We start from the raw sequence: 57,671 nt of genomic DNA, 5'->3' as shown, positions 1-57,671 counted from the left end.
TTGGAGGCTGAGGGCAGGAGATTTTTATTTACTTTGGAGGAGTAAATAATGAAAAAGTTTTGTTAGGGTTGTTTGTTGGTATGTATATAATATACCGTTCAAATGTGAATAAAGTGTGATAAAGTATGAACAATAACTTGAAGTATTTATTAAGAAAAAGTAGCGTTAATGTTGACGAACCTAAAATAGCACTGTCCGTCAGTCATTTTATTAGTCTCTACGTGACTTAACAAAGTTTAAAGCAAAAAGGCTGCTCACTGTAAATGGACAGCCTGTTGATTTACCCAGTCATTGCTTTTTTTAATCAATCGACTTGCCGTTACTGGCGATAACCTCTTTGTACCAGTAGAAGCTGTCTTTCTTGTAGCGATCCATCGAGCCGCCAGATTCTGAGCGATCAACATAAACAAAACCATAACGTTTTTGATAACCGTTTAACCAGCTAAGCAAATCAGTAAAGGACCAAGTGCAATAAGCCCAAACCTCACTGCCTTCTTCAACTGCGATCATCAATTCTTTGATGTGTTGAGACAAGTAGTCAATGCGATAATCATCGTGAATTTCTTTGTCTTTTGTTAAGTCATCGAAGGCTCCTAAGCCATTTTCTGAAATGACAATCGGCAGGTTGTAGCGACTCGTGATCTCTTTACACGCATAACGCAGACCCATAGGATCAATCGTCCAGTCCCAGTCGGTTGTTTTTAGATAAGGGTTAGTTGGGTTTTTATAAATCCCTGGAACACCGGTCACTTGGTGGGTGCCCTTTTTACCAGTGGTATTCATTTCACCTTCTGAGCTGACACCATCCAATGGGTTATACTCACACACGCTTGTTTGGTAATAATTAACGCCCATAAAGTCGATTAAGGAAGCCGCTTGGACAAGTAATTGGCTGTCTTCTTCAGAAACCTCAGGGGCTACTCCTTTTTTAGCCAAACGATGATAAGCACTTTTCGGATAGCGTCCATAAGCGTAGACATCCATCCACCAAAAGTTCTTTAAGTCGTCAAAATCAAGTTTGGACATGGCATTTTTAGGATTGCTATCCAAAGCATAACTGGGACTGTAAGCAAAGCTGGCACCGATTTTACCATTAGGACTAATCGCTTTAAAAGCAATGACAGCTTGCGCGTGGGCTAAAAAAACATGGTGATTAACTTGGTAATATAATTTTTCCTGATTAAGTTTGCCAGGTGGATGCATAGCAGACATCCAACCGAATGTGGTAAAAATATTTTGCTCGTTAATAGTGATCCAATAGTTGACTTTGTCTTTAAAATGATGGAAAAGGAAGCGAGCATAATCAAGATAATCTTGAATAACCTGTGGGCTTTCCCAACCACCGTAGGCTTCCTCCAAGGCTTGGGGAATATCCCAGTGATACAGTGTAACCATTGGCTCTATACCGTATTTCAAACATTCATCGATCAGGTTTTCATAAAACGCCAAACCCGCCAAGTTGACATCGCCTTTACCTTTGGGGAAGAGGCGGGCCCATGAAATTGAGAAGCGATAGGTTTTTAGACCCATTTCAGCCATTAAGGCCACATCCTCCTTAAATCGGTGGTAATGATCCACGGCCACTTCGCCGGTCGAATCCTGATAGGTTTTTCCCGGTAGTTTAACAAATTCATCCCAGTTAGAGAGTCCTTTGCCATCTTCCTGATAAGCCCCTTCAATTTGGTAGGCAGCAGATGCACTGCCCCATAAAAAGTCTGCTGGCATTTGTAGTTTATCCATTTAGTTCACTCCTTAGTATATGATGGTCAATAAATCATCTGATTCGTTGATAGTACCATTTTTGATAGTCGTTACATCCATACAGTCATTGATGTATGGCCCAACAATCGGTGTGGTTAAATCATACCCTTCTCATCGAATTTTATCAATATCAACCGTCAATAAAAGATCACTTTTTTGACGGTTGTCTGAGTCTGTGTTTTTTACGAACATTGTGCAATAGATGTGCTCCAAAAGTCTGCTCTCTTTGACCTTCAATGGCTAAGGCTTAAGCGTTTAGCCATTGATGAGATCGAAACGAGATGTAGTGTCCCTTGCCTCTGCCGTTATTCTTGCCAATTTATTGACTTAGAGATAGGCATTGGTCTCGAATTTTTCAGCCGCCGAGATGGCAATCAGGACAGGCATGAAAAAGAAGGTCCATCCCCTATAACAGAAACGAACTGATAAGTTTGGTTGCTTTCGCTTAACCAACAAATCATTGGCAAGATGGTCAAAAGTACTTTAATCATTCGCAGGAATGACTGGCGCCATGAGTCTTGAAATAACATCTAAAATGTTGAAAAAATATGAGTTTTTGCGGTCAGGATTAGGTACGATATCTTAGTCTTTATTGAAATCAGCTAATTTTAAGAGAGCTTTATAGACAGAGTTAACGTCATTACCAATAATAATCTGGTGTTGACTGCTTGTCTTTGTGATACCTAAAAGCTGATTGATTTTATCCGCATTAGTATCTCTAAGCAGGTAAAAGAATTAGCAAATGGGAGATACGCGATGGACGCTATTTAAAACAAATAGGAGGTGAGTCAAATGTCAAGAATGAGATGTATTATCCGAAACTTAAATGAGATAGAAATGATGCACACTGAAGAATTAATATTAATTTTAGACGTTTTTTTAGAACATTGATTCTTAAATTTTTATAGGTAGCATTGATCAACTGAGTAAATGGTACTAGAAAGAACCAGACGACTAATCACAAGTAATCAGCTGTCTGGCCTGTTGATCGTTACTCTATTTAGTTAAATTAAAAAACAATGTCTTGTAAATTGATTTTGTAAACGCCTGATTTCCAATAAGACTTAAAGCTATTTTCCCCAGTTTTATTAGTTGCTTCTAAGCTTAAAAGAACTGGTTTTGCAGATCCGAATAATGGAGCACGACCTAAATTAATCGTGTATTCATTCGTTGAATTAAAGGTGTAATAGATGGTTGTAGTATTTAGCTTATCTGTATTTTTTAGTGATAATGTGGCTTGAGCGGTCTCGAGGTTAAATTCTTGTAAGATAGCACTAACGGAACTTGGAACACTTCCCATCACCCCAATATGCTGTGTTATGACGGGATTGATTGACTCTTTAGAGATAATATAGTGACCAATTACTTTTTTAATGATCAGTGCTTCTGGTACCTCGTTTATGCTTAAAAGTGGTGAGACCGGTCGCTCTGTTTCCATCGTCAGGTAAAGAGGTGTATCATAAGGTAAATTTGAAAATTTATAGCTTCGAGCTGACGAACTTGTGGTGCTTGCTGCTAATTCATTGCCATTCTCATCATAGACATAGACACTCGCGGCGGCCCCAGAAAGTTCTAAACTACCCATAGCACCATTACTATCTAAATCAAGGTAAACATTGCCAGAAATTGTGGCAAAATTACGTATTCCAAATAAAAACTCAGGCGTTTTTTTTACTTTTAAGCCTGTAATATCGTATGCATCACCAAAATAACTAACAACACCTAAACGAAAGGCCGGAAGTGTATTGAGTAATCCAGACAACTGTTTGAATTGCGTACTTACTTGTGTAGTAAGGGTAACCCCTGTTGAACCTAATACATTTTCAACATTGATTTTATCAGTTTCTTCTGCTAAACGTGAAAAGACGGTTGCCAATTTTTGCAAGTACTGATTATCATTGTTAGTGTCGATATCTCCTGTTGATAGTAAGGTATTATTAGTTAATAAGCTGCCAATATCACCATTTTGCATAATGGTAATAATCGCTTTGATTTTTTCCTGATTTGTTAACATATCGCCAATCGTCAAATTAAAGGGAGATCGAACAACTAGATACGCTCCTGATGTTGCGTCAGGAATCTGAATAGACTGACCATCTTTAGAGGTTCTCAAGTAGACGCCATCCAATAAATCAACATCACCGCTCAGCAAAGCGCCAGAAATAATCGAACCCGCATCTATTGTTCCTAAACGACCTTCAGAATAGGCGGATGCGAATCGCTTGATATCCAGGACAATCATTGTTTTGCCGTGAATTATTTCTTCACTTTCTTCTTTTGCACCATTCCAATTATAGTCATTGAAGGGGGTGATTGATAGGTTAGTGACGCGGCTCAATGGCAAATTTTCGATAAATGATAACTTTTTGTTATCAACTTTAACAGAAATGATATGTGGCAATTTTGTACCAGAACCATCGACTGCTGATTTTTCGCTGGTGACTGCACGAAATTTATCGACTGATTTATTATATCTGAGGAAGTATTCTCCTTGTTTCAAAGAAGTAAAGGCATATCCTCCTAAGCTATTTGTCGTGACGGTTTTAACGGGTTGCTCCCCAGTCTTAGCTTGTGTCAATGAGTTAAATAACGAAACGGATTCTCCTTTTAAGCCAAATTCTAGTTGGTTAATGTCTAAAATGCCATTTTCGTTAATATCTTGATAAATCGTTCCTGAAATAGAACGGACAGGTAAATCCAATGCTGCCTCGCTTTTTGTAGGTATTAAGGCACTTATTCCTACGACTACTAAAACCCCTAATATTATTTTTTTCAATGGAACTCTCCTTTTTAATTGTATGATTAGTTTAAAACGTTTTTTGAAAATAGTGAATGAGTCTAATAAGGTAGACAATCCCTTTTTACATAAAAGGGTCGTTGTTGAACGAAGGGGGATAAAAAATTCTCTTGACTTTAAAGCTCTAATTCTCATAATAATAATCCGACCTGATTTTGCCTCCTTAGTTTTGTTTAAACCGTTTATTTTGCTCTTCAGTTTCTTTATCTGGTTCTAAAAAATAACGTTTAGTGATTATTTGTTAGAAATAAAATGAATTGTCCACTTGATTATATACTCAATTATCTCTCATTGCAATAAAGTTAAATAACGCACAAATGATTATTATCGAGGTTGCATAATCCTTGGTTAGGTATAAAATCATTTCCCATGGTTTTGAAAACGAAAGACAATAAATCCTACTTTTTTAATGTATTTAGGTCAGTGAAATGAGGTGTATTAGTAAATTACTAAATAGACATATCTAATGAAAAAGAAATGTTGATACTTTTTTATTTGATATTTCCCCGACTCAAGATGTACTATTTAGACTAATTGGCATCATATTATCGGCTGACCTCGTTAGCACGCTATAAATACTGGTAGACCTTTTTAGTTAGTTGTGATAACTTGAATAAGTATGATATCCTGTAACAGTAAACAAATATAGTTGAAATTGTGTGGCATAGGAGAGAGGTTATGAATACGCAACCACTGAGATTAATTGGGATATAACAAGATTTATTTTTGTGAAAGATGCACCAAAACAAGCTGATATAATCTTTATTCAAGGCTCTTCAAAAGCAGCTGTTAGTGAGCCAGCCAGTGACATCTATCAAAAGAAATTAGCCAAGATACTATTACCATCAGGGAAATATTCTAGTAAATTAACTTGTTTTCCTAATGAGAAATTAGGGGAATGTCACTATTCAGGTGTTTATGAAACAGATTGGCATTTTTGTTCAGAGGTATTAAAGGAAAACGGAGTTCCAGAAACAGCGATATTGAAAGAAAATCGTGCAACGAATACTTATGAAAATGCTTTTTTCTCAAGAAAAATAACAGATTTGAAGAACTTAAATATTGAGAAGGCGATTATTTGTTGCCAAGCATTTCACGCTAGGAGGGCATTGATGACCTATTCCTAGCCCTACTCAGAAACAGACTTTATGATTGTACCGACTGATACCCAAACCATTAGTCAGGACAACTGGTATCAGAGCCAATACGGTATTGAACGAGTATTAGGGGAGCTAAAAAGATGTGGTACTTATTTTGGGGATTATTTTCATCAAAAATGAAACTAACTTATTCTTGGGAGCGTTATTAACAATTCATTGATTAAAGGGGGGGAAACTATGAGTGAGGTATGTACGTTGGCCTTGAGAATCGCTAAAAAGGCTCATTATGGGCAAGTAGACAAAGGGGGAATGGAGTACATTCAACACCCGATTTACGTTGCCAACCAAGTCGACACGGAAGAGGAAAAAGCGGTAGCATTGTTGCATGACGTTATTGAAACCTCAAACTATAAAATTGACGACTTGCGCAAAAGTGGTTTGCCAGAAAGCGTTGTTCAGGCAGTAGAAGTATTGACGAAGAAACCATGGATGGGTGAAGAAGAGTATTTGGCATTGATTAAGCAAAATCAGCTTGCCAGAATTGTCAAACTAGCTGAATTAAAACACAATTCTGATTTAAGTCGAATTCCTGAAATTGGGTTGGCCGACTTCGAGCGGGTCGAAACTTACAAAAAAGCGATTGCCTATTTATCTCAGTAGAGTGGTGGCTCGAAATGAAAAGAAAGCAACTATCCTGGATAGTTGCTTTCTTTTTGGACTATCACGGTTAGCATGACGATATCGGGAAATATATTCAGCAAAGTGATAGTCAGTTAAGATTACATATTCGGCCTTAGCTTTGAACGATCAGAAATCACCAATAAATTCTTAGTAGATACAACATGATGCACAATTACTCAAGTAGCCCTTCAAACCAAGCTAAATTAACCTGATGATGAGAACGGGAATTTTCTAGCATTTTTCGGAAATGCTCAGGTAAACGCTCATCTTGGTCGATGGAAAAATTTAACAGGGCGATTTTCTTTTTGCTTTCGTTGATTTGTTCTTGAATAAGCTGTTGGAATTTATCTCTTTGATAGTCGTCTGCAAAGAGCATTGCTCCATAGAATGACAAGTTAACATATTCAGATTTGGATCCGAATTTATCCATTAGCCTTTCAAATTCTGTTTGACCTAGATTGGTCATACGATAATGTTGGGCTTCTCGGTCTTTTGAATCCTTGACGATGTCAATTTTTTTGATGAAGTTCTTTTCTTCTAATTGTTGTAAATTATAATAGAATGACCCCTTAGTGAAATTAACAATATATTGATAGTGGCGTTCTTCCATTAGTGAAAGTAGTTCGTAACCATACGAGTCTGGCTGTTGCTTGAGTAGTCCTAGAATAATCAAGGGTATCATGTGTCATCCTCCTTAAAGGGGTCAATTTATTTTAGGTAGGCACCAATTTTTGCTTCAAATTCAGGGTAGCTGATCTCACCCATGGCCATATCCATACTAGCTAAATAGATTTTTTCGCCTTGAGTATGAGGTCTCTTGGCCAAAAGCTTGAGCGCATTAAGTTCATCCGTTAAAGGTTCCATAATATGCTGTTGCTGATTAAAGGCAGCAAAATAGCGCAAGCCAAAACGGCGCTGTGAGATAGCGTCAAGGTGAATGCCATCAGGGTTAGCAGTTAGATCAGCAGCTGTTACAAAATAGCAATTGGCTTGTTTAAAAGCGAATTGCTGTAGAGCGTCGTTGATTTGTTGATAATCTATGCACCCTGTACCAAAGCCTGTTTGTCCTAAATAATCGCCTAATCCACCAATAATTAATGGTAAGTTAGGAGCATTCAATTCATTTCTTAGGGCATCGATGATCACTAAGAGTTTATCATAATAACCCGTTGAGCCACCAGACATACTGTCGCTTTCACCTTGATGCCAAAGAATACCAGTTAATTGGCTGTTTTCCATGGCGAAGTTGGCTTGAGCGATGGCGTGTTTAAAGAGTAAACCGTCAGGTTGCCAGTCATCTATGGGACTGCCGCCCTCGGCACAAGGTATTAAGCCGATGGTACCTTCTTGGCTGTCACACCAAGCATCAGCAAATGAAGAAGCTAGACTTACGCCAGCTACGGGGCGATCATAATTGATAGGCTCTGTCATCATTTGCCAATGGCCGTTTCGTAGCATTTGGATTCGCTCGTTGTAAATAGGAGGAACCTCGGAGAGAAACCCCCGTCCTGCCATATTTGATTGTCCTAACATTAAAAATGAGTGTACCATTTTACTTCCTTCTTTCTGAGGGGCTTCTATTTGAGAGTCTAATTAGACCTTCGTCTTTATTTATTATAGTCTAATTAGACTATATGTCAAATTAATAAGGGAAAGGCGATAGTTTCAAAGTTATCAAATAAAAACCTAGAACCCCAAAGCGAGGATTTAGGTTTTTGTTTAATCGTTAAGTTCAATCGGAGAAAGCTGTTTAACGAAACACCAACTTTCTCCGCCATTCAAAGATTGAAATAAGCAGGCAACTATTTTATGACGATCGACACCGCTAGGTTTCACCAAATTAAACTTAGCTTCAAGTTTAGTTGAACTTACAGCAGTGATTTCATTCGGTGATTGGAAAATATCCAGACCATTAGTAGCATACTCATCGGGAATGGTGATAATGGCTTTTTTAAAGCTCCCTCCAGCGTTATGGGTATAATATAAGTCATTTCGAGTCGCCAAGAAACCCATTGATGGGGAAAGGTAGCTAGTATTCTGAACGGGTTGATTGATTAATGTACCACCACTCTCGCACCAGTTTTTGCCATAATTGGCTGTCGTAAACACTCGGACAAATTCTTCAGAGCTAATGGAAGTAGTTGAGAAGATCGCCACACCACTACCGTCATCAAAAAAGGTTGCTTTACGATAACGAACGGGACCTAAACGATTGTCGATTAGATTTTTTTGCCAAGTTCGCCCCTTATCAAGAGACGTCAGTAGATAGACGCTTTGACCAGCTGAATCCGAGGAGTAAATAAACCAGGAAAAATCAGGTCCTATGTCGTAGGTTTTATCCATCCAAAAGCCTAAAGGAATAGTTCCGCTTGTTAAAGTATAGTCCCCGGCTCTCAGCCAGTCGGCTTTAATAGGGACGAACTTCCAAGTTGCTCCGGAATCAGTGGTCATGTAAAGCTCGTTTTCTTCAAGAAGCAAGTGATTCGTTTCATCGATGGCATGAGTTGGGGGTCCCCCTTTTTGGCAGACCAGGCCGTCTTTATTTTCTAAATCAGAAGTGGTCCTATTTTTTGGTTCACTGACATAGTCAAATTCCTCCGCAAGTTCCTGCTGACTCGGTGTTTGTGCCATAAAAACAGTGGAGCCTACTAATCCAAGGACAATCACTAATGAAAAAGCCTGTAAAAGGGACTTATTCCAGGTGGAAATAGTAGTTGGATTAGTTGGGACTGTAACCGGTTCGCTGTTTAAAATAAATAATGTTGTAAATCGCAGACCTAAAGGGGCAATTCTTTGGCCGATTCTTAACTGATAGCTCAGTGAAGTTGCCACTAGTTGACTGTCTATTTTTTTTATCATAAACATCTGGTTGTTGCGAGAGAGAAAATAGTATTCAGGATTTTGACCACTAACGGCTACGTCTAAGAGTCTCTTTGATTCTTTTTTCAACCATCGTGGAAAGTTAGCGGATTGAAACATCATGTTAGCGGTGATAATCATCACCACTAACAATAAGCCAAGGCAGATAAAGAGCCCAATACCTTTCGAAAAATTGAAAAGTGTCGTTAAACGTTGGCGCGTAATCCCATCGTAGGTTTGTTGATAAAAGTAGCGATAGATGAAACTAGCCACAACAAAAAAGAATAGTGCAGAACTGCCAGCTACAAAGGTGATCAGTCCAAGCATTCGGGCATAGCTCTTATAATAATGGCAGCTAATGGTCTTTTTTTTCGATAATAAGTCAATCAAGATTGATTCAGAATTCATGTGAGGGCCTCTTTTCTTTAGCAATTTGACTATTAGTGTAGTTACATCAGTATAAAGGCAAAGAAGGATTATGGCAATGATTTTTGAGTTTTTTTGTAATAAATCATGCGTTTATATCAAACAGAGAGTGATAGATTATTCTCCTTTTATGAACAAGATAAGGAGTTAATCGTCTTATTATTGAATTTTATGCTAGTCTGTTATAATTAGTTTCCATAAACAAAAGAACGGGAGGTATATTTATGTCTTATAAAGTTGATTTTAAAGAGGTGTCGATGGTCGGATTGGAGAGTTCACCAGTAGCTGAAACCTTAGCTGGATTGCGTGCTCATGAAGCTCGTTATTTTTGGAATAAGTTTAAGCACGAATATATAACGGTTCCTGCTAATGAAGATCCTGAAACCTTTAAGTGGATTGAAAAAATATTGGAAGAGCGGGAGTTACGTTTTCCTTATAAACCTTTGGAGGTTACTAGTTTTGTTGTGGATGGCACGAAGTTTGCTTATGTTTTTTTTGAGAATGGTTTAGCTATCAATGTTATGTATAGCCTAGAAGAGGATGGGAAAAGAGCTGTGGGCTTTAAATTAGCGGAAGGCATGGAAATTCCCAAAGAATTTGAAGGCAAATTTAAATTTGCTCGCCAGAAATCTGCTCTGGCAGGGGTGATTAGAGGCTCATATTTCGTCATTAAAGGTGTCTATTAAATGCAAAAAAACCTGGAAAACAGACCTCTGTTTTCCAGGTTTTTTTGTTAATTATCTATGTCAGAAACTAGGAAATACATCATAATATGATTTATTCCTGTGAAAATCAACTGAAAAGAGACCGTCCAATAAAAGATTGCCACGGCAAGCTGTGGGTCGAATAAGGATTGAAAGCCAAACCAAATGACTAAAATATTAAGAGCGATAGCTAACCATTTTAAACCGCTAGGTGATTTGAAAACAGCAATAGTATTAGTTATTGCTAAGATAATCATCATAATAACCACAAAATTAATGACTAGAGCAGCTCCACTAACTGGATTTCGTAAAAAGAAAATCAAGCCAAAGGCAGCCACCAAAAGCCCCTCTAAACTACGTAAAACTTTGTATTTAATTCCTTTTGTAACGAACAAACCATCAACAATAGTTACAACACCAATAACCGTAAATAAAATACCAAGAATCATTAAAAATAGTGCTCCTTGTCGAATCGGATTAGACATAAATAGCATACCTAAAATCAATAAGACAATTCCTTGAAGTAAAAATTTTATTTTTTCTTTTCTCATGCATAAACACTCCTTTCTTGGAGGAATTATATAACTTGGTTTTAGGCAAGTCAATTAATAAGTTTTTTGATCATGTTTTGGCACGTTGTCCTAGTTGCTATATCAGTTGTTTTAAGCCAGTTCTAAATAGTAAACCAATCTCTTTTATTGTTTTATTAGTTTTTTTTTTGAATGAAAATAACACGATAAATAAGTTGTCCTTTTTTGAACGGCGTGCTTTTTTATTTAAGGAATATTGTTAGATAGGGATTTGTTATTGTTTTTAAGATACCTTTTATAGAAAAAAACGAAGGAAAGTAGAAAAAGTTGATTTGATTTGCCATAATGTAAATGAAAGCTGACCTCAAAAAAAAGTCTAGTTTTTGGTTGTTACTTAATATGCTTTAGCAAAAGCATAATTCAACAATCTTGTTCGATTTATCCCATAATGATGGACGTGTTCGATTAAACAGGAGTTCTGATTTCATAAGAGTTTGTTCGAAAAAAAGATTAAATAAATAGTAAGGTGATCGATTTAGTAGGAAGGAGGCCGTTGATAATAGAGGTGGTTGGACAGGTTCAACAATCGATCATTTTGAAATGACGAGCGTTATTTGTATGTGTTATGGGTGAGTTCACTAGTTGTTAAGAAAGTTTGTTGACAGTGATTGTCATTTACATTTTTTTTTGAAATTTGTAAAAAACATTAAAAATATCTGTTCAATAATAGGCTATCATTAATTTGTTCGGGGACTAATAATAGAGGGATTAACGAGCGATTGGTTTATATCAGAGGCTGATAACTAGCACTTGGTGTTTAAGAGAAGGATGTTCAGTAATTCAGTTATATGAAAAAACGCTTTAAATTCAGCAACAAAGTGGCTTTACCTCCCGAATGAATCAAATAGATCTGAGCGATTTTATCGCAAAAGAAAAAGTAAAAGAAAGGAGACCAAAAATTGAAAAAGAGAAAACTACTTAATCTATTGATGGTTGGGTTTATTGGGTTAACGACAATTACTACTGCTACAACAGCTGTGGCTGAAACAAAGACATCGGACTCAGCAAGTAAAGACTCAAAGGCCTTAAAGTTGCCAACTGATTTTTTACCTAAGGTATACACAGAAGCTGATCAACCTCCTGCAGTAGTCAGTTCAGAGGACCAAATGTCAAAAGAACGTGTCAAGGTAACCTTTAAAGCAGCCGCTAACCACAAGTTTACCAATGGTGAGTCTGTTAGTGAGTTAGAAGGTTATTTGGACGATGAGATCATAACTTTAGATATACCAAGTTTAGTTGTAAACAGTGATGAAACGTTCGCAGGTTGGGAGTTAAACGACAAGTTGCTTAGTGAGCAAGAGTTAAAGCTTCAAACGTTGACAAGTGATTTAATCGTGACAGCAGTGGTTAAAAAGGAAGCAGCTTTGGCTAAAGGTCGAGTCCTGAACGAGTCTATTGCGGATGTCATTAAAAATGCGGATACAACAAAAACGATTGTTATCCCTTCCCCAACAGGGAGTGATCCTTACAAGGAATACGCGGCGAATGATACCAACTTGAAAGTGGCCTTATCGGAAATGTATCACAATGGTGAGGGAAGAGATTTTACGATTTATTTTGGGGCCAATTTATCGCTGATGGCTGGAACTGTGGCGAAAGTCATACCGGCAGATGTTAATGCCACAAATGCGACCTTTTATGCACTCCAAGGAAAAGTCGGGACCATCACTTTAACAGGTGCTGCGACAGACCCCATCAATATGAACACAACAACACCAGCTAATGTCAGAACCGTTAATTTATCCACTAGTGGTATTTATTTCGGAACGAATCTGATCATTCGAAATCTAGTTTATCAGGGCAATACCATCTATATGGGGGGGAACAACCTCAGTTTAAATGGAGGGGCTTCAGGTAATGGGGTTGCCGTATATGGTGGAACAGACACAGGGGATTTAACTGCTTCACCAACGATTGAGGTGAACACCACAGGAACTGGTACTTGGAGTTTTTATGGTGGTAATCAAAATGGTGGTACAATCACTGGAAATACGACTCTGAGAATCAACAACACAATGGGACCACTTAATACGATTGCCGGAGGTTCTCGGATTGGCTCAATTAACGGAAATGTTACGACAGAAGTCAAAAATGTGTCGGGAGCCATTACTAACTTTTATGGAGGCGGTGAAGGGACTGCAGTTGCTAACTCGGCTAACGTAATGGGAAATGTGACATCGTCAATTATTAGTGAGACTACTTCGAGCAACATGCGAATTGCCAGTTATTTTGGTGGTGTTAATTACGGTGATATTTCCGGAAGTATTTCGAACACAATAAAAGGATATGGTGGTTGGACAGGAACCTGGCGTGATTATTATGGCGGCTCAGCTTTTGGCAATATTGGTTCAGTAACTACGTCAAATGCCATCATTAATCATATAGATACCAGTCAATTTACGACGGGAACTATTTATTTTAATGGGGCTAATAGCCGTGAAGGAACGATTAATGGGGCCATTCGAAATTCAATTCGAGCAGGGACTTATAACAGAGGATCAATTGGTCAAATCAATGGTGCTGGTGGAAGAAATGTAACCCGCTTAACTCATGCCCTTAATGGTTCAAACAATTTAGATATCTATGATGTCATGACTAGGGAAGAACGAAATGCCTTAGCCGAGGCGGGGGCAAAGTTTAAAGTTTACGGTGATATTTATACGGATATTTTAGGTGGAGCCGTCAGTGCTGGTGGCGATGATTTAGGCTTTACCAAAGGATTTGGCTGGGGGGGGTATCTGCAAGGCAATACTTATGTCACCATGGGGATTCTTCGTGAGGACGGTCGAACAGGTGGTGAAGGCTTTGCTTATGATGGTGATTCAATAGCTACAGCGACTTTAACAAAGGCTATGAATGAGGGCTTAGATTATGCAGCGGCTAACCGAAGCTCCTTTGCGATAAACAATGCGGCTCAATTTGATATTGTTGGTGGCGGTGGTTCGATTACGGGCTGGTCATCTGATGTCTTTATTCAGGGAAATACGAATGTGGTCCTTAACAATACGATTGCCCGTTGGACTTATGGCGCTGGTTTTTCTGGTGTGACGCAAGGGAATACTAACATTACCTTGAATGGTGGGTTTGTCGATACCCTGGAAGGCGCTGGTTATTATGACCGTCGTATTTACGGTGAAACCAAAGCGGTTGTCAATGATGGTCAGGTCGACTGGTTTTTATCAGGAGGCGGCTGGACAAGTTTGAAAGTTGTTGGAAATGCTAATGTGGATGTTCACGGTGGTGTGATTAATGCGTCCATGGGAGCTTCCTACGGTGACAATAGCGCACACACTATTGATGGTGATTCTCATATGTATGTATATGGTGGCGATTTTTCAGGGCTACCACGAACGGGAAATAGTGGTTTCTCAGCTGGGATTACACAGTGGGGAACACTGACAGGTAATTCCAATTTGACTATCGACTTAAGGAACTATCAGGGAACCTTTAAATTTCCTTCAGGAACCTTTATCTCGGCAGGGAAACCTTATAATGTCAATACCTATCTGGGAACAGATGCTAGCAATACGATGAATCTGACTATTTTTGCTGATGAAAGCTCAGGGGATGTTTTGAATGGCGCAGATATTTATGGCGACGGCGGAGCAGCTGGCAATACGAAATCCGGGCACGTTAACATTAATATTGATGCTCCAGGATCAACGATTGGTAATTTGTATGCGACACAATACAACAATGTGGCTTCAAATAAATTGTTACGAGATGTTAACTTAAATGTTCAGCGAGTCAAATCGATTGGTGGGATTTCTGGTGGAAATGCCAGTGATGTGATTAATAACACAGTCGCTCGCAACAGTGCTGCCGCTATGCCTCCAACGGCTTCAACTTTTAACTTTGGCGCCAATGTATCAGGAAAAGCTGGCGAAAGTGACTATCCTAATCAGAAAGAACCGATTATGGTAGCGGGGATTGGTATTAATAACTTTACCAAGATGACCATAAAAAATGGCACGACTTTAACCGCCAATGGTGGTAATATTCGTAACGGTCTTAATGCGACAGCGGCTAATCACGGGGCGACTTACAATGAATTTGGTGACATTCACTTAATGGAAGGGTCAGGTTTAGGTGTGGCTAATGCGACTAACTTTATCTCGGCAGGAAAACTGACGGTTGAAGATGAAGGGACCATTGAGTCAGGTCAAGGGACAGGTATTATCAATATCAGTGACGTGGCCTTTGTTGATCAAAACAATGACCGTTTGACTTGGATTAAAAATACCACAACTGAAACCTCAAAAGTAAACGCCAAGGGAACTTGGTTTGGTGAACGGCAAGCCTTTCAAGTTCTGACCATTAATCCGACAGTTCAAAATGCTAGTAAACTAACGCCTTTTAATTTTATGGGACGTGAGAAAGCAACTGGGAAAACCTTTATTGGTGATAACGATGTCAGTGGAGCAGCCAATGGTTATGGCATTATGATCCCTGGATCGGTCATTGATTACAAGGTAGTTGCTCCTATTAAGGACGGTACTGGTGATATCATGCATGATGTAGCAAGTGTTCTAGAAGATAATACACCTATTCCGTTAAAGGTCTGGGGAACAGAAGTAGCAGGTAAAAAAGTTCAACAAGGTCGTTTGGTTATCCCTTCTGATGAAGCCTTATTACCGACGTTGACCTTTACACCAGAAACAGCAGTAACTGGTTCCTGGTTGTATCAGACCCAAGTAACTTCGACCAATGTCAGTTTAAATGATACCTTGATACCTGAACAAACGACATCTGATCCTGTTACCTGGAAATCACCTGCAGGGACTTACAGTTATTCTGTAAACGTCCAATACTCCAATAAAGTGGAGGTTTCTGCTCGAAATGTGATTATCTCAGAATCAGAAGCAGCTTTAATCGACAATGCAGCCGAACTGGCAACATATACGAAAGGTGCTGGGCGACCATTTTTAGAAACAGATATCACGGAAGCCATGTTGGCAGAGATACGTCAACCTTTAGAAGGGGAATTGTTGCGGGCGATAGCAGTTACTTATCGGGCCGGGACGGTTCCTGAGAATCAGGGGCAAAAAACAGTGAAAGTCGTGGTAGTAAAGGATCAAACAGTAATTGCTGATTCACGTCAATTAGGGGTTTATGCGCAAGATGGCACGATGAATTTAGCCCAGGCCAATAGCTTAGAGAATCAAGCCCAGCTAGAAGCAGAGATTACGACACCTTTGGCTATTTTGGCTGACGGGACAACTGAGGCAGCTCAGTCGGATCCCCAAACATTTACGTCAATTAAAGAAGCGACTGAAGCAGAGTTATTAAAAATCGTTAAGATTGCTTACTCTTATTCATTAGCTGAAGAAGTAGTAGTGAAAGACATTGAAGTTAAAATTACTGGGATTCTGGAAATTAATGAAGTACCTACAACTTTTAACTTTGGTGAACAAATTATTACAAATCGTGAAAAAACATATTGGCCAACGATTGTCGGGGATTTAGTGATAAAGGATACCCGGGGGACAGAAAAACAAGCTTGGCAGTTAATGTTGAAAGAAGAAACGCCTTTAACCAATGGCAGCCAAAGCTTAGCTCATCGAATGAGTTTCATCAGTGAGGGGGAACAGCTTATTACGGAAAATAATCTGTTAATTGACACTCACACCTTAACAAGTAATGGCACATATAATGTGACGGAATCTTGGAAGGAAGGTGAAAAGGGCATTAAGTTAAGAGTGCCTGTGAAGGAACAAAAAGCAGGTCAGTTCTCAGGGACCTTAAGCTGGAGTTTAGTTGATGGACCAGCCAATGATTAGTAGGGAGACGGAGGGTTAGAATCATGTGGAAAAAATTAATGACCGTGATGCTTCTGGGAACCTGTCTAATAGGTGGGTCCAGAAGTAATGCAGAGACAAAGAACTATGAAAGTAAATCATCAACGGGTTTTTATGGTGTTTATGAATACCCAAAAGAAGAGGAGAAACCTCTTCCTGAGACTTCGGGCAAAGAAGGAGCCTCAAAGCCAGCAGCTCTTCAGACTGCAGATGGCAAAGTGATTACCTTATTGCCACAAACCGGTGATCAATCTTATTGGTTATCGGGTAGTTCGGGATTTCTGATGATTGGGCTAGGAATATACTTAAGTTTAAAAAAACAACATGAAAGAAGGCTATAAAATGAAAAAGAGTTTGGGGAGTTTAGCAGCAGTAGCGATTTTAAGTAGTTTGGCTGGAGCAATAGGAGTGACAGCGGCAACATATGACACGAACGGTGTGATTAATTTTACACCAGATACTAGTATTACCTTGCCAATTGACCCAACTGATCCAGACCCAGAAGTGCCGGTTTCGCCGATTGATCCGACGGATCCAGAAGGTCCCAACCCAGGTACGGCAGGTCCTTTAAGTATCGACTTTGCGTCGAGTTACGCTTTTGGTGAGCAAGTGATTTCCACACTTAATAAGGTGTATTACGCGGACATTCAAGAGTTTACCGACGGTGGGACAGGACCTAATTATGTCCAAGTTACCGATAAACGAGGTACTTTGGAAGGCTGGAAATTAAGCGTTAAACAAAATGGTCAATTCACTACGGCAGATGATGAGTTACTTACAGGGGCGCAAATTACGCTTCGAAAAGGGGCAGTTACATCAAATCTAGCATCGGATGCAACCTTGATTCCAGGTGAGGTCCAATCAGCAGTGGCTTTGAAAACCACAGGAGAAGAAACAGTTTTAGTCGATGCAGCCGTAAATCAAGGTGCAGGTACGTGGATTTATCGTTTAGGAAATAATGCTGAAGAAGGTAAAACAGGAGTTGAACTTTCAGTGCCAGGTAGTACGGTTAAGCGTGCGAAAGAATATCGCACTACGATGACATGGGTATTAAGTTCAACACCAGAAAACTAACAAAGAATAGGGGAGCATAAAAATGAAAACAACAAAATTAATCACATTATCAGCCATTGCATTAGTAGCAGTAGGAGCGCAAGTCGTTAGTGCCGAAGGAGGTATCTACGGTTCAAAAGGAGGCGTTCAATTTGTACCTAACACAGATCCAACGAATCCAGTTGATCCAACCGATCCCGATCCAGAAGTCCCTGTTAATCCAATTGACCCAGTTGATCCAGAAGGACCAAATCCTGGAACAGATGGTCCTTTGAGTATCGATTTTGCTTCAAGCTTGGATTTTGGGGTCAATAAAATTGCCAATACGAATCAAACGTACTTTGCCAGAGCTCAAACTTATACAGACATTGATCCAACGGCTAATTATGTTCAAGTCTCAGATAATCGTGGAACCAATGCCGGTTGGACCTTAAAAGTGAAGCAAGAAAGTCAGTTTTCGGCTACCACTGCGACGTTGAATAATGTCTTAACTGGTGCCAAAATCACGTTAAAAAATGCCTCAGTGGCGAGTAATTCATCTGCTACGGCACCAAGAGAAAACGATGAGATTGTGCTGAATCCTGATGGAACGGAAAGCTTGGTTATGTCAGCGGCCAACTTAACAGGGGCTGGCACATGGGTTAATTCTTGGGGAACTGTGGAGACGGTCTCAGAGGTTAACAGTGAAGGTGAAACAGTAGAGGTTGCAGTAACAAAAGATGTCTCATTAGAAGTACCAGGATCAACGCCAAAAGATGCAGTTAAGTATCAAACCAATTTGGTTTGGACATTAACTGACGTACCAGCAAACTAAAAGTCTTATGACGCTAACTAAAAGGAGAATATAAAATGAAATTAAGTAAAATGGTCACTTTATCAAGTCTTGTGGTATTAGGAAGTTTAACGCTTGCAACAGCCAGTGTTTTAGCAGTAGACGGTGGAATTTATGGCTCAAATGGTCGTATTCAGTTTACACCAAATACCGATCCAACCAATCCGGTGGATCCAATTGATCCAACTGAACCAATCGATCCTATTGACCCGATTGATCCAGAAGGGCCAAATCCAGGTACTAATGGTCCTTTGAGTATCGATTTTGCATCAAGCTTAGACTTTGGCATTCAGAAGATTACGTCAACAACAGAAACGTATAAAGCAGCTTCACAAAAATTCAAAGATAAAGATGGAGCAGAACAAGAAGGTCCAAACTTTGTTCAGGTCACGGATAATCGAGGAACAGAAGCAGGGTGGACGTTAACCGTTAAACAAGACGAACAATTCACCTCGACGACTGGTAAAGTTCTAACAGGCGCAGCGGTTACCTTGGCTAACGGAGAAATTTCTACGGCTTCAGCTTCAGCTGTTCCAGAAGTCATTGCCACCAACACCTTAAAAACAGACGGGACAGCTCATAAAGTAATGGCGGCTGGTGAAGCTCAAGGAGCAGGTACTTATTTAACACGTTGGGGTAGTGATGTAGCAACGGCTAAAACCAGCATCAGTCTTGAAGTACCAGGCTCAACAACCAAGTATGCAGAAGTCTATTCTGCTAGCTTTACTTGGGCCTTAACAGATGTGCCAAATAACGATTAACTAAAGCTAATAAACATTAGAAAAAGCTGGGCGTTTCCCAGCTTGTTTCTGATGTTTGATTAAGGAAGAGGGCTTATGAAAAAAAGAAATATAGTAATGATGGGACTGGTCATGTTTCTCATGATGATTCCCCAAAAAATAATGGCGTCGGAATTTAATTTTGCAGTTGTGCCAGAAATTCCAGAGAACCAGCTGGATAAAAATAAAACCTATTTTGATTTGAAGATGAATCAAGGAGCAGAACAAGATCTGACGGTTAAACTGCGAAACGATACAAGAGAAGACATCGTGGTGGAAACGATTATTAGCAGTGCCACGACAAATTCAAATGGTGTGGTTGAATATGGGCCAAATGGAACTAAAGTAGACAAGACATTGGTTTTTAACATGGCTGATTTAGCAAAGGCCGAACCAGAAACCACTGTGCCAGCTGGAAAAGAAGTATCTGTTAAAGTTCATGTGACGATGCCAAAGGAAGCCGTTACAGGGATCATCGCAGGTGGCATTACTTTTAAGGAAAAAGATAAAGAAACTGTTAGTTCGAAAACGGGTAATGAGGAAACGGGCATGGCGATTAAAAATAAATACTCTTATGTTCTAGCTTTATTGGTCCGTCAAAATGAAGAACCCCTGACTCCAGATTTAGCTCTGAATGAAGTAGGGGCAGCTCAGTCAAATGCCCGTAATATTATTCAAGCCAATTTACAAAACCCAGTGGCGACCTATTTAAATCAGTTAAAAGTGACGGCGGAAATTAGAAAAAAGAACCGTACGGATGTGTTGTATACGTCAGAAACCGAGGCAATGCAGATGGCTCCTAATTCCAATTTTAATTACTATGTTCCTTTAAACGGTAAGCCATTGGAGGCAGGGGAATACACCATTAAGATTGTTGCCTTTGGTGACAAGGATGAAGACGGCAGTTACGAAAGTAAGAATGCTGCTGGGGAAAAAGTGAGCTTCAATCAACGTTGGGAATTTGAAAAAGAGTTTACCATTACAAGCGCTGAAGCTAAAAAATTAAATGAAGCAGATGTCTCCATTGTAAAAGACTATACCTGGTTATACATAGTGATCGGTATGCTATTATTACTGATTGTGGCAGGCTTGATTTTTTTCTTAATTAAGCGGAAGCGAGATAAGGAAAAAGAAAAAGCTGAAAAAGCCAAGAAGAAACGAAAGAAAATAAGAAAATGAACCGGCAATCAGAAACAAGGCAAGAGCGATACTTAAAGAGTTTGATTATTATCTTATTCTTTGCGGGGGTGGTTTTCTTGCTTGCCCCTTTTGTAAAGAGGGCATTATTGTCTTATCGAATCGAGAGTGTCCATATTCAACAGACTCAATCTGTGCCAACCAATGAGGTCAGTCAAGGGAATGTGGTGATTCAACCTCCAAGCTTAAGTGAGACCCTGGCATTGTATCGCCATCAGCCAGAAGTCAGTATTGGTCAGATTATTATTCCTAGTGTTGACATCGATGTCCCGATTTTTCCAACCTTAATCAACGAAAATCTCTTGTTGGGAGCCGTTGCAATGTTTCCTGAACGCACCCCGAACGAAAACAGGGTCTTCATCAGTCATCATTTGTGGAACGAGAGTTTGCTTTTTGGCCCGTTAATGGCAGTCCAGCAAGGGGAAGCAATCTTTATGTCCTACGGCAATCAGGTGTATCACTATGAAATTATGTCAATTAAGACAGTCGAAGCAACAGACATTTCGGTAATGGACAATCGGGAAGAGGGAGAGATAACGTTAATTACCTGTGATCGACCAACTTTAACCAGTCAGCGATTAGTTGTTAAAGGTGTGTTAAAGGATGGAGAAACGGAAGAGGGTAAACAAAAAATGGCGGTTATTCAGGAAGGTCAAAAAATAACTTCGAACTCTCGATTAGTTATGAGGAATTTTGGTTGGTTAATCGTCGCTGTGTTCATAATCATAATAGTTTTAACTTGGGTTGTGATGAAACTGTAGGAACTATTGGAGGTGTTAAAATGAAAAATCCTTATTTTTTAGGTGTGATAACCTCAACCGTCTTTTTAGCAGGGCTTTTGGGGGGACAAGTGTTAACCGCCGAAACAGTTTTGGCAACTAGTCCAATCTTGGACCCGCTGAATCCTAAAATGGAGATTGAGCCAATCGATCGATTGGAGAAGGCCCCAGAAACTGTTGAGCCCTTAACCCAATCAGAAGATAAGTTGGAACCAGAAGACAAGGCCGGAATCCCAATTGAGCAAGTCACAGCTAATCACCCTAAAGAGCTAGAAGTAGGTGAATCAGTCGTAACAACTGATCCATTAGTCTCTAAAGGAGAGTTTAATCGCGAGTTAGTGACTGAATGGGAACGGTTGGGTTTGAATGTTCCCAAATTAGTGCCAGTCACTCACAGAGAGTATCAAAAGAAGTTTGTAACAGACACTTTCTTTAATCAAGCTTTAACAATTCCACCAGATGTTAGTGGCGATGATCAGGAAATCAGCAGTGAACTGTCACGAATTTGTTACGTCATGTCGGGTCGGTTAATCTTTGGCCGCCAGGGAACCTATTAAAGGAGGAGAGGGATTTACGTGCTCGAAATACTACTTGATAAAAATACAGTTAGAAAACTTCATTTTTTCAGGATACTAGAAGAAAGTCCTTCACTTTCAGAGCGGGCCAAGGTCATGATGGATAAGTTGGAGATGTCTGACTATCTCTTAACGAAAACAATTCAGGAATTGAATTACGATTTTGACCAATTTAAACTTGGCGAAGTCTTTCATATTTATACAAAGGATGATGAAATAATTCTAGAAGAAAGCTTTCTGGCGACATCTGATTATTTGGAAGAATGTTATTTGGGACAATCCCATATTTTCGGGATCATTGAGTCGATCTTTTTGAATCAGTTTGTGTCAGTTAATGACTACGCCATTAACCATTTCATTAGTTATCCGATTATTTACCGTGAATTAAAACATCGGCGAAGTGCACTGAAACGATTTGGCGTGACGATTACTAAGCAGTTTCAGTTTTCTGGTAAAGAGCGGGACATTCGAAATTTGTTGACTTTATTATTTACTAAAATATACAAGGGAAATTTTAACCTATATCAAGGGTTTCGAACAAAAGCGACTGAACAAATTAAACAATTAGAAGCTATTTTTGGAACACGATTTTCCGAGAAAGTCAAAACGGAGCTAATGCACCAATTATGTATCAGTCAAAGTCGTCTAAAGAATTCATCTCAAACTATCGTCAACGAAGTGAGTCAGGAGCACATTCATTTCTTTTTTCCAATGATGACCTCATGCTCTCAAGTATTCAAATTTGGTGACAATAAAGAGGCGAATTTGCAAGCTGAGTTGACCTTGATTTATTCAGAGTTATTAAGGAATGGTTATGGGAATCAGCAACTCTTTGAAAAAATGCGAAAAGACAAGGCCATACATCAACGTTCTCAGTATTTTGTGGGAGAAGTGGTCTCTAAATTAAAGTTAGATATCACCAAAATTGAAGTTGAGAGACTATACCGGGAACTTGATATCATCCATTTTCAAGTGGTCTATTTACCACAACGCAGTCAGATAATCGAAGAGCGAATCGATGTTAGTTACTTTGAAGATACGTATGGAAGGTTTTTTCAATTTACGCGTCACTTTATTTTAGAATCCCAGAAACATCCAGATGGAAAGGGGATTTGGGAGTCAGGGGGCTTTGTTTTTTATCACTATTTATTATTATTGATCACTGTTATCCCACCAGAGTTGTTTTCAGCTCCCATATATATATACGTGGATTTTTCATTAGGTAAACTATATAACGACTACATCATCAAAAATATGTCGGTGTTAACGTCCTTAAACATCGTGATCGAAAGTTATTTAAGCGATCGAACAATGCTGATTTTAACAGATAGGTATCCAGGAGATGGTGCTTTGGAGATCGAAGCCGTTGTGTGGCTAGAACCGCCAAGAGCTCGTGACTGGTCTGTCTTTGCGACAAAAATATTGGAAATTCAGAAATCAAAAGGCTGAATATAGCAAAAAAATGATAGTAGGAGAGGTCAAGTCAGATGAAAATAGGCTTTATTAGAGGACTAAATGCAAAACCAGAAATGGTAGAAATGTGCGACAAGCTTGTCTACGCTGATTCAAGAAAAATGATTAGTCAAAATGTTATGGAGTTTATTGACGAATATTATGAAGAGGAATTAATTTTTCAAAGTCTGATAGAATTGCGATTACAAATTTCTCAGTTACTGCCTATTATGGAGAAAGTGTTTGAAAAATGTGCGGCAGTTCGTTTTCTTGACAAAGGTCACATACCGACGGTGACGGAGCGAGATTATATCAGAATACTCTTGACAATTTCTCGTCAGGAGAAGGAAATTCGCTCGATTTGTACGAAAGAATCTTTAGCCAGAGTGAGGCGCGAAGGCATAGTGATTGGTCGCCCATCCATTCAACACACGGTTGTGGATAAAATAGATTTTCTTTACAATAATCAGGGAAAAAGTATTCGTGAAGTAGCAGCGATTTGTGAAGTCTCAGTAGGGACGGTTCACAAGTATTTGAAGAGAATAGAAGAATAGGTACTGGTCTTCCTTGCTAATTCCTTTGGAGTTAGGAAGGCTTTTTAGGGGTTATTAAGGGGATAAAAAAGCGTCAAAAGTCGATTGTTCCAGTCACTTCTTGAAATTCGAGACGGGAACTAAGGTCTTTTGGCGCTTTTTTAGCTGATTAGCGACTGAGTGACAGCGTTTTTTTTATTTGGGGAAGAGTCACAAGCCAAGCGACTAGCAAACAGGAAATAACTTTATCCACAAGATTACCAGCGACAGCTCCCCAATAAGCTGAGGTGATCATTTCTTTACCTGAAGCTCGTAAGGCCATAATGACGACGTCGGTCCCTGATCCAGTAAAGCCACCAAACAAAGCCAATCTGATAGGAGCTCCAATCATGGGGGCGATAAAGGCTAATAATAAACCAGTCAGAATAGCTTTTTTGTAGGTGAGCTCACCTTTTGCAATTAAGGACACGACAATTGCCACAGCCACATTGACCAAGGCAAAAGGAATGGCCAGTGGGCCTGTTAGGAGTCCCATCAGCAAGTTAGTCGTAACGCCTGTCAGTATGCCATAGGACAAGCCAAAGGTTGAGGCAATCAGTATTGTTCCGATGGTGTCTAAAAAAAGCAGTGGGATTTTTAAAGCTGAAACGGTGGAGCCAAGTACGACATTTAATACGACTGCTATGGCACAAAAGGTTAATATTCTGATGTTATAATGGCGCATTAGTATTATCTCCTTGTAAAAAAATTTCGATTAAAGTCGTCATATCTCCTTGATAATCTTCACTGTACCAAAGAGGAATTTCCATGAACGACTGATTCAGTTGATGCTCCTGACAAAGACTGAAAAATTCTTCCATTAAGATTCCACGTTGACCTGAAATCGAACAATTAGGACTGTCATTAACACCTATAATGCCAAGATAGTCGTATTGATTGTCGCGATAACTGATCAGTTGCTTGATAATGGGCTGAAGCATGGTTTGACAACGTTGACGGTAACCTTCAATCGATTGATAGTGTTCATAAGTTAGTGGTGGTCGTTTCAGGCCCAATTCCAAAAATTCAGGACAGGGCAATTGTAGAAAAGAGATACCGGCTGTTAATAAGTAAGTGGCGATTGGGAAAGCACCTCGGGCGCGTTCCCAGTCATCAATGACCACATCTTGATTGAGAATGCAATGAGAGACTGCGACAATTTTTTTATTGAGTTTCATTCTGAGTTTGCTCCTTTGTCGATAGATAGAGGGTTAGTTAACCCTATTGTACCTTCTAAGTTACTTTGTTCACAAGAGTGCTTTATCTGATAAAAGTGGTTTAATATAAGAGCTATCCATTTAAGGATCTCAATTGGTAGTTTAGAAGATGACTATCTTGTAAGCCAACAGATCGTTTGAATAAGGTGTACTATCTGTGAGGAGATGGTAGGATGAAAAACGAGAGAAAACTGAGCACTCCTGTGAGGTATAGGGTAACGATTAGTTTGCTACTGGTGGCTTTTCTTTTGGCTAATCGGGCATTAAGCGTAGCCATAGATGGGGGCATGTTGGGGATATACCTATCATATCTTTTATTTATTTGGATAGGTTATATAACTCGCGAAGTTCAGAGGCTTCGGAATCAGTCTAAGTTCCATTTTGGATGGCTCTTAAGTTGATTACGCAACATTGATTGTTGAAGCGGCAATCGCTTTGCTAATGACAATCGTGCCATTTGTGGCTGTCAGGTCGTTTAAAATAAATTAATAGAAGAGGGTGGGATATCAGTCCCACCCTCTTCTATTATCACGAACATTGTGTGATAGATGCGTTCCAACGATGTCCCTTGTCTCTAATTGCAACCGTTATTCTTACTAATTTATTCATTAGAGATAAAGGACAAAGTCGTGAAGGCTTGGAAATTTCTCAACATCCGAGCAATCGAAACAGCCAATAGCTGGGAGCATGTGTTTATCTGCGACGAGTTGTTCAAGGAGGAAACAAAATGACTATATGTCCCAACACTTTTTATCTTTCTAGCCAGTCGCTTTCCCACTGAGGTAAGCTTGTTCGATAATATGGCTTAGTTCGACAGCTACGTCAATTCCATATTCTTGATTATCCGGAAGTTCAGGATGATCGATTAAGTCTGAAAAGACTTCAATTGGATAAGGATAAGGTGCTAAAGTGGCACCGTCGATGGTTGTTTTTGTTTCATAAGTTTTGTCATGGTCGGATTGAATCATGATCGTTTCACCAGACTTGGATCCAGGTGAGCCCAAGATAACAATCGAGCCTTTTTGACCAATGATTTCCAAGTAATTGTCACTAGTCGTTGTCACGAATGAGGTGTAAGCAGTTCCAATGGCTTTATTCTCAAATTCCATCATAGTAGTCGAATTATCATCAATCCCTTTGCCACCAATTTCAGTCATAATTGCTTTAATGGTTGTGGGTTTTCCACAGAGGTACGGTAGAAGTGCTAAACCGTGACAGCCCAAATCAAGGGTGACCCCGCCACCAGTCTGATTAACATCATACCAATAGTCAGGTAACCAATTCTGAAGGACACCAGCATGGGCGCGACGGAAGTAAACAGAGACCACAGCCCCAATCGTCCCCTTGTCTATTTCTTCTTTGGCAAAGCGGTAACTGCCGGAAATTAAGGATTCTAAAGATAAAACAAAACGGCAATCGCTGGCATCTAAGGCCGCTTTAATCGCCAGAGCATCTTCTTTGGTAGTGCTCATGGGTTTATCAACAAAGATATGTTTGCCGTGAGCGATTGCGGCTAAAATTAATTCTTTGTGAGTGGTAGTGGCAGCTTCGATAATGACTCCGTCAACTTCTGGGTCAGAAAGAACTTTTTCCAAGTCTCTTTCATATTTTCCACCGTATTTTTGTGAGGCAGCTAAGCCACGTTCTTCCTTGGAGTCCCAGACATATAAACACTGGTCATTAGGTATTTTACTTAAAAAACCAGCAGTATGGACGTGCCAATCGGTTAATAGTGCATATTTCAAGTGAGTCATCCTTTCAAAAACAATTTTGTTTTGATGTCATTTCAGAAATCACTTTCATTATACGAGTTCAGCTAATGGAATGCAATTGCTTAAGAAGGTTAATATGCTAACCCCTCAAAGATAAAGGATGTCAGAGATAATCACAGAGTGTACTATGGGAGTAGCTGACTTTCAAGATTATCCTGAATGGCGACAATGGAATTTGGACTTGTTGAAAAAGATGGATAAGGAATTTTCTGGAACTATTATTGTACCGATGGCGTTGTACAAGGTAGATTATTTCACTGAAATCATAAGTGGATTAAAGGAAAGTCAGATTGATGTTCGTCATTTTCAGCTAGAAGTTGACAAAAAAATGATAGCTGAGCGATTGGCAAAGCGAAAGGATGGCACATTTGAGTGGGGAATGTCAAAGGTTCATGAGATCCTGTCTTTTTTTGAAAGCATCCCTTTGAGTCAGAAAATCGATAATCAAAATCGCCCGTTGATTGATGTTGTCCATGAAATTCTTGCCCGACTAAAGGAAGGTACCGACTTAACAAGGTGAGGGATACTCTTTTTTTACCACTATCTCAAACGTGAAGGTCGATTAATAGAAAGTTAAGGCTAAGGTCCGATTATATATAAGGGATGATTTGTGTTAGGATAGAGGGATAAGGAAGTTAATAAGGGGTGGCAAAATGGAACAAGATTGGCTTATGAGACAATTTAAGGCAGTGGGATCAGGTATCGGCATGGTTCTCAAAAAAGAACTGAGCGCCATTGATCTTGGAGAAATACAAGTCAATGATGGCGAAACAATCTCTCGTGAAGAATTGTTAAATAAACACTTAGAGACTGGCGAGTATCAACAAGCTTTTTTGCTTGTGAATTCATTGAAGTACAAGATGTCCGTTTATGAATTTAATGCAGTGGCAGATTGGTTTATCGACAGACTTAAAAAATTACCTGAAAGTGCTATGCCTATCTCCCCAATACAAATTGATGAGTATCACCATAAGTTAAGGGAGTTGCTATAAAAAACCATTCGAATTTGGTTCGAATGGTTTTTTGTTAGATATCGAAAGCCGCCAGCCAAGCGTTGGCAATTTCTACATGACCTGCTCGCGTGGGATGAACGCCATCGTCTCCCGTATAGTGTTGAAAAGTATGAGCAATGCCCAATTGATTTAAGCGACCATCTAATGGCACGAAGGTACAATTAAATTCAAGAGCCATTTTGCGAATAACTTGTAGGCGTTGGTCCAAATCAGGTCGCCACTCATAACGATCAGCTGGGCAAGGCAATAAAAAGGGTTCCATTAAGATGATCCGTGTGACACCAGATTCTATGATGGTTGATAGTAATTCCCTATAATGAGCTTCAAAAGCAGGACCAATCGAGGAGCTACCAAAATTAGGGTCTCCAAGTGTGTGCCACGTATCATTGATACCGACTAAAATAGAGACAACATCTGGTTTGAGTGCCAGACAGTCCGTGGTCAATCGTTTCAGTAAATCTTGGATACGATCGCCGCCAATTCCCCGATTGGTAAAACGTAAATCAAAGTCGGGATAACGATGCTCAAGGTAACTGGCTATATAGAGCGGATAACCGCCACCAAGATCGTCAGAAAGTTGCCGGTTGCGGTCGTTATCAGTAATGCTGTCACCGAAAAATAGCAGGTGATCTTTTGGTTGAATAGTCATGATACAGACTCCTTTGTTCAGGTTATTTTTAAATAGTAACGGGTCAATTCATACCTCTATTATATGATTAGTAGACCATTAGGTCAAAGAACAGAAAAAAACACTCACAATTAATGAGGCAGGTAGCCTGTTAATTATGAGCGACTTTTTTTTATTGGTTTTTTTCGTCTTAAACTTCGTCGTAGTGATCTACAAATGGAGGCGTATTTTCTCAATGACTGATATTGCTTTTTAGATAAGTAAACTCGCTTGGTTAAGGGAACTTTTCTAACTTGTCTTAAAACACTATATTTATCTCGATAAATGAAAGATTCAACTTCAACCCGATAGTTGAAATCCCAGGCATGATTTGGAAATTTAGTCTTGTACACTCCCCAAAAGTATTCAAGATGTTTAACTGAATGAATCAGTTTTCGAAATTCAGATTTAGATATTATGATAGCTATCACTTCCCACTCATTCGTATTATATAAGGAAGGTTAACTAAAATCAATTGAAATTCAAATATTAATCATTAATATTTTTGTTCCTTTCATTAAAGTGATCATTAATATACAAGGGGATTAGAACTTTTTAGTCATGGAAGGCAGTGATGAGATCTCAAATACCTATTTGGCTAATTTAAGAAGAGAATTAACATAATTTTCTCATGAAAACCTAACAATTCCCTTTTTTTTTAAGGTATAATAGTAAGTGACATTTATTAAATCCTGTCGAGCTCTTTGTTAAAAGACTAACAAGTGAGCTTGTATTAACTAATTTATTAATAGGTGCTTTTATGAGTATTCAACTCAAATTGATTGATAGCGCTGTTATATTATTCGCAAAACCCTGTTATAAAAAACGATGAATCAGGATGACAATTTAAATGGTTTCAGATTGTGATAGGTTGTTGAAGATGGTAAGGGATTCCGTGTCCTCTTGCAGAGTCTTTAAGGTTGATTTATGGTTAGTTTTATACAATGGAGGTGTGAATAGGAAGAGACTTCCTATAAATTTAGGATTGGGGATGGACAGTTATGAAATTAAACAATGTATTGAAATATTGCTTTTTATTAGAACCAGCAGATAAACTCTACGATAAAGACATTACGACAATTACCCAAGATACAAGACAGGTGACAGAAGGTAGTTTATTTATTGCCATTGAGGGCGCCACATTTGATGGTCACACCATGAGTCATTCGGCTCTTGAAAAAGGTGCTGTAGCTGTAGTCGTTGAAAAACGCCCGAGTGATCCAACTATGCCTTATATTCTCGTTCCGGATACCAAAAAGGCCTTAGCAGAAATTGCCAACGCTTTTTATGATAATCCTAGTGAACAATTGAAAGTCGTTGGAGTGACTGGGACAAATGGAAAAACAACGATTACCCATTTAATTGATCAAATTGCCAATCATCTGGGTCATAAGGCGGGAATTATTGGGACCATGTACAATAAAATAGACCAAAAAGTTTTGCCGACGATTAATACAACACCAGATAGCATTACCATTCAAAAATTATTCAAAAAAATGAATCAGGCCAAGGTGGATGTGGCGGCGTTGGAGGTTTCTTCTCATGGCTTGGCTCAAGGGAGAACTTGGGGAATTGACTTTGATGTGGCGGTATTTACTAACTTGACTCAGGATCATTTAGATTTCCATGGTTCAATGGAAGAGTATTTTTTAGCGAAAAGTTTGTTATTTTCTCAATTGGGAAATACTTTCGCTGGGAAACATAAGCTGGCGGTTATTAACTGCGATGATCCATACGGCCGTAAGATGGGTCAATTAACCAGCATGAATGTCTTAACTTATGGATGTGGTGAAGGAGATTTGCAAGCCAGTAATATTGGGATTGATTCCACTGGGACAGTGTTCACTTTAACCTTTCAGGGTAAGTCCTATAAGCTGCAGACACAGCTAATCGGTGAATTTAATGTCTATAACTTATTGGCGGCCATTGGTGTTTCCATTGGATTAGGGTATAATTTTAGAGACGTACTTGAGGCAATTCCGACGATTAGACCGGTGATGGGGCGATTCCAGTTAGTACCTAATGCTAAGAAAGTTGCGGCGATTGTTGATTACGCCCACACCCCAGATGGTCTGGAAAACGTGTTGGAAACAGCTCAGGAAATTGCTACTAAAAAGATTTATTGTGTGGTAGGCTGTGGCGGTGATCGTGATAAAACCAAACGGCCCGTAATGGCTGAGATTGCATTAAAGTATGCCACAAAGGCGATCTTCACAACGGATAATCCCCGAAAAGAAGATCCTCGGAAAATTGTGGAAGAGATGATAGCTGGTAGTCGTCAAGACAATTATTTAATTGAATTGGATCGTCAAAAGGCGATTCAGCTGGCACTGGATTTAGCTGAGGAAGGCGACATTGTGTTGGTAGCTGGCAAGGGCCATGAAACCTATCAAATAACAGCTGATGAAACCATTCATTTTGATGACAGTGAAGTCATTAGTGAGTATCGACCTGAAGTTGAAGTCGGTTAGTTTGAGTAAATTATAAAAGGAAGTGGTTAAATTCAATGTGTGGTTTTGTAGGGATTATTCATTTTAACGCTAAAAAAGAGCTTGATTATGATCAAAAAATTCGTGAGATGAACAAAGAAATTGCTCATCGTGGACCGGATAGTGAGGGCTATTACAGCAATGAGACGATTCATTATGGGTTTCGCCGCTTAAGTATTCTCGATTTAGAATGTGGCTCTCAACCCATGAGTTTTGGTGACGAGCGCTACTGGATTATTTTTAACGGGGAAATCTACAATCATCAGGAACACCGAGAAGCCTTGGAAAAAGAGGGCGTTCAGTTTGCAACGTCAACGGATACGGAAGTGATTTTAGCTCTCTACGATAAATACAAGGAAAAGACGGCTAGCTTACTCCGGGGAATGTTTGCTTTTTTAATATGGGATAGCCAGGAAGAAAAAGTTTACGGCGCCAGAGATCAATTCGGCATGAAGCCCATGTATCTGAGCCAAATTGATGGTGATTATTATTTTGCGTCTGAAAATAAGTCGATTGAAAAAATAATGCCGAATAAAACAGTTAATCGGTCTGCCTTACAGCATTATTTTACGTTTCAGTACGTGCCTGGAGAAAAGCGGTTGGTAGAAGGGATTGAATCAGTTAATCCCGGGACTTATTTTACGATTAATCAAGAAGGAACCATGGCATTTACCCGTTATTATCAAGCCACCTTTAAGCCAGTAGACATGGAAGAGAGTCTTTTAGCTAAACAGATTTCCGATGTTCTTCACGACAGTGTTAAGGCTCATATGCGAGCGGATGTCACCGTTGGTTCTTTCTTGTCAGGTGGAGTGGATTCTTCGATTATTGTCGCCTTAGCCCGTCAACTAAGCCCTAATCTCAAAACTTTTTCAGTTGGTTTTGAACGGGAAGGATTTAATGAAATTGAAGTGGCGCAAGAAACAGCAGCCAAGCTAGACGTTGAAAATTTTAGTCGAATTATTACGCCAGCTGATTTTATCAATGAGTTTGATGACTATATTTGGAATTTGGATGATCCATTAGCGGATCCAGCTGCCGTCGCTCAGTATTTTCTAGCTCAAGTGGCAGGCGAACATTGTACAGTGTCGCTGTCAGGAGAAGGCGCTGATGAACTCTTTGGTGGCTACCCTATTTATCATGAGCCAATATCTTTGGCATCCTTTGATAAACTGTCTCCTGGTGTTAACAAACTGATTCGTTCAGTGGCAACGAAACTGCCACGGAAGATTAAAGGACGAGGTTTTTTACTTAGAGGATCAACACCTTTAGAAGAACGGTTTGTAGGGAATGCCAAAATCTTTACTGAAGAGGAAAAACGGCCATTTTTGAAAAGCTTTGACCCAAATCAGCATTATATGCAAGTGACGGCTCCCTATTATAAACGGAGCGGTGACTTAGACCCTACCACGCGAATGCAAGACTTGGATATGCACACTTGGTTAGTGGATGACTTGTTGCATAATGCCGACCGGACGACGATGGCATCAAGCATTGAACTGCGGGCACCATTTGTCGATAAGGAAGTCTTTCGTGTGGCCGCCCAAATTCCAACCTCAATGAAATTTAAACAGAATACGACGAAATACATTTTGCGAAAAGCAGCCGAAGAATTTGTACCGGAACACGTGTTGTACCGTGAGAAACTTGGTTTCCCCGTACCAATTCGTTTTTGGCTAAAAAATGAATTATATGACTGGGCGAGACAGATTATTACGGAAGCTAAAACAGATGAGTTTATCAATAAACAGTACGTCCTTGAGATGTTGGAAAATCATCGTAAAGGTGAAGAAGATTTATCACGGAAGTTATGGACCTTTATTACCTTTATTCGTTGGTATGAGATCCATGTGTTGATGGGCAACTAAAAAACAAGCTAGTTCCTTTGAGGGACTAGCTTGTTTTTTTGCCTAAAGAGCTGCGATAATCACTTTTTGTTCATCAGTTAAGTTAAAATCGAAGAGCTCCAAATTAAGTGCTTGTCTGTGTTTGTCATGGGATTTTGGAATGACAATCACGCCCCGCTCCAATTGGTAGCGTAAAATGACTTGTGCCCATGTTTTGCCGTAATCGTGGCCGATGGTTGTTAAGGTTTCTCTGGCTTGATCGCTGACTCGTGACAGTGGTCCCCATGCTTCCGGAACGACCCCTTCTTTTAGGGAATAGTCGATAATGGCGTCATGCCATTTCCCTGGATGGGATTCAATTTGATTCACAGCTGGTTTAATTCGTCCGTGAGTCAGTAAGTAACCTAACTGTTCTTGATTAAAATTCGAGACTCCAATGGCTTTCAGACTGCCTTTTTCCACATAGTCTTCCAGAACTTGCCAAGTTGCAAAAATTTCAGCTAAATTATCCCAAGGATGATGAATCAAATATAAGTCAAGATAGTCGGTGTTGAGAGCGGCCAGACTTTGTTCCACCCCTTTGCGGACAGCCGCTTCATCAGCAGTGTAGTTAGGCTCACCAGGTAACTTGGACGTGATAAAAAAATCGGCACGATCCAAGCCACTTTCGGCAATAGCTTTAGCCACAACGGCTTCATTGCGATAGCTAATAGCTGTATCGAAATGACGATACCCAAGGTCAATGGCGGACACTAACTCGGTGGTGTCGTTGTTAATGGTTGCCATATAATCGTGATTGTCTTTGCCAAACGTATTTGTGCCACTGCCAATAACGGGAATTTCAATACCTGTGTTAAGTTTGATTGTTTTCATCGTGTCACCCTTTCTATTTTAACGTGCTTCTATCAGTAATCTTAACAAAAATGGGGAGATCAGACAAAGAAAGGGACTTACGGACTTAAGAGAGAAAGGCTATTTTTCCTTGATGAGAGTGAAAAACATAGTTTAAGGGTCTTTTCAAGAGGTGGTTGAAGAACGCTTACATTATTGCAAGTTGATGTGGCAACAATCTCTACTGATATCTTTTGATCATCCCCTATATAATAAACGTAATCGGAGGTGAAGAAATGAAAGAACGAACGATTCAGATTATGAAATATTTTATCAGCAATCAGGAAACTGTTACTTTTGATCTACTTTCCAAAGAGTTTCGAGTTAGTCCCCGAACCTTAAGAAATGAGGTTAATGAGATTAACCACTTTTTAGCCCAGCAAAAAATGGCCCCCATAACGAATAAGCGTGGGAGAGGGCTGAAGTTGGCGATGGATTGTGACAAGCAAGACGAGTTGTTGATGGTTATTGAAGATTTGTCAGAGTCCCTTTATTTTATGCCAGAAGAACGGCTCTTTGATTTAATTTTGGCAAGTGGCCTTGGTCGGAACCCTTTATATTTATATGAGAAAGAAGTGGACTATCAAGTTTCTAAAAGTACGTTGGATGATGATATGCGGCGAGTGCGTCATTTATTAACCCAATACAGCATCAACGTTGTCAGTGTTCCCAAGCAGGGCATTGTCTTAAGCGGTGGGGAGCGGACTGTTCGAACCATGTTATACGACATCATAGTGAAGTTTATTGGGATTGTGGATTATCAATTGGCTGAGGTGGATGAAAGTTTGTTAGATAAAATCCTTTTTAGCTATATTCCTCGCCAGTTGTTTTATCAGCTGGATGGGATTTATGACCGAACTATTTCGTCTCGAGAAGAGAATGTCTATCGCAAACAAATCTTGTTGTTTACAGGGATTTGGCTCGGTCGGCTTAATTTGGAAAAAACGATTGCCAATACCTTGCCGACTGATTCGCCTTTTACTGAGTCGGAAGTATTGAATTTTGTTGATGAGGTAATTGGAGAGTTTCAGTTGGCTTGCTCATTGAATGAGCGGAAATACATCGCCTTTATTTTGGAAAGTTTTAATAAAAAAGACATGACAAATTCCATTGAATGGGTTCAGGCTCAGTTGTTAACAATCCAGCTTATTCAACATGTTGAAAAGGAAACAAAGATTCCTTTTAGCCGTCGGGAAGAGTTGTTGTATGAAGGCTTGTATAAACATTTAACTGGATTATTGCATCGAATGAAGAGCGACTTTCAAGTGGTTAATCCACTTAAGGAGACGATTGCCAGTAATTATCCGGCGATTTATGACTCTATTGTCAGATTTTCTCCTGCCATTGAGGAGGTGGCGAAACAGAAGATGACCTTGGATGAAATAGCGTTCTTAACCATTTATTTTTCCACCTCGGAAAGCCGAATTAATCAAGAAGGCTATCTCTTTAAGATTGCGGTTGTTTGTAATCATGGGACAGCGACAGCTCATCTATTAGCAGAAAATTTAAAAGAATGGTTTAACATCGACGTGATTGCTGTTTTAAGTTCAAGGGAGCTATTTCTGTTGAAAAAACTGGACGTGGATCTGATATTTTCAACGGTTCGCCTAGAAGAACCGCCTTTGCCGACCTTGTTATTGAATCCGATTTTACGGGAACAGGATAAAGATCGGGTTAAGGAATACTTAAAGTCTCATGGGCATTTGCGACGAGTGGTCAATGAGCCAAGGAATGACACTGGCTTGCTGTTTTCATTGCTGGAGATAATTGAGGAAAGTGGTGGCACCGTTACGCGTGAGATCTATCAAAAGACAGAACAAACTTTCAGGAACCATCAGCTCAAAATTAATCAGGAGGAGATACAACCTATGCTGGAAGAGGTACTAAATGAATCAGGGATCCGCTTGAAGGTCCCGTCTACTAATTGGGAAGAAGTTATTCAAGAGGTTGCCCAGCCCTTAGTGAGTGCACAGGTAATTGAACCGCGATACATTCAGGCTATGGTCGATTCCTTAAAGGAATTTGGCCCTTATATCGTCATAGGCAAGCACTTGGCCTTGGCTCATGCACGACCAGAAGACGGGGTTAATAAATTAGGGATTAGTGTGTTGACCCTAGCTCAACCAATTGTTTTTGGCCATGAGGAAAATGACCCAGTTAAAATAATCTTCTGCTTAGCGGCAGTCGATAGCTACTCACATTTAAATATTATGAAGAACTTGGTGTCCTTAATTCACGACGAAGATAAAATCCAACGGTTGACGGAAGCACGTAATAAAAATGAGTTTCAGACTATTCTTTACCAGACTTAAAAAAGGTCTTGAAGTGGGGGTGACGCATAAGTAACAGGAATTGAAATTGAAAGAAAAGAGGGCAAGAAGATGGAGAAACTGACAATTTTATTTGTATGTGGTGCAGGATTAGGCAGTAGTTTTGCGGCCCAGATGTCAACGGAGGATGTGTTAACCACATTGGGGGTAGAGGCTAAATTGGATCATACCGATATTTCATCGGCGGTGTCAATGAAGGCCGATTTGATTATTACAGCAGAAAATTTCCGTTCACAATTTGAAAAATACGCCATTGATGAAAAGAAAACAACTATTATGTACTTAAAAAATATCGTGTCGAAAGGGGAGATTGAAGAGAAGATTACACCGATTTTTAAAGAGATGGGCATCATATAAAATAGATAAAGGAGTATGAACATGGGGATTGTAAACTTTATTATTGATAATATCTTAACAGAAGCCTCGATTACCATCAGTTTAATTGCGTTGTTGGGATTGTCTTTACAAAAAAAATCATTTGGACAAATTATTTCAGGAACCTTCAAAACCTTACTTGGGTTTCAAGTACTAAGTGCTGGTTCTGGGATTATTGTGGGGAGTTTAACTTATTTTGGGCAAATTTTTACGGAAGGATTTGCGATGCAAGGGATTATTCCTTCGATTGAGGCGATAAATGGTCAAGCCATGAATGAGCTGGGATTAGGAAGCGATATTGCCTTAACCTTTTTGGCGATTTTTATTTTTAATATCGTTATTGCTCGCTTTACTAAGTGGAAATATATTTTCTTAACGGGGCAAGCTATTTTATGGATGGCGACGATGACGACTATTTTTGGTTATTTCGCAGGTTTGCGCGGTGTAGTATTGATCATTGTCGGTGGTTTAGTTGGCGGAATATTTGCGGTGGCGATGCCGGCACTTGCCCAACCGATTATCAGGAAGATAACCGGTTCTAATGACATCGCCTTAGGTCATTTTTGTACCATTGGTTACCTGTTTGAAGCGGGTGTTGCATACGTCTTTGGAGAAAAAGGCGACAATAAAAAATCCATTGAAGACATTAAGTTACCCAAAGCTTTTGAATTTTTACAAGATACCTATCTGTCTTTGATGGTTGTAATGGTTCCTTTGTTTGTCATTACAGCAGCTTTCGCTGGGGCAGAATTTGGAACAACGTTATCTGGTTCTCAAAATTATTTGATGTTTGCCTTTATTCAATCAATTCAATTTGTAGTCGGGGTTTATGTGTTACTCTCTGGTGTTCGTCTATTATTAGGTGAGATCGTACCAGCCTTTAGAGGGATTGCCATGAAGATTGTGCCGAATGCCATTCCTGCCTTAGACTGCCCCGTATTTTTTCCTTACAGTCCTAATGCCGTCATTTTAGGATTTATTACCACAACGATAGGCTCGGTGATTGCCATGTTTGTCTTACCAACCTTTGGCTTGGCAATGATTTTGCCAGGCATGTTGACCAACTTTTTTGCCGGTGGGACAGCGGGAATTTTTGGTAATCAGGTTGGTGGCCGACGAGGGGCCATTATTGGTGGGATTGCCCACGGCTTCTTTATTACCTTATTGCCAGCTTTACTAGTGACTATTTTCAATAGCATGGGCTTTATCAATGCAACAGCCACAGATGTTGACACGGTGATGGCAGCCTTATTATATGCTTGGATTCTCAGTCCAATTCTAAAAGCCATTTAAGAATGAGAGGTGTAGACAAATGTTTGACTTCATTAAAAAGAAACCTAAGAGAGAAAAAAGAGTGCCGGAGAAAAAAGACTTAAGTCTGGTTGAAAAAAAGGAACGACACGAGCTGATTTTTGTTAAAGAGCAGGAATGCCGTCAGTTAGAAGGGCAGGGACAAAAGCCAGAAATACTAGCGAAGGCTTATGAGTCGTTAGGTGTCTTACAAGCAGCAGTCGACCAAGAAGTGGCTCTTGAGACCTTGGAAAAAAGCTTCTCCTACCAACTATCGATTGGTGAGGGCTATAAGACCCTAATGTCTCTTTATAATCAGAAACGCTCAGAGGCAGCCCACAGAGGAGATGGGGATGAGATAGATAAGTGGATGGGGAAAATGGATGAATTAAGGCAAATTGCTAGAAATAATACGATTTAACTTAATGAGGGCTTAGTGATTAAATAAATAGATTTAGAAGGAGTTTATTATGTATACAACATTAAAAGAAGTAACAGATCAGGCAGAAAAATTGAATATGACCGTAGGAGCTTTTAATGCTCATAATCTGGAAATGCTCCCAGAAATGATTCGAGGGGCCAAAGAGGTGGGAGCGCCAATTATTATCCAAACCAGTGTGGATACGGCTAAGTACATTGGCATGAGCCTGTTAGTAGCAGTGGTTAAGGAAATAGCCGAGAGTGAAATGGTAGATGCGGTTTTACATTTAGATCATGCCAGAGAGTTTAATGATATAAAAGAAGCCATTGACAGTGGCTATACCTCTGTAATGTATGACGGTTCTTATTTACCCTTTAAAGAGAACATCATTAAAACCCAAGCCGTGGTGGCCTATGCGCATAAACGGGGTGTCAGTGTGGAAGGGGAATTGGGAACAATTGGTGGCACTGAAGAGGGGATTCACGTAGAGGAAGACGATAAAGTTTACACTCACCCAGCTGATGCCGTTGCATTTGTTAAGGCGACTGGAGTCGATGCTTTGGCCATTGCCATCGGCACAAATCATGGCCAATTTAAAAGTAAAACAGAGGTTAATATTCCCTTGTTAAAAGAGATTGATGAGGTTGTTGAGGTGCCTTTAGTGATTCATGGTGGCACGGGTGTTAAAGAAGAAGACTACCCAGAACTAATCAATAATGGCATTCGGAAATTTAATGTAGGAACAGAGCTATTAGTGAATTGGACCCAAACGGCTAAAGACTCGTTTGAGGAAACGGCCGTCAATAAATCTTTACGCCACAATGTAATGCCGGCTAATCAAAAAGTAAAGGACATCGTAAAACATAAAATTAACCTTTTTATGAATGTCGAGAGTTCAACGAATTTAGGTGAATAAAGATGAAACGGACACTGATTTTATTGGCTGGACCGCCAGCAACGGGGAAATCCTATTTAATTGGGAAAATGAGACAGGTCATCCCTGATTTCTTTTTGATTACCCCAGATGAGGTGAAAGAAATGTATGCCGACAAACTAGGTTTTCGAACTCTTCAAGAGAAACAAAAACTAGAGGTTGAAGTTTGGCAATTTTATTATGGGGTGCTGACAGACTACATGGCAGCTGGTAAAAAGGTCATTGTGTCGGAATACCCCTTTAGTGATAAACAGAAAAGCAAGTTGGCCGAACTGTCAAAAGAACATGGGTACCAGGTCATAACCATTCGTTTAGTCGGGAAGTTTGAGGCCTTATGGCGGAGAAGACAGTTGCGAGATTTGGAAGGTGATCGTCATTTAAGTCATGTGATGACTCATTATCAGCCAGGGGATGTCCTACTTGACCGCAGCCAAGCAGATAACCATATCTCTAAAGAGGGATTTGAGACAATCATCGCTGAGAGGAGGTACAACGAGTTTCGTTTAGGTCGACTGTTTCAGATTGATGTCAGTGATTTTGCTCAGGTGAATTACGATCAGTTATTAAAGGAAGTAGTCAACAACATATAAGATAAAGAAAGCTGCCCGTATAAAGAAGGCTGCTGAAAAACTCATAAAATAACAAAATAAAAAATATATAATTTTAGTTCCCAAAATAGTTAAAAAAAAGAGTTCTCAATGGGATGAACCTTCATATTTTATTATCATTTACTATATTAGTGGGGAAAAATAAAAAGTCCGAATTTTCGGTTAAGAAACTTCGGACTTTCTCAGCAGCCATGTATAAAGAGTCTGCTTTTTTGCTTTGAATAGGAAATAACCCTTTATTAGCTAGTTATCAAATTATTTTTACCGTAGATAAAGGTTAAGGTGAAACTAATAACAAATGTCACCAAACCGCAAATCATAAATTTAACTATTGAATGTGAGGCGATTGAAATAAAACCGATGACACTGGCCGGACCCATGGCAACGGCTAAGACATGAAACAGGCCAATTAAAGCAGAACCAATAGCAGCAGCAATCATGCCACAAATGAAGGGGAACTTCAGCTTTAAGTTAACTCCAAAAATGGCTGGTTCGGTAATGCCAAGTAAGGCTGAGATGCTAGCGGAAGAAGCCAGGCTTTTTTGTTTATTATTTTTGGTGATAAAGAAAACAGCTAAACAGGCAGCTCCTTGAGCGATATTAGCCATAGAAGCTACAGGGAAAATAAAGGAACCGCCTGTTTTGGCCACATCGGCTAACAGAGTGGTTTCAATAGCAGGGAAACTTTGATGGAGCCCCGTAATAACGATAGGTGAATAAAAGAAACCAAAAATACCTGTTCCAATAAAGCCGGTCGTGTCATAAAGCCAAACTAAGCCACTAGTCAAGCCGTCGCTGACCATTCGCATAATCGGACCCACAATGATAAAAGTTAAAAATCCGGTTATAATAATTGCCAACATCGGCGTGAAGGTGTAATCAAAAGCTTTCGCGATTTTTTTGTGAAAGAATTTTTCCAAGTTTGCTAGGATAAAAGAGACGGCTAAAACGGGCAGAACCGAACCTTGATAACCACCTTGAGCCACATTTAAACCCAAAATATTCCAATAGGGCATGGAACCGTCAGCGATGGCATTGGCAACACCATAGCCATTAATCAAATTAGGCGAGACCATAACCATTGCCATAGCTGCCCCTAAGTAGGGATTCCCACCAAAACGTTTTGTGGCGGAAAAACCAATTAGAATCGGTAAAAAAGCAAAGGGAGCAGAAGCCATTAAGTTGATAATCCCGGCCACATCGTTGATTGCTGGAAATAACTGAACCAGTGATTGTGAGCCAAATAAATGTTCGGCAGTCAGAACATTATTAAGTGCCATTAGCAAACCACCAGCCACTAAAGCAGGCACGATGGGAACAAAAATATCGGATAATAGCTTGATAAAGGACATCAAAGGATTGGTTGGTTTCTCGTTTGCGACCGCTTTAATATCATCGGTGGAAGCTTCTTTAATACCGGTTAAAGCAGTTAATTCCTTGTAAACCTCATTCACGTCCCCAGGGCCGATGATTAATTGGAACTGACCGTTGGCTTCAAACATCCCTTTAATATCGGGATGATCTTCAAGTGCGACCCTATCAACTAGGCTGCTGTCTTTTAATACCAAACGCAGACGCGTGGCGCAGTGAGCAGCTGCTTGAATATTTGTTTCCCCTAAGGCGTTTAAAATGTCTTGAGCAACTTGTTTGTGGTTCATGTATACTTCCTCCTACGTAAAGATTTTTTTTGAAATCGTTTTATGTATCTAAAATACCTTAAAAAACACAATGTGTCAAACGTTTATCATAAAATATTTATTTTTAAATTTAACCTCTATTTTTTAAGGGTTATTACATGTTATTCGTTTGACATGTCGGTGGCAGGGAGGTATCATAAAGAGAAGACTCGTACCATCGGGTGAGGAAAGGGTGACAGCATGAACTATCCAGTTGAGCAATGGACGACTGAACTGCGGTATAAAAAGTATCAAGAGTGGCCAGCCTCTTATGTTGCGGCATTAAAGGAGGATGTGGAGACCGCGCCTTGGCGCCTCAATTATCATATTCAACCTGAAACAGGCTTGCTAAACGATCCTAATGGCTTTTCTTATTTTAATGGGAAGTGGCATTTGTTTTATCAGGCGTATCCCTTTGGACCAGTCCATGGCGTGAAATCTTGGGCTCATCTAACATCGACAGACCTGATTCACTGGCAAAAAGATGAGGTCAGCTTACTACCAGATAGCTCTTTAGATAGCCACGGGGTTTATTCTGGTTCGGCCTTGACCGTAGGTGATGAGTTGTTTATTATGTACACGGGAAATGTGCGAGATAAAAGGTGGCAGAGGCAGTCAATTCAAGCGGGTGCCTGGTTAACCAAGGAAAATGAGTTGAAAAAAATACCGCAAGCTCTGATTAGCCAACCACCAGCAGGATATACTGCGGAGTTTAGAGATCCACAAGTGTTTGCCTATGGGGAAGGTTACCTGATGTTGATTGGCGCTCAAGATACTCGTTTGCAAGGACAGGTAGTCGTCTATGAGTCCAGTGATCTCTTGACATGGCACTACCGAGGGGCTCTCCATTATACGGAGGAACAGATGGGCTTTATGGTAGAATGCCCAAATTTAGTTGAGGTAGATGGCCAGCCAGTGATGTTGTTTTGTCCACAGGGATTAGATAAAAAAATCTTAGAGTATGAGACTATTTACCCTAATACTTATGTGATTGGCGCTGCTCTAAACATGGACACAATCCGTCTTGAGCAGCCAACGCCCTTACAAAATCTAGATGATGGTTTTGACGTCTATGCCACCCAAGCTCTGAAGGCCCCAGATGGACGTGCCTTAGCAGTTAGTTGGGTGGGACTTCCTGAGATTGACTATCCTAGTTTTACTGACGGTTGGGCACATTGTCTAAGTCTCGTAAAAGAATTGCGAATTAAAGAGGGACATCTCTATCAATATCCAGTAGTTGAAACGAAGGAATTGCGGCATAACGAACGTCATTTTAAGGGAAAGCTAGCTAATCAGACAAAGTTAATAAGTAAGACTTCGCAAAGTTTTGAGTTAGAGTTGAACATATCACGACAGCAGCGAGGAAAGTTAAGGCTGTTAGCTGATCCTGCTAAAGAGAGCTATTTAGAGATATCTTTTAATACATTTTCTGGTAAAATAGAAATAGATCGAACCAATGCAGGCCAACCCTTTGCTGAGGACTATGGCACAGTTCGTCAAAGCCTTATACCGGAAAATGAGGATCTGACTTTTAATATTTTTGTGGATCAATCGATTTGCGAGATTTTTATTAATAAAGGGTTGAAAGTGTGTACCCTTCGTTTTTTTCCGGCAGAGGACCAGAAAAATTTATTGATTCTAAGTGAAGAAGGACTAACATATGAAGGCAAACTTTGGGACTTAAATACCTTGCCTTCAGAGTAGGAAGGACACGATATGACGATTAAACTAACAGATGTTGCAAAATTGGCAGGTGTTTCGCCAACAACCGTTTCACGGGTCATTAATAATTATGGTTATTTGAGCCAAAAAACCATTGATAAAGTAAATAGGGCCATGGAAGAACTTAATTACCAACCGAATACTTTAGCCCGCTCCTTACAAGGAAAAGGCACAAAACTGATCGGCCTAATTTTTCCATCTGTTGCTAACCCCTTTTATGGAGAGCTGATTGAAACAATGGAAAATTATTTGTTTGAAAAAGGGTATAAAGTCATTCTTTGCAGCAGTGCGGACAATAAGGAAAAGGAACGAGAGTATTTGCGTATGTTGGCGGCTAATAAGGTCGATGGCATCATTGCGGGAGCTCACAACCTGGGAATTGCGGAGTATGAGAAGGTTGGCTTACCGATTGTGGCCTTTGACCGTTTTTTATCCGATTCCATTCCTATTGTGAGCAGTGACAACTTTGCCGGTGGTAAGCTAGCAACGGAAATGCTGTACCAAAGTGGTGCCAGAAAAATCGCCATACTAACAGGGACTAATCAGTCTAATTCACCAACCAATAGCCGATTGGAAGGGTATTTGGAGACTGTAAAGGCTTATGAACTAGAAGCCCTTGTGTTTGATTTTCCGTCTGAGATGTCTAAAAATTTAAAAGCCTTAAGAATTCAGAAGTTACTGAAAAACGAAGAAGTCGATGGTATTTTTTGTACGGATGATTTGACGGCTGTTCTGGTGATGAATGAAGCCGAACATTTAGGCATATCCGTACCAGATCAACTGAAATTGATTGGTTATGATGGTACCCGTTTTATTCAAGATTATTTTCCACAATTATCAACTATTAGGCAACCAATTACTGATTGTGCTATGCTGCTAGTTAATTTACTGATTCAACGAATTGAAACGAAAGAAGCGGTGTTAGAAAAGAGCTACACATTACCGATTAAATATGTTAAAGGTGAAAGTACTTAGAACGAAATAGAGATGGAGCTGACGGGAGATTTCTTGTCAGCTCCCTTTTTTTTTGCGCCTGACTCCGACAATTCAGATACAAGTGAAGGCTGATTAAAGAATGACATGTTGTGGCAGTTTAATTGATTTAGGGAGAGTTACTGATTATTTATCCAACATTTGCTATAATTGAAGGAGTTAAAAGCAGAGAGGGAGTACTAAATGGAACCTCAAGAATTTAAACAAAAGAGTTTTTTGCAGAGCTTTGGTTGGGTTGGCACCTTACTAATTGTAATGGGGTTAGTATTTATCAGTGTGGGAGTGATCATGCAAGTCGTCAGAATCGCTCCTGAAAATTTTAATAGTTATGTCAATGGGGTTCGTCAGCCATATAGGGAAGAGGCTCTTCAGCAGTTTCGTCTGATTTTTCTATTGGCATTTGGTGGTTTAGGGGGAATTCCTGTTGTTATCGGGTGTGTCCTCCTAGGCAAAAGTCACCATCAAAAAAAGGTGAATCACCGATTGAGGGATGAGGGCGTTAAGATTGTGGCGGAGGTTGTGGAATATAGCTCATCTATTGTGGAAATCAATCGACGTTCCTTGATGCGACTGATTTGTTCTTACACGTCAAATGGCCAACACTACCTTTTTAAAAGTGGCTTGTTACGACGTGATCCGTCGCCGTATTTGAAAGATGGGCAGGTGACGATTTATTATGATCGTGATAATATGAAACGTTATTTCGTGGATATTGATGGCAGTGTCGGCAAGGTTTATGAATTATAAATAAGAGGTAGCAAAGCTCAGGTTATTTGTTATAATGGTCATAATGAGATAAGTTCGAAAAGAAGGAGAATCAGTAATGAAAGATGAGTTTCAGTGTAAACAGTGCTTTAGCATGTTAAAAAAAGTTTATGGAGAACCACTCCCTAAACCAAAGCGGGTGGCTTATTATTGCCCGGCTTGTTCCAAGCAGCTGTATACCGAACGGACGGCAGAGACGGTTACCATTAAATTAAATGAAAAATAGTCTTTAGCTACTAAAGAGATGGATTATTGAGCCATACATAAAACCACAAGACCTTCGACTCCTTTACCTTGAGAGTTGAAGGTCTTTATTTAAGTTAGAGGTTATAGTAGTTAATGGGATTAAATGACACTTTATGAATAAAGGCTATTGCCATTCTCCTCTCTATCCTTTATAATTATTAATTAAGTTAATAAAGTTTATTTAAAAAGAGAGGGCCGTCAATGAAAGCGAGTAAGCCACAAACAGTCAGACATGATAATCTGGCATTTCTGAGGAAAGTCATTAAAGAAGAAGGCCCCCTATCTCAGCGAGAAATTGCTGAATTTACTGGATTAAGTGTGGTGACCATCAATAAAATAATACCAGAATTGTTAGAAAAAGACATGATCCAAGAAGGGGCACAGTCAGTAGTAACAGGTGGACGTCGAGCAGTTGCTTATACGTATAATGCCAGTCATCAATTGTTACTTACGATTCAGTTGATTGAAGAAAATCAACATTTTTTTATTAATTTTTATGTCTGTGACTTATACGGAAAGATTTTGTCTCAAGAGAAAGAACTGGGGAGTTCTCTTTCTTGGATTGGCATTAAAGAGATTATTCGCCAACTAATCGTTCAACAGCCAAAAATTGCGGCAATTATCATGGGGATTCCCGGTGTTGAAAAAAATGGTGTTTCTTCAATGGTTGATTACCCGCCTCTTTTAAATGTTAATTTAGGGGCAGAACTAGGTAGTGAGTTTGGTTTGCCTGTTACGATTGAAAATGACATCAATGCAGCGGTTTTTGGTTGTGCCACTTATGCTGGAGCCTCCGCTGAGACGTTGATTGGTCTATACTACCCCAGTGAGTTTCCGCCAGGAGCCGGAATTTATCTAAATGGACAGATGGTTAAAGGGCGAAATGGTTTTGCAGGTGAGGTGAAGTATTTACCTTTGCCAGCTTATGAGCAGTGGAATCAAGTGCCGGTTAAAACCATTGACGTTCAATCCAATTTGTCGGAAGTGATGCAATCAATGCTCTGTCTTTACGATCCAGACGAGATTGTAATTTACACGAATAATGGGACAATTACGCCGGCTGTTTTAAACGAGATAATGGCTCGCTTAGCGCTTAGTTTTCCCCAACTAGATTTACCTAAGTGTCAGTTATCCACAGATTTTGATCGGGATTATTTGCGTGGGTTAATTGCTCAGGGGTTGGCATTAATCGAGGAGGCTAGTCAATGAGAACAGAGAAGGAAAAGATGTTAGCCCAAGACCTCTATCAAGCCAGTGATCCGGCTCTCCTTAAAGAGGTCAAAGAGTCTCGCCGATTAACTCGTCTGTTTAATCAAACCACAGAGGAGGAAATGGCGGAACGAGAGGATTTAGTGCGAAAACTTTTCAAAAAAACAGGAGATATTTTTTATATTGAGCCTCCTTTCCGCTGTGATTATGGATCGAATATCACGGTGGGAAATCATTTTTTTGCTAATTTTGATTGTGTCATATTAGATGTGGCCAATGTGAAAATTGGGGATCATGTGATGTTTGGACCAAAAGTTAATCTGTTTACGGCAGGACATCCTGTGGATTCAGGTGTTAGAAATTCTGGCTTGGAATTTGGCCGGGAGATTACAGTTGGGGATAACGTGTGGATTGGGGGTAATACAACGGTTAATCCAGGCGTCTCTATTGGGGATAACACGGTGATTGGTTCCGGATCTGTCGTGACTAAAGAAATACCTGCAAATGTTATTGCGGCGGGTAATCCTTGCCGCGTCATTCGGCAACTAAATGAAGCTGATACGATTTTTTGGAAACAGCGCCAAACCGATTACTGGGCAGAGGCGATAAGGATAAATCAAAATGGAATGGAGCAAATGAATGATTAAAATGGTAGCAGTAGACATGGACGGAACATTTTTAAAAGGAACGAATGAGTATAATCGAAAACGCTTTGCAGACATTTATCAAAAAATGTTAAAAGACGAAGTAAAATTTGTTGTCGCAAGTGGCAATCAGTATTACCAATTAAAGTCTTTTTTTCCTGAAATTGAAAGTCAGATTTCGTTTGTAGCAGAAAATGGTGCTTTGGTCATTAGCGAAGGAGAGGAGTTGTTTTGTGGCGAAATGAGCTTACAGCTTGTCCATGAGATTCTTGAATTTTTAAAAACCATCCCAGAGGTTCATACGATTTTGTGTGGACGCCAGAGTGCCTATGTTGAAGAAGTGGAAACAGCTGAATTTGTGGCACATGGTCGAATTTATTACCATCGCTTAAAAATAGTGCCTAGTTTATTGGAACTCAATCAAGACAAATTTTTCAAGTTTGCCTTGAATGTACCAGATGAGATGACCGAAGAAATACTGGCTCTTTTAAATCAACAATTCGCTGGTCAAATTGCCGCTGTTTCAAGTGGTCATGGAGATATTGATTTGATTATTCCTGGATTACATAAGGCAAATGGACTAAGAATTCTTCAAGAAAAATGGGGGATTCATGAGGATCATCTGGCAAGCTTTGGGGATGGTGGTAATGATTTAGAGATGCTGCGCCATGCCGGTTATAGCTATGCCATGGAAAATGGCAGTCCAGCAGCTAAAGAAGCGGCTGAAAATCTAGCGCCTAGTAATAATGAAGAAGGTGTTCTGGTGATTTTAGAAGAATTATTGCAGATGAAGGATAGATTGGCTGATGACTAAACGACCGATTGAAGAAGAGAAAGCGTTAAGTGGCCAAGCTTTTAATCCAGGGGATCCAGAGTTAGTGACCATCAAAAAAAAATCCCATGAGCTAAGCGCTGAGTACAGTTCTCTAGCAGAAGATAATCCTCGCCGTTCAGCTATTTTGAAAGAGCTGTTGGGGCAATGGGATACTGGTTTTATGCAAGGGCCAATTTTTTTCCATTATGGGATTCATACTCGTATTGGAAAAAATTTCTTTGCGAACTACGATTTAACGATTCAAGATGATGGAGCAGTGACAATCGGTGATAATGTGATGTTTGGGCCGAAAACAACCATTGTGACTCCTAATCATCCCTTAGTAGCTAGTGAACGTAATGGCGTGAAAGATGCTCGAGGAAATCAATTTAAACCCTGCTTTGCCAACCCAGTGACAATTAAAGATAATGTATGGTTAGGAGCTTCGGTCACGATTTGTCCAGGGGTAACAATCGGAGAGAATTCTGTGATTGGGGCGGGGAGTGTGGTTACTAAATCTATTCCAGAAAATGTAGTAGCTGCCGGTAATCCTTGTCGGGTAATTCGAACCATCACAGAAGCCGATCGATTATTTCAGTAAGTAGAAACTGAGTAATGTGTAAGGAAACCGCCGAATGATAGAGGCGGTTTCTTTTTGATTCGATAAAGGATTCGTAGTATCAATCTTTTAGAGAGTATATATCTGTTAGGTTATTAAATTAAGATCAACTAAAAAAACAGTAGTGTCAGGGCACAGCAGACACTTTAAAGCCTTGTTTTTGTTATTTTTGAATAACCATAAAGCCAATAACAATGGGCTTGTGGCAATTGGAAATTAAGGATGAGAGGTTGTTTCAACCAATCTTTTACAACTTGACAGGGAATTGAGTTGATTGAACGTTTTTGTTAGGTAAAGATTTTGTCAGTTTTATGATAGGGTTGCTTAGAATCGGCATCTGTCAGGTGGAAACGAGACTTTTGGCAGAGATACAATCAATGCTGATATTAAGGGAAACTGGTTTTTGTCTGGAAGGTTAATCAGATGATTCTTAGTAACCTTTCCTAATAAGACATGTCAATGAAATTCAGCTCTATTTTATTTAGTTATTATGAAAGTTTGATTTGAAAATTTCATGATGATAAGCAAACATCTTGCAAGATAAAAGTGAGTCTGATATTCTAAATAAGAATTAAATAAATCCCTTTTAGGGGAGTAACCAGCAAGCTTTTGATGTTGCGACGGTGTCAACAGTAAGTTAATCATGAAAATGATTTTCTGGTGCCGTATGAAATGGTGAGACCTAAAACAAGAAACTTTCTTGTTTTAGGTCTCATTTTTTTATTTTTGGAGGTGGAACATGTAAGCGCAAGGTCAATCATCGTAAACAAAAAAAACTATTTTAGGAGAATGACGTTTGAAAAAAGAAGTTTATCAACAATCGATTGACACATTATTTAGCGAAACAAGTAGTCAGCCACAAGGATTAGCGAAAGAAGTAGTCGAACAAAAGTTAGCCCAAGATGGCTTTAATCAATTGAAAGAAGCACCAAAAAAATCAAGTATTGCCTTGTTTTTAGAAACCTTTAAAGATGCCATGGTGATTGTCTTATTGGTAGTGGCAGTGATTCAAATGGTCATGGGGGCTCACGTTGAATCAGTAGTTATCTTTGCCGTGCTGTTGCTGAATTCCGTTGTCAGTGTTGTGCAAACTAAAAAAGCAGAGGGGTCCTTAGAAGCGCTAAAAAATCTATCAGCACCAGATGCAAAAGTAGTACGTCAAGGTCAGGAGCAAACCGTGCCGGCTAAAGAGTTAGTCGTCGGTGATATCGTAATTCTGGAAGCTGGGGATTACGTGCCAGCTGATGGTCGTTTGTTAGAAGAGGTTTCGTTAAAAGTCGATGAAGGCATGTTGACGGGAGAATCGGTTCCGGCTGAAAAATCAGTGAGTCAACTGGACAAAAAAGTGCCGATTGGTGATCGGCTGAATATGGTCTTTAGTGGAACGATTACCACTTATGGGCGAGGGAAATTTTTAGTGACTGCTACTGGAAGCCAAACCGAGATTGGACAAGTGGCAGAAATGTTGGAAAGTACAGTGGCCCATAAAACACCATTACAAAAAGGACTGGACAGCTTTAGTAAGAAATTAAGCCTAGCAATTTTAGGTTTATCACTGGTGATACTAGGCGTCCAATTAGCCCGCATTTTCTTTGGAGATAGTTCTGGTAACTTAACAGAAGAGATTGTCAACGCCTTTATGTTTGCTGTAGCTGTGGCCGTAGCGGCAATTCCCGAAGCTCTGCAGTCAATTGTGACAATTGTCTTGTCGATTGGCACGAAGAAGATGGCGAAACGGCACGCGATTATCCGTAAGCTAGCAGCAGTTGAAACCTTAGGATCAACCAGCATTATTTGTACCGATAAAACGGGGACCTTAACACAAAATAAGATGACCGTTGTTGACCATTATTTACCAGGTCAGGCAGAGGCTTATCAGCAAGAAGCCGGTAATTGGTCGATGGATGAGCAGCGATTATTAGAGATTAGTACCTTATCCAATGACGCATTGATTGCTGAAGATGGTTCAAAACTAGGCGATCCGACAGAGATTGCTCTAATTGATTTTAGTGAGAAACAACAGAAATCTTATAAAGCACTTCGCCAGGAATTCCCCAGAATAGGTGAACTACCATTTGATTCCGATCGTAAACTGATGTCGACCCTTCATCAGGTTGATGGCCAACGCCTTATGATGACAAAAGGTGGTCCTGATATTGTATTTGCCAGAAGTCAATCGATGCTGTTAAATGGAAAAGTGGCGCCTCTGACAGAGGAACGTCGTCAATTACTTCAGGCGAAAAATGAAGAATTTGCGGAACGAGCGCTGCGGGTGTTGGCGTTTGCCTATAAACCGATTGCTCATCAAGATGAATTGAGTTTAGAGGATGAATCTGATTTAGTTTTTGTTGGCTTGTTGGCAATGATTGATCCGCCACGAGAAGAGGTTTTTCAAGCAGTTAAAGATGGGCAGTCAGCCGGGATTAAGACGGTGATGATTACAGGCGATCACAAAACAACAGCTGTTGCGATTGCAAAAGAAATTGGGATTTTTTCAAAAGGTGATCTGGCCTTAACGGGTGCCGAACTGGATGAACTAACCGATGAAGAATTATCAGCCTCCTTAGAGAAGGTCACTGTTTATGCCCGGGTATCCCCTGAAAATAAAATTAGAATTGTTCGTTCATGGCAAGATAAAGGGCAAATCGCAGCGATGACAGGTGATGGTGTCAACGATGCGCCAGCCCTTAAACAAGCTGATATTGGGATTGCAATGGGAACGGGAACCGATGTGGCAAAAGATGCAGCGGCCATGGTCTTAACTGACGATAATTTTGCTTCGATTATTAGTGCAGTTGAAGTTGGGCGGAATGTGTTTGACAATATTAAGAAAGCAGTCTCGTATTTATTCGCAGGCAATTTAGGGGCGATTATTGCGATCATCTTTGCTTTAATCATGGGATGGGATAACCCCTTTACAGCATTGCAGTTGCTGTTTATTAACTTAGTAAACGACTCTTTACCAGCAATTGCCTTAGGGATGGAAAAAGCTGAACCGACGATTATGAAACGGGCACCAAGAGATCCAAGTAGAGGGATTTTTTCTGGAAAGACCTTGATTGCTGTAACATACCGAGGGATCTTGATTTCATTAATGGTAATTGTTGCACAATGGCTAGGCATGCAGTATTCCGCTGAAGTAGGTGTTGCGATGGCTTTCTCTACGTTGATTTGGAGTCGAACACTACAGACTTTGCCTGCTCGTTCTAATACAGAGACAGCATGGCAAGCCGGATTCTTTTCAAATCCAATGGTTATTCTGGCAATTGCCATATGTGGTGGTTTATATGGGGTGACATTGATTCCTGGTTTAAGAGAAGTCTTTGCGATTCCAGCCGATTTTTCAGTGTCCCACATTGCTATGAGCATGGGCTTGTCTATTATTGCAGTGACTTTAATGGAACTGACCAAGTTAGGTCTAATGTGGTATCAAAGCCATGTTAAAAAAAGTGAAGTAGCTCGAGATACATTGTAAGTTTGTAGCCCCCTAACTGGAGGGGGCTTTTTGAGGTTTTTTGGGTAGTTTACAGAAGATTAAGCTAAAATCAACAGGTCGGTTGTAGAAAAGTCAAATGAAACAAAAAGCTTGCATTGAAACTCGTTTCATCCGCTATACTAAAGTTAAATAAAATGAAATGAGGGATTGAGAATGAATACGTATGTGAAGATTGGCGAAACTTATTTCCATGTTTTTGTTCATATTGAAGATGGCGTGATGTCTTTGAGAAGTATCCAAGGGTTTCGTAAGGCAGTACAGAGGGAGATTCGGTTAGGAAGCATTCAAGATTTATTTGTGATTGAATTATGGGGAAGCAGACAAATTACCTTTACCTATGAAGGCGAAGACTATCGTATTTTTAATCAAGGCTTAGCTATGGTAGACTATTTAGAAAGGAACTTATGTGAAAAAGTGAGGGGTTAAAGATGACGACCATTAGAGACATTGCCAAGCTGACAGGTTATTCGGTTTCAATGATTTCACGGGTAATTAATGATTATCCCTATGTTGATGAGGAAAAGCGTCAAAAAATCTTAGGGGTAATGAATGAATTAAACTATGTGCCAAATCGGATGGCTCAAAATTTGAGTTATGGTAAGACTAGGAATGTAGGCATTATTATTCCATTTGTTAATTACCCATACTTCGATCAATTGTTAAGTGGCATGACTCAAGCGGCTTTTGCTCATTCTTACAAGATTACCCTGTTACCAACGAATTTTGATCAGGAATTAGAGCTTGCCTATCTCAATGAATTTGCCACCAAAGAGTTTGATGGCTTATTGGTCGCTACACGAGCAAATCCGATTGAAACGTTTATCCCCTATTTTAAATACGGTCCCATCATCTTTTGTGAAGAAACGCCGGATATAGAGGTGGGGAGTGTCTATATTGATTTAGCTGGATCTTTACGAGAAGCCTTGACCTCATTGAAGGTAGCCGGTGTAAAAAAACTAGGTATTACCCTTGGTAGAAGCAAGGGGGTGAGTCGAAATTCTCGCCTGACAATTCAGTTATGTCAGGAAATTTTTCCCAATTTTACTGATGACCATATTTTTTGGGACTGTTTGACAGTTGCAGATGGGGTAGAAGCGGCAGCACATTTTAAAGAGCGTGATATTGATGGGATTCTGGCTAATGGTGATGAAGTAGCCGCCTCAATCCTTAGAAACTATCAGCAAGAAACAGAGCCGCTCATTATAGGTCGGGAGAATTTATTAGTCAGTGATATTATGGCGTTTTCAACGATTGATCATCACGTTATTCAATGTGGAGAAAAAGCTTTTCAGTTGTTTTTTGACAAAAGATTGGACAAGGTGAAGATGCCTTATACCTTTATCAAACGAAATCGTCACGGACAGGTTGAGTGATGCCTGTCTTTTTTTGCTGTGAGCCTGTTTTATTGAGGCTGAAGGGGGTTAATCTACTTATGCTAGTTACTTAATGGTCAGATTGCTTTTCTGTGGTGTTAAAAGTAAAGAATTTATTAAATAGGGAGATTATTTTGAATTTGTCTATTTTTATTGTAACGCATGTGTTACGATTGTTACATAAAGATTACAAAGGAGTGATGGAAATGAAACAGAAATTAGGTAAGGCAATTATGATGGTAGTATTATTAATGGGAATGAGCCAAACTGCATGGGCGGAAGACACAATTGTGCCAGCAGAGAAAACGGTGGCGACAACTGAAACAAGCAGCAGTGAAGCTGTTCAGGAATCAACAGAATCATCTAGTACCAACCAAACAGAGAGTGTGCCTGAATCGTCGATTTCGAAAGAGGACGTTCAAACGATTGAGAACGAGGTGGAAGCCCTGATTAGAGATCAACTGGGAGAGAAAACTGGAGAAGAGGTACCATTAGATAGTGATTATCCAGCAAGTTACATTCGTCAAGCGCTACTAGAAAATTCAGAATATGGTATTAGTCAAGAGGCACTAGCCAAGTATACTGATTCACAACTTGAGGATACGATGACATTATTTCAACGATACGGTTTCGATATTTCAGGAATGGATTTTAGTTCTTATGTTAGATTATTAAATACACTCTATGTCGATAAGACGGTGTCTATCGATAAAGCTTTGGCACAACTGTCGTTTAATCCTAGTAATTTTAATAGTTTTGCTGAAATGATTCCCCAAGTAGCTAAGTTGCAACAGTATTTAAGTGCACTTTATCCTAGCAACAGTAGCTTTATGGCTGGCAAAGAGATGAGTGATGACGTGTTAATCGCAACATTAACTCATTTAGATGGTTTTGAGCGACAAATTAAAGAAGACGGCCAAACTTTAGGGGCTGGCAGAATGGCCTATATTCTCAATGCAGAAGCCTACGGAATGACAACCAATACAACACCCTCTACATCAGATACTAAAAAGGCTGATGTTCCAGTAGCCTCATCAGATACTAAAAAAGCTGATGAAAAAGGCGGTCTTTTAAAATTGCCACAAACCGGTGAAGAAAAAGCCAAATGGGCAGTGTCAATTCTTGGCGTTGTCTTGATAATTCTAGTAGTTATCTATCTTGTAAGACGTAATAAAACCAATAAAAGTAAATAATGACTTTTTTGGAAAGATGAAAATGTACCTATAAAAACAGCTCTGGATGATTCACCAGAGCTGTTTTTTTATTCTTCCAAGTATGCTGTTTTGTAATCTAAACTAGGCCCTGTTGTATGATAAACAACGCCTTTAAATTGGGGATTTCTTAAGAAAGCACTACTTTGGAAATAAATTGGCGTGACGCCAGCCTCTTTCAAAATGATTCTTTGAGCGTCTTGTAGATTAGTCCAGCGGGCTTCAGAGTTATTGGCATTGGTACTACTTGCGTCCAACAGTTGTTTGTCGTATTCAGGGTTATTATATTTACCCCAATTACTAGCTGAATCAGACTGGAACAAACTAAGAAGACTTGAAGCATCGGCATAATCCGCTCCCCATGTCGGCATGTAGATATCAAAATCCTGCTTGGTGGCTTGCTCGATAAAAACGCCTACGGGGCTGATGTTGACATCGACTTTAGCACCTGCTAAATTTTCTTCAATGGCACCTTGAATATAAGTGCCTAAGCTCTTCATTCGATCAGAATCAAAGGAAATCAGTCGGATCGTTAAGTCTTCGATATTGAGTTCTCTTTTTGCTTCAGCCCATAGTTTTTTAGCTTCAGTAACATCGGTTTTCAACAAATTCCCAGCATCTTCGGTGAAGTCTTTTCCTGTGTTTAGGTTAATTTGTAACTTTGGTGGCACAATTCCAGTAGCAACGGCGGAACCATCCCCTAAGATATTTGTCACTAAGGCTTCGCGATCGATGACTAAAGAAATAGCCTGACGGATTTTTTCATTTTGATAAATCTTATTCGTATGGTTGTAGCCGAAAAAGGCAATGGTCGGTGCATTTTCCGAAATAAAACCTGGATCTAAAGCTTCATTTTTCACGTACTCACCAGAAATAGCAACTTGATCGATTTTTCCTGTCTTATATAAATCGATGCCTGAGTTTGTTTCTTTGATTACTTGAACGTCGATTTTATCGAGTTTAACCTGTTCTTTATCCCAGTATTTCTCGTTTTTATAATAAGTCCAGCTACCGCCGATTCCTGGACCTGCAAAATCTCCCAAAGTGAAAGGTCCGTTGTAAATGGCGTGATCGCTATCTATTGAAAATTTATCTCCCTGACTTTCAGTATAAGCTTTATTTAACGGAAAAAAGGGGGGATTCGCTAATAAGGAAGAAAAATAGCTGCTTGCTGTATGCAAGGTGATTTCAACGGTAAAGTCGTCTATTTTTTTTACGCCTAATTCAGAGGCCTCTTGATCGCCGGCAATAATCTCTTTTGCCTGTTTAATGCTGGTGAAATATGGTAAGTTTTCGGCGGCACTCTCAGAGGTAATAGCACGATTCCAAGCGTAAAGATAATCATCGGCCGTTACCTTTGTTCCGTCAGACCATGTGGCTTTATCGTTTAACTTAATCGTGTAAGTCAAGCCGTCATCACTGATTTCCGGTAGTTCCGCTGCGCCAGCAGGAACAGGTTGATTCGATTCATCTAGCCGGTATAAGCCTTCGTAAATATTGTTAATCACGATGCGGCTATTAGAGTCAATGGCATTTGATGGATCAATCGTGTTTAGTTCCTGAGCATTAGCTAAGGTCACTTCTTGTTTTGATGGTTCAGATTTGTTAGTAGAACTAGTTGTATTGGAATTAGTTGAGCAACCAACCAAAAAAACCCCCAGAACGATGAGACCGCTGTATAACCCTGTTTTCTTTTTCATTATCCCACTCCTTTTACTATAATGTTCCTTGGTACGTAGGTCTTATTGTACTAAAAAAAGCCGTTGACTTATATTGGGAATAAGTGAATACATATGTTAGGCAACAGCGAATGCTAAAAAGCTCAGCAACAGTCTTAACCGTTGCTGAGCTTAAGAAAAATTAAACTAATAAATCTGTATCGTACTCAAAGCCGTTTTGATCACTAAGTTCCTTATAAAATTCACCACTCTTTTTAATGGTTCGCTTTTGTGTGGCCAGATCAAGTGAGACAAGTCCATATCGATTTTTATAGGAATTAATCCATGACCAACAATCAATAAAGGTCCAAAGGTGATAGCCTTTGATGTTACAGCCTTGATCGATGGCTTTCCATAAGTAAGCTAAGTGATCTTTGATGTAATCAATCCGATAGTTATCGTTGACTTGGCCTTTTTCATCCATAAAACGTTCTTCATCTGCAACACCCATGCCATTCTCAGAAATAAAGGCTTCTATGTTACCATAATTATGTTTGATATCCAAGCATAAATCCAAAATCCCTTTTTCGTAAATTTCCCACCCACGATACTCGTTCATTCGTCTTCCAGGCATGATGTGAAGATCAAAGAACCAGTCAGGTAAAAATGGACCGTCAGGATTAATCCCCGTCAGGCGTGCTTTAACACGTCGTGGTTCATAATAGTTTAAGCCTAAAATTTGTGAAGTATTCTCAGCGATACAACTTAAATCAGCTTCGTTTGTGTCAAGTGGCAGTTGATCATATTCCCCTAATAAATCCACTAAAGCAGTCGGGAAAACGCCTTTAACCATGGGATCCAGAAAGCTTCTTGTGTAGAATAAATCGGCAATTTCAGCAGCTTTAACATCAGCTGGATGCTGGCTGCGCGGAAAGGTGGGACTTAAATTTAAAATAACCCCAATTTTACTTGTTAAGTGATGTTTTTTGAAGGCTTCAATTGCTTTGGCATGTGCCAACACTGTAAAGTAAGCTGCTTGGGCACCACGTTTGAAGTCAATGATATTAGGATAATGGAAGTCTTCCAAATATGAACCAAGGATAGGACCTAGAGGCTCATTAAAGGTAAACCAGTGATAGACCAGATCACCAAATTCTTGAAAGCAAGTATCAGCAAACTTAACATAAGCAGCCACTACTTCACGGGATTCCCAACCCCCTTGATCTTGGAGTGCAGCTGGCATATCAAAATGATAAAGGTTGGCGAAAACTTTCACGCCGTTTTGCGTCATTTCAGTAAAAAGGTCACGATAAAAAGCGATAGCCTTGGGGTTAACTTCGCCAACACCATCATTTGGAAACATTCTTGCCCAAGAAATAGACACTCGAAAGGAATTATGACCCGTTTGTTTCATCAATTGAACGTCTTCTTGATAA

The 57,671-nt window shown here is 39.7% G+C and carries 49 protein-coding genes and 1 pseudogene (1 of these 50 only partly in view); 36 read left to right on the top strand and 14 right to left on the bottom strand.

Annotated features, from left to right (window positions below; translation table 11 throughout):
* Window positions 1-300: 300 nt before the first annotated feature.
* A complete protein-coding gene (locus RWN13_RS11260) occupies window positions 301-1,740 on the bottom strand; it encodes a glycoside hydrolase family 1 protein (RefSeq protein WP_314063446.1) in 1,440 nt (479 codons plus the stop codon).
* Window positions 1,741-2,770: 1,030 nt separating this feature from the next.
* On the bottom strand, window positions 2,771-4,537 hold the full coding sequence (locus tag RWN13_RS11255; RefSeq protein ID WP_314063442.1) for an SdrD B-like domain-containing protein: 1,767 nt from the start codon (window positions 4,535-4,537) through the stop codon (window positions 2,771-2,773).
* A gap of 749 nt (window positions 4,538-5,286) precedes the next feature.
* Here RWN13_RS11255 and RWN13_RS11250 point away from each other — a divergent pair.
* From RWN13_RS11250 to RWN13_RS11240, 3 genes are read left to right on the top strand one after another with little or no spacing between them, the layout of a single operon-like run.
* A complete protein-coding gene (locus RWN13_RS11250) occupies window positions 5,287-5,685 on the top strand; it encodes a YdcF family protein (RefSeq protein WP_314063439.1) in 399 nt (132 codons plus the stop codon).
* Between the two features lie 21 nt (window positions 5,686-5,706).
* A complete protein-coding gene (locus RWN13_RS11245; RefSeq protein ID WP_314063436.1) occupies window positions 5,707-5,838 on the top strand; it encodes a hypothetical protein in 132 nt (43 codons plus the stop codon).
* Window positions 5,839-5,895: 57 nt separating this feature from the next.
* The gene (locus RWN13_RS11240; protein ID WP_314063434.1) at window positions 5,896-6,318 is read left to right on the top strand and encodes a GTP pyrophosphokinase; all 423 of its coding nucleotides are present in this window, start codon (window positions 5,896-5,898) and stop codon (window positions 6,316-6,318) included.
* Between the two features lie 193 nt (window positions 6,319-6,511).
* Here the strand turns inward: RWN13_RS11240 and RWN13_RS11235 are convergent, their stop codons facing one another.
* The 3 genes from RWN13_RS11235 to RWN13_RS11225 form a co-directional block, all read right to left on the bottom strand.
* The gene (locus tag RWN13_RS11235) at window positions 6,512-7,021 is read right to left on the bottom strand and encodes a helix-turn-helix transcriptional regulator (RefSeq protein WP_314063431.1); all 510 of its coding nucleotides are present in this window, start codon (window positions 7,019-7,021) and stop codon (window positions 6,512-6,514) included.
* A 26-nt stretch (window positions 7,022-7,047) separates the two neighbouring features.
* The gene (locus RWN13_RS11230) at window positions 7,048-7,890 is read right to left on the bottom strand and encodes a sialate O-acetylesterase (protein WP_314063428.1); all 843 of its coding nucleotides are present in this window, start codon (window positions 7,888-7,890) and stop codon (window positions 7,048-7,050) included.
* Window positions 7,891-8,058: 168 nt separating this feature from the next.
* A complete protein-coding gene (locus tag RWN13_RS11225; protein ID WP_314063425.1) occupies window positions 8,059-9,606 on the bottom strand; it encodes a hypothetical protein in 1,548 nt (515 codons plus the stop codon).
* Window positions 9,607-9,848: 242 nt separating this feature from the next.
* Between RWN13_RS11225 and RWN13_RS11220 the strand changes: the two genes are divergently transcribed.
* Complete coding sequence (locus RWN13_RS11220; RefSeq protein WP_314063422.1) at window positions 9,849-10,310, top strand: phage tail protein; 462 nt, start codon at window positions 9,849-9,851, stop codon at window positions 10,308-10,310.
* A gap of 47 nt (window positions 10,311-10,357) precedes the next feature.
* Here the strand turns inward: RWN13_RS11220 and RWN13_RS11215 are convergent, their stop codons facing one another.
* On the bottom strand, window positions 10,358-10,879 hold the full coding sequence (locus RWN13_RS11215; protein WP_314063419.1) for a DUF308 domain-containing protein: 522 nt from the start codon (window positions 10,877-10,879) through the stop codon (window positions 10,358-10,360).
* A gap of 938 nt (window positions 10,880-11,817) precedes the next feature.
* On the opposite strand from RWN13_RS11215, the gene RWN13_RS11210 reads away from it, so the two are divergent.
* From RWN13_RS11210 to RWN13_RS11165, 10 genes are all read left to right on the top strand, one after another.
* The gene (locus RWN13_RS11210; protein WP_314063416.1) at window positions 11,818-16,698 is read left to right on the top strand and encodes a hypothetical protein; all 4,881 of its coding nucleotides are present in this window, start codon (window positions 11,818-11,820) and stop codon (window positions 16,696-16,698) included.
* Between the two features lie 23 nt (window positions 16,699-16,721).
* Window positions 16,722-17,057, top strand: coding sequence for an LPXTG cell wall anchor domain-containing protein (locus tag RWN13_RS11205; protein ID WP_314063413.1), 336 nt, complete (start codon window positions 16,722-16,724; stop codon window positions 17,055-17,057).
* 1 nt (window position 17,058) lies between these two features.
* The gene (locus RWN13_RS11200; RefSeq protein WP_314063411.1) at window positions 17,059-17,790 is read left to right on the top strand and encodes a WxL domain-containing protein; all 732 of its coding nucleotides are present in this window, start codon (window positions 17,059-17,061) and stop codon (window positions 17,788-17,790) included.
* A 22-nt stretch (window positions 17,791-17,812) separates the two neighbouring features.
* On the top strand, window positions 17,813-18,583 hold the full coding sequence (locus tag RWN13_RS11195) for a WxL domain-containing protein (protein ID WP_314063408.1): 771 nt from the start codon (window positions 17,813-17,815) through the stop codon (window positions 18,581-18,583).
* Between the two features lie 35 nt (window positions 18,584-18,618).
* Window positions 18,619-19,362 carry a WxL domain-containing protein gene (locus RWN13_RS11190; protein WP_314063405.1) on the top strand — a complete coding sequence of 248 codons (744 nt, stop codon included), beginning with the start codon at window positions 18,619-18,621 and terminating at the stop codon, window positions 19,360-19,362.
* 75 nt (window positions 19,363-19,437) lie between these two features.
* The gene (locus RWN13_RS11185; RefSeq protein ID WP_314063402.1) at window positions 19,438-20,559 is read left to right on the top strand and encodes a DUF916 and DUF3324 domain-containing protein; all 1,122 of its coding nucleotides are present in this window, start codon (window positions 19,438-19,440) and stop codon (window positions 20,557-20,559) included.
* A complete protein-coding gene (locus RWN13_RS11180; protein WP_314063399.1) occupies window positions 20,556-21,338 on the top strand; it encodes a class A sortase in 783 nt (260 codons plus the stop codon). The genes RWN13_RS11185 and RWN13_RS11180 overlap by 4 nt, the downstream gene beginning before the upstream one ends.
* 20 nt (window positions 21,339-21,358) lie before the next feature.
* A complete protein-coding gene (locus RWN13_RS11175) occupies window positions 21,359-21,913 on the top strand; it encodes a hypothetical protein (protein WP_314063396.1) in 555 nt (184 codons plus the stop codon).
* 18 nt (window positions 21,914-21,931) lie between these two features.
* Window positions 21,932-23,380 (top strand): helix-turn-helix domain-containing protein, encoded by a 1,449-nt coding sequence (locus RWN13_RS11170; protein WP_314063394.1) that lies wholly within the window; start codon window positions 21,932-21,934, stop codon window positions 23,378-23,380.
* 38 nt (window positions 23,381-23,418) lie between these two features.
* Entirely contained in the window at window positions 23,419-23,937 is a 519-nt protein-coding gene (locus RWN13_RS11165) for a hypothetical protein (RefSeq protein WP_314063392.1), read from the top strand.
* A 148-nt stretch (window positions 23,938-24,085) separates the two neighbouring features.
* Here RWN13_RS11165 and RWN13_RS11160 read toward each other — a convergent pair whose 3' ends face one another.
* The 3 genes from RWN13_RS11160 to RWN13_RS11150 form a co-directional block, all read right to left on the bottom strand.
* Window positions 24,086-24,640 carry a CD3073 family putative ECF transporter S component gene (locus RWN13_RS11160; protein ID WP_314063389.1) on the bottom strand — a complete coding sequence of 185 codons (555 nt, stop codon included), beginning with the start codon at window positions 24,638-24,640 and terminating at the stop codon, window positions 24,086-24,088.
* The gene (locus tag RWN13_RS11155; RefSeq protein ID WP_314063387.1) at window positions 24,627-25,133 is read right to left on the bottom strand and encodes a CD3072 family TudS-related putative desulfidase; all 507 of its coding nucleotides are present in this window, start codon (window positions 25,131-25,133) and stop codon (window positions 24,627-24,629) included. The genes RWN13_RS11160 and RWN13_RS11155 overlap by 14 nt, the downstream gene beginning before the upstream one ends.
* A gap of 797 nt (window positions 25,134-25,930) precedes the next feature.
* Complete coding sequence (locus RWN13_RS11150) at window positions 25,931-26,917, bottom strand: Gfo/Idh/MocA family oxidoreductase (protein WP_314063384.1); 987 nt, start codon at window positions 26,915-26,917, stop codon at window positions 25,931-25,933.
* Between the two features lie 154 nt (window positions 26,918-27,071).
* On the opposite strand from RWN13_RS11150, the gene RWN13_RS11145 reads away from it, so the two are divergent.
* Entirely contained in the window at window positions 27,072-27,464 is a 393-nt protein-coding gene (locus RWN13_RS11145) for a tunicamycin resistance protein (RefSeq protein ID WP_314063381.1), read from the top strand.
* Between the two features lie 133 nt (window positions 27,465-27,597).
* On the top strand, window positions 27,598-27,936 hold the full coding sequence (locus tag RWN13_RS11140) for a hypothetical protein (RefSeq protein WP_314063379.1): 339 nt from the start codon (window positions 27,598-27,600) through the stop codon (window positions 27,934-27,936).
* A 34-nt stretch (window positions 27,937-27,970) separates the two neighbouring features.
* On the opposite strand, the gene RWN13_RS11135 is transcribed toward RWN13_RS11140, so the two are convergent.
* The gene (locus RWN13_RS11135; RefSeq protein ID WP_314063377.1) at window positions 27,971-28,606 is read right to left on the bottom strand and encodes an SGNH/GDSL hydrolase family protein; all 636 of its coding nucleotides are present in this window, start codon (window positions 28,604-28,606) and stop codon (window positions 27,971-27,973) included.
* A gap of 1,019 nt (window positions 28,607-29,625) precedes the next feature.
* On the opposite strand from RWN13_RS11135, the gene RWN13_RS11130 reads away from it, so the two are divergent.
* Both RWN13_RS11130 and asnB read left to right on the top strand, forming a co-directional pair.
* Window positions 29,626-31,095, top strand: coding sequence for a UDP-N-acetylmuramoyl-L-alanyl-D-glutamate--2,6-diaminopimelate ligase (locus tag RWN13_RS11130; RefSeq protein WP_314063373.1), 1,470 nt, complete (start codon window positions 29,626-29,628; stop codon window positions 31,093-31,095).
* Window positions 31,096-31,130: 35 nt separating this feature from the next.
* Entirely contained in the window at window positions 31,131-32,981 is a 1,851-nt protein-coding gene (asnB, locus tag RWN13_RS11125) for an asparagine synthase (glutamine-hydrolyzing) (protein WP_314063370.1), read from the top strand.
* Window positions 32,982-33,023: 42 nt separating this feature from the next.
* On the opposite strand, the gene RWN13_RS11120 is transcribed toward asnB, so the two are convergent.
* On the bottom strand, window positions 33,024-33,833 hold the full coding sequence (locus RWN13_RS11120; RefSeq protein WP_314063367.1) for an aldo/keto reductase: 810 nt from the start codon (window positions 33,831-33,833) through the stop codon (window positions 33,024-33,026).
* Between the two features lie 254 nt (window positions 33,834-34,087).
* On the opposite strand from RWN13_RS11120, the gene RWN13_RS11115 reads away from it, so the two are divergent.
* The 6 genes from RWN13_RS11115 (at window position 34,088) to RWN13_RS11090 (ending at window position 39,791) form a co-directional block, all read left to right on the top strand.
* A complete protein-coding gene (locus RWN13_RS11115; protein ID WP_314063364.1) occupies window positions 34,088-36,163 on the top strand; it encodes a PTS sugar transporter subunit IIA in 2,076 nt (691 codons plus the stop codon).
* Window positions 36,164-36,232: 69 nt separating this feature from the next.
* Complete coding sequence (locus RWN13_RS11110) at window positions 36,233-36,538, top strand: PTS sugar transporter subunit IIB (protein ID WP_314063363.1); 306 nt, start codon at window positions 36,233-36,235, stop codon at window positions 36,536-36,538.
* 21 nt (window positions 36,539-36,559) lie between these two features.
* Window positions 36,560-37,849: a PTS sugar transporter subunit IIC gene (locus RWN13_RS11105; RefSeq protein WP_314063360.1), complete on the top strand. Its 1,290-nt coding sequence runs from the start codon at window positions 36,560-36,562 to the stop codon at window positions 37,847-37,849.
* A gap of 19 nt (window positions 37,850-37,868) precedes the next feature.
* Entirely contained in the window at window positions 37,869-38,267 is a 399-nt protein-coding gene (locus RWN13_RS11100) for a tetratricopeptide repeat protein (RefSeq protein ID WP_314063357.1), read from the top strand.
* A 49-nt stretch (window positions 38,268-38,316) separates the two neighbouring features.
* Window positions 38,317-39,183 (top strand): class II fructose-bisphosphate aldolase, encoded by an 867-nt coding sequence (locus RWN13_RS11095; RefSeq protein WP_314063356.1) that lies wholly within the window; start codon window positions 38,317-38,319, stop codon window positions 39,181-39,183.
* 2 nt (window positions 39,184-39,185) lie between these two features.
* The gene (locus RWN13_RS11090) at window positions 39,186-39,791 is read left to right on the top strand and encodes an AAA family ATPase (protein ID WP_314063353.1); all 606 of its coding nucleotides are present in this window, start codon (window positions 39,186-39,188) and stop codon (window positions 39,789-39,791) included.
* A 269-nt stretch (window positions 39,792-40,060) separates the two neighbouring features.
* Here RWN13_RS11090 and RWN13_RS11085 read toward each other — a convergent pair.
* Window positions 40,061-41,467: pseudogene (locus tag RWN13_RS11085) on the bottom strand (sucrose-specific PTS transporter subunit IIBC); the annotation flags it as partial.
* Between the two features lie 219 nt (window positions 41,468-41,686).
* Here RWN13_RS11085 and RWN13_RS11080 point away from each other — a divergent pair.
* The 12 genes from RWN13_RS11080 to RWN13_RS11025 all read left to right on the top strand — a co-directional run bounded on the left by RWN13_RS11080 (window position 41,687) and on the right by RWN13_RS11025 (window position 54,559).
* Entirely contained in the window at window positions 41,687-43,189 is a 1,503-nt protein-coding gene (locus RWN13_RS11080) for a sucrose-6-phosphate hydrolase (protein ID WP_314063352.1), read from the top strand.
* A gap of 12 nt (window positions 43,190-43,201) precedes the next feature.
* The gene (locus tag RWN13_RS11075; protein ID WP_314063350.1) at window positions 43,202-44,182 is read left to right on the top strand and encodes a LacI family DNA-binding transcriptional regulator; all 981 of its coding nucleotides are present in this window, start codon (window positions 43,202-43,204) and stop codon (window positions 44,180-44,182) included.
* Between the two features lie 201 nt (window positions 44,183-44,383).
* Window positions 44,384-44,947: a hypothetical protein gene (locus RWN13_RS11070; protein WP_314063346.1), complete on the top strand. Its 564-nt coding sequence runs from the start codon at window positions 44,384-44,386 to the stop codon at window positions 44,945-44,947.
* A gap of 76 nt (window positions 44,948-45,023) precedes the next feature.
* Window positions 45,024-45,191 carry a hypothetical protein gene (locus RWN13_RS11065; RefSeq protein WP_314063343.1) on the top strand — a complete coding sequence of 56 codons (168 nt, stop codon included), beginning with the start codon at window positions 45,024-45,026 and terminating at the stop codon, window positions 45,189-45,191.
* A 221-nt stretch (window positions 45,192-45,412) separates the two neighbouring features.
* The gene (locus tag RWN13_RS11060) at window positions 45,413-46,420 is read left to right on the top strand and encodes an ROK family transcriptional regulator (RefSeq protein WP_314063341.1); all 1,008 of its coding nucleotides are present in this window, start codon (window positions 45,413-45,415) and stop codon (window positions 46,418-46,420) included.
* Complete coding sequence (locus tag RWN13_RS11055) at window positions 46,417-47,067, top strand: sugar O-acetyltransferase (protein ID WP_314063339.1); 651 nt, start codon at window positions 46,417-46,419, stop codon at window positions 47,065-47,067. Before RWN13_RS11060 ends, RWN13_RS11055 begins: the two co-directional genes overlap by 4 nt.
* On the top strand, window positions 47,060-47,878 hold the full coding sequence (locus tag RWN13_RS11050) for a Cof-type HAD-IIB family hydrolase (RefSeq protein ID WP_314063337.1): 819 nt from the start codon (window positions 47,060-47,062) through the stop codon (window positions 47,876-47,878). Before RWN13_RS11055 ends, RWN13_RS11050 begins: the two co-directional genes overlap by 8 nt.
* Window positions 47,871-48,479 (top strand): sugar O-acetyltransferase, encoded by a 609-nt coding sequence (locus RWN13_RS11045; protein ID WP_314063335.1) that lies wholly within the window; start codon window positions 47,871-47,873, stop codon window positions 48,477-48,479. The genes RWN13_RS11050 and RWN13_RS11045 overlap by 8 nt, the downstream gene beginning before the upstream one ends.
* Before the next feature lie 814 nt (window positions 48,480-49,293).
* Entirely contained in the window at window positions 49,294-51,972 is a 2,679-nt protein-coding gene (locus tag RWN13_RS11040; RefSeq protein WP_314063332.1) for a cation-translocating P-type ATPase, read from the top strand.
* Between the two features lie 174 nt (window positions 51,973-52,146).
* Window positions 52,147-52,419, top strand: a complete 273-nt coding sequence (locus RWN13_RS11035) for a hypothetical protein (protein ID WP_314063329.1) — start codon at window positions 52,147-52,149, stop codon at window positions 52,417-52,419.
* A 2-nt stretch (window positions 52,420-52,421) separates the two neighbouring features.
* Complete coding sequence (locus tag RWN13_RS11030; protein WP_314063328.1) at window positions 52,422-53,366, top strand: LacI family DNA-binding transcriptional regulator; 945 nt, start codon at window positions 52,422-52,424, stop codon at window positions 53,364-53,366.
* Window positions 53,367-53,572: 206 nt separating this feature from the next.
* Window positions 53,573-54,559: an LPXTG cell wall anchor domain-containing protein gene (locus tag RWN13_RS11025; protein ID WP_314063326.1), complete on the top strand. Its 987-nt coding sequence runs from the start codon at window positions 53,573-53,575 to the stop codon at window positions 54,557-54,559.
* A 68-nt stretch (window positions 54,560-54,627) separates the two neighbouring features.
* Here the strand turns inward: RWN13_RS11025 and RWN13_RS11020 are convergent, their stop codons facing one another.
* The gene (locus tag RWN13_RS11020) at window positions 54,628-56,277 is read right to left on the bottom strand and encodes a peptide ABC transporter substrate-binding protein (RefSeq protein WP_314063324.1); all 1,650 of its coding nucleotides are present in this window, start codon (window positions 56,275-56,277) and stop codon (window positions 54,628-54,630) included.
* 160 nt (window positions 56,278-56,437) lie between these two features.
* A protein-coding gene (locus tag RWN13_RS11015; RefSeq protein WP_314063322.1) for a glycoside hydrolase family 1 protein crosses the window boundary here: on the bottom strand, window positions 56,438-57,671 show its 3' portion. The gene runs 185 nt beyond the window's last position; 1,234 of the gene's 1,419 nt are visible here — the last part of the coding sequence; the start codon falls outside the window, past its right edge — the gene reads right to left on this strand; its stop codon occupies window positions 56,438-56,440.

It is taken from the genome of uncultured Vagococcus sp. (assembly GCF_963518325.1).
GTDB lineage: Bacteria > Bacillota > Bacilli > Lactobacillales > Vagococcaceae > Vagococcus_D.
Note: the sequence above shows the minus strand (reverse complement) of the source record. Positions and strands in the feature narration are given on the sequence as shown.

What these genes read in the sequence shown, in the direction of transcription:
- RWN13_RS11260 (WP_314063446.1), bottom strand. Translation starts at nt 1,740, where the DNA reads ATGGATAAACTACAAATGCCAGCAGACTTTTTATGGGGCAGTGCATCT.
- RWN13_RS11245 (WP_314063436.1), top strand. Translation starts at nt 5,707, where the DNA reads ATGATTGTACCGACTGATACCCAAACCATTAGTCAGGACAACTGGTAT.
- RWN13_RS11240 (WP_314063434.1), top strand. Translation starts at nt 5,896, where the DNA reads ATGAGTGAGGTATGTACGTTGGCCTTGAGAATCGCTAAAAAGGCTCAT.
- RWN13_RS11235 (WP_314063431.1), bottom strand. Translation starts at nt 7,021, where the DNA reads ATGATACCCTTGATTATTCTAGGACTACTCAAGCAACAGCCAGACTCG.
- RWN13_RS11230 (WP_314063428.1), bottom strand. Translation starts at nt 7,890, where the DNA reads ATGGTACACTCATTTTTAATGTTAGGACAATCAAATATGGCAGGACGG.
- RWN13_RS11225 (WP_314063425.1), bottom strand. Translation starts at nt 9,606, where the DNA reads ATGAATTCTGAATCAATCTTGATTGACTTATTATCGAAAAAAAAGACC.
- RWN13_RS11220 (WP_314063422.1), top strand. Translation starts at nt 9,849, where the DNA reads ATGTCTTATAAAGTTGATTTTAAAGAGGTGTCGATGGTCGGATTGGAG.
- RWN13_RS11215 (WP_314063419.1), bottom strand. Translation starts at nt 10,879, where the DNA reads ATGAGAAAAGAAAAAATAAAATTTTTACTTCAAGGAATTGTCTTATTG.
- RWN13_RS11205 (WP_314063413.1), top strand. Translation starts at nt 16,722, where the DNA reads ATGTGGAAAAAATTAATGACCGTGATGCTTCTGGGAACCTGTCTAATA.
- RWN13_RS11200 (WP_314063411.1), top strand. Translation starts at nt 17,059, where the DNA reads ATGAAAAAGAGTTTGGGGAGTTTAGCAGCAGTAGCGATTTTAAGTAGT.
- RWN13_RS11195 (WP_314063408.1), top strand. Translation starts at nt 17,813, where the DNA reads ATGAAAACAACAAAATTAATCACATTATCAGCCATTGCATTAGTAGCA.
- RWN13_RS11190 (WP_314063405.1), top strand. Translation starts at nt 18,619, where the DNA reads ATGAAATTAAGTAAAATGGTCACTTTATCAAGTCTTGTGGTATTAGGA.
- RWN13_RS11185 (WP_314063402.1), top strand. Translation starts at nt 19,438, where the DNA reads ATGAAAAAAAGAAATATAGTAATGATGGGACTGGTCATGTTTCTCATG.
- RWN13_RS11180 (WP_314063399.1), top strand. Translation starts at nt 20,556, where the DNA reads ATGAACCGGCAATCAGAAACAAGGCAAGAGCGATACTTAAAGAGTTTG.
- RWN13_RS11175 (WP_314063396.1), top strand. Translation starts at nt 21,359, where the DNA reads ATGAAAAATCCTTATTTTTTAGGTGTGATAACCTCAACCGTCTTTTTA.
- RWN13_RS11165 (WP_314063392.1), top strand. Translation starts at nt 23,419, where the DNA reads ATGAAAATAGGCTTTATTAGAGGACTAAATGCAAAACCAGAAATGGTA.
- RWN13_RS11160 (WP_314063389.1), bottom strand. Translation starts at nt 24,640, where the DNA reads ATGCGCCATTATAACATCAGAATATTAACCTTTTGTGCCATAGCAGTC.
- RWN13_RS11155 (WP_314063387.1), bottom strand. Translation starts at nt 25,133, where the DNA reads ATGAAACTCAATAAAAAAATTGTCGCAGTCTCTCATTGCATTCTCAAT.
- RWN13_RS11145 (WP_314063381.1), top strand. Translation starts at nt 27,072, where the DNA reads ATGGGAGTAGCTGACTTTCAAGATTATCCTGAATGGCGACAATGGAAT.
- RWN13_RS11140 (WP_314063379.1), top strand. Translation starts at nt 27,598, where the DNA reads ATGGAACAAGATTGGCTTATGAGACAATTTAAGGCAGTGGGATCAGGT.
- RWN13_RS11135 (WP_314063377.1), bottom strand. Translation starts at nt 28,606, where the DNA reads ATGACTATTCAACCAAAAGATCACCTGCTATTTTTCGGTGACAGCATT.
- RWN13_RS11130 (WP_314063373.1), top strand. Translation starts at nt 29,626, where the DNA reads ATGAAATTAAACAATGTATTGAAATATTGCTTTTTATTAGAACCAGCA.
- asnB (WP_314063370.1), top strand. Translation starts at nt 31,131, where the DNA reads ATGTGTGGTTTTGTAGGGATTATTCATTTTAACGCTAAAAAAGAGCTT.
- RWN13_RS11120 (WP_314063367.1), bottom strand. Translation starts at nt 33,833, where the DNA reads ATGAAAACAATCAAACTTAACACAGGTATTGAAATTCCCGTTATTGGC.
- RWN13_RS11115 (WP_314063364.1), top strand. Translation starts at nt 34,088, where the DNA reads ATGAAAGAACGAACGATTCAGATTATGAAATATTTTATCAGCAATCAG.
- RWN13_RS11110 (WP_314063363.1), top strand. Translation starts at nt 36,233, where the DNA reads ATGGAGAAACTGACAATTTTATTTGTATGTGGTGCAGGATTAGGCAGT.
- RWN13_RS11105 (WP_314063360.1), top strand. Translation starts at nt 36,560, where the DNA reads ATGGGGATTGTAAACTTTATTATTGATAATATCTTAACAGAAGCCTCG.
- RWN13_RS11100 (WP_314063357.1), top strand. Translation starts at nt 37,869, where the DNA reads ATGTTTGACTTCATTAAAAAGAAACCTAAGAGAGAAAAAAGAGTGCCG.
- RWN13_RS11095 (WP_314063356.1), top strand. Translation starts at nt 38,317, where the DNA reads ATGTATACAACATTAAAAGAAGTAACAGATCAGGCAGAAAAATTGAAT.
- RWN13_RS11090 (WP_314063353.1), top strand. Translation starts at nt 39,186, where the DNA reads ATGAAACGGACACTGATTTTATTGGCTGGACCGCCAGCAACGGGGAAA.
- RWN13_RS11080 (WP_314063352.1), top strand. Translation starts at nt 41,687, where the DNA reads ATGAACTATCCAGTTGAGCAATGGACGACTGAACTGCGGTATAAAAAG.
- RWN13_RS11075 (WP_314063350.1), top strand. Translation starts at nt 43,202, where the DNA reads ATGACGATTAAACTAACAGATGTTGCAAAATTGGCAGGTGTTTCGCCA.
- RWN13_RS11070 (WP_314063346.1), top strand. Translation starts at nt 44,384, where the DNA reads ATGGAACCTCAAGAATTTAAACAAAAGAGTTTTTTGCAGAGCTTTGGT.
- RWN13_RS11065 (WP_314063343.1), top strand. Translation starts at nt 45,024, where the DNA reads ATGAAAGATGAGTTTCAGTGTAAACAGTGCTTTAGCATGTTAAAAAAA.
- RWN13_RS11060 (WP_314063341.1), top strand. Translation starts at nt 45,413, where the DNA reads ATGAAAGCGAGTAAGCCACAAACAGTCAGACATGATAATCTGGCATTT.
- RWN13_RS11055 (WP_314063339.1), top strand. Translation starts at nt 46,417, where the DNA reads ATGAGAACAGAGAAGGAAAAGATGTTAGCCCAAGACCTCTATCAAGCC.
- RWN13_RS11050 (WP_314063337.1), top strand. Translation starts at nt 47,060, where the DNA reads ATGATTAAAATGGTAGCAGTAGACATGGACGGAACATTTTTAAAAGGA.
- RWN13_RS11045 (WP_314063335.1), top strand. Translation starts at nt 47,871, where the DNA reads ATGACTAAACGACCGATTGAAGAAGAGAAAGCGTTAAGTGGCCAAGCT.
- RWN13_RS11035 (WP_314063329.1), top strand. Translation starts at nt 52,147, where the DNA reads ATGAATACGTATGTGAAGATTGGCGAAACTTATTTCCATGTTTTTGTT.
- RWN13_RS11030 (WP_314063328.1), top strand. Translation starts at nt 52,422, where the DNA reads ATGACGACCATTAGAGACATTGCCAAGCTGACAGGTTATTCGGTTTCA.
- RWN13_RS11025 (WP_314063326.1), top strand. Translation starts at nt 53,573, where the DNA reads ATGAAACAGAAATTAGGTAAGGCAATTATGATGGTAGTATTATTAATG.
- RWN13_RS11020 (WP_314063324.1), bottom strand. Translation starts at nt 56,277, where the DNA reads ATGAAAAAGAAAACAGGGTTATACAGCGGTCTCATCGTTCTGGGGGTT.